The sequence below is a fragment of the Nocardioides lijunqiniae genome, assembly GCF_015024225.1.
GTDB lineage: Bacteria > Actinomycetota > Actinomycetes > Propionibacteriales > Nocardioidaceae > Nocardioides > Nocardioides lijunqiniae.
In genome coordinates, this window is the sequence record NZ_JACJGM010000007.1 from 1 (window position 1) to 54226 (window position 54226).

Sequence of the window (54226 nt, forward strand, 5' to 3'; positions counted from 1 at the left end):
GTCGCTGCCGCTCCTCGCTGCTCGCCCACCGGTGGGGTGGTTTCGAGGCTCGCTGCGCTCGCACCTCAACCACCGCGGGCAACACCTTCGTTGGTCGAGCAGCGAGCGCCAGCGAGCGCCCGTCGAGACCCCCGCACCCGAGCGCCTGCCTCGACTCACCGGGTCTCGACGGGCGTTCGTCGCTGACGCTCCTCACTGCTCGACCACCGGGAACGTGGTTTCGAGGCTCGCTGCGCTCGCGCCTCAACCACCGCGGGCGCCCCGAGGGAGCGGCGTGGCTAGAGGTAGAGGCCGGTGGACTCGTCGGCGAGGCGGTCGGCGGCGACGGCGTGGACGTCGCGCTCGCGCATGACGACGTAGACCTCGCCGTGGACCTCGACCTCGGCCTTGTCCTCGGGGTCGAAGAGGACGCGGTCGCCGGCCTCGACGGCGCGGGCCTGGGGGCCGACGGCGACGACCTGCGACCAGGCCAGGCGGCGTCCGCCCATCGCGGCGGTGGCGGGGATGACGATCCCGCCGGAGGAGCGGCGCTCGCCGGACTCCTGGTCGATCTCGCACAGGATGCGGTCGTGCAGCATCTTGATCGGGCGCTTCTCGGTCATGACGGGCTCTCCGGGTCGTTCAGCGTCAGCTGGCGACCTTGCGGATGACGACGAGCAGGGCGACGAAGCCCACGACGCCGCCGGCGACCTTGAGGATGTTGTCGGTGCGCGGCTGCCCCGTGATCGGGTCGACGAAGTGCGCCTTGAACGACGCGGCCTCGCGGCTCGCGATCGTCTTCGGGCTGGCGCGGTAGAGGAGCTGGTCGATCGTTCCCGCCAGCCGCTCACGGGTCGCTTCGATCTCGGCCTCGAGGTCAGACGGGTTGCTCATCCCGGAAGGCTATCAATGCTGCGCGGGTCGAAGCCGAACGGGAGCTCCAGGCGGTGCGCGCGCATCAGCTCCGCGTCCGTCAACACGTCGTACGTCGTGTCGTCGGCGACCACGTGGCCGTCGCTCAGGACGACCGCGCGGGGGCACAGCTCGAGGGCGTAGGGCAGGTCGTGGGTGACCATCAGGACGGTGACGTCCAACGATCGAAGGATGTCGGCGAGCTCGCGCCGCGACGCGGGGTCGAGGTTGGAGGACGGCTCGTCCAGCACGAGGATCTCGGGCTCCATGGCGAGGACGGTCGCCACCGCGACCCGGCGCCGCTGCCCGAAGGAGAGGTGGTGGGGAGGGCGGTCGGCGAAGTCGGCCATGCCCACCATCTCGAGCGCCGACATCACCCGCGCCTCGAGCGCCGCGCCCTTCAGACCCAGGTTGGCCGGGCCGAACGCCACGTCCTGGCGGACCGTGCCCATGAACAGCTGGTCGTCGGGGTCCTGGAAGACGATGCCCACGCGCCGCCGGATCTCCGCGACGTGGGCCTTCTCGACCGGCAGGCCGCTCACGTGCACCGAGCCCGCACCGGCGGTGAGGATGCCGTTGAGGTGGAGCACCAGGGTGGTCTTGCCGGCGCCGTTGGGGCCGAGCAGCGCCACCCGCTCCCCGCGGTGCACGTGCAGGTCGACGCCGAACAGCGCCTGGTGACCGTCGGGGTAGGCGTAGGCCAGACCACGGACGTCGAGCACCGGCGTGCTCACGGGAGCCGTCCGGTGTAGCCGCGCGACAGCATCGCGAGGTGCACGCGCTCGCCGCGCTCGTAGGACCGGATGAACAGGGCGCCGAGGGTGCGGGCGAGGGTCGGCCAGCTCCGTGGGGAGCGGGGGTTCATCCCTCGGGAGCGCATGGACACCATCATCCGCCCCAGGTCGGCCGTCACCACGTCGAGGTAGCGGATCATGAACCCCATGATCTGCACGACGAGGTCGGGCAGGTGCAGCCGTCGCAGCCCGACCAGGACGTCGGTGGGCTCCGTGGTGGCGGCCAGGGTCAGCGAGGCCATCACGCCGAGCGTCCCCTTGGCGAGCAGGCCCCACGCGGCGAGCAGGCCCGGCTCGGACACGGCGACGCCCAGCACCTCGGTGCGCGGACCCGTCGCGATGAAGGGCACCAGCAGGGCGAAGACGACGAACGGCACCTCGATGACCATCCGCCGCACGACGTAGAGGACCGGCACCCGCGAGAGCAGGACGACCGAGACCACGACGAGCAGGTAGCCGCCGAAGACGGGGTACCAGTCGCGCGGCGTCGCCACCACGGTGAGCATGAAGGCGACCAGCGCCAGGATCTTCAGGTGCGCCGGCGCGCGGTGGACCGCGCTGTGGCCGTGGAAGAACAGCCGGTGGCCGTGACCGGCGCCCACGTCAGTCCGTCGACTCTGAGGAGTCCGGGCTGCCGCGACGGCGTACGGCGTAGGCCAGCCCGCCCGCGAGGACGAGCACGAGCGCGACGCCCACGACCCCGGCGAGGCCACCGCTGAGGCGCTCGTCCTCGACGCCCGAGGTCTGGTAGTCGGCGAACGGGCTGTCGCCGGTCTTGGGCTCGTCGGCGGAGTCGAGGAAGCCGGTCTCCCCCGCGACGAACTCGAGCCCGTCGGGGTGCGAGCTGGCGTAGTAGCTGCCGACCCCCGCGATGAGCAGCGCGGCGAGCAGGCCGATGACGAAGAAGCGCCGGGACCTCATGTGGTGGCCGCCTTGCGGATCTCGAGCTCCCGCGTCTCGACCAGGTGCCGGGCGCCGTGGACGAGGTCGGGGCGCGCCGCGACGACGGAGGCGACGACCAGGCCGGTGACGACCGCCTCGCCGACCCCGATCACGGTGTGCCAGCCGAGCATGGCCGTGAGCACGGCGCCGGTGTCGACCGGCGCGGTGCCGCCGATGGCGAACAGCAGCGTGAAGACGGCCGCGGCGACCGGCACCGACACGAGTGCCCCGACCGCGGCGGCGGGCGCGACGGACGACGTACGGCGCGGCAGCACGGCGGCGACCAGGCGGAACACGGCGTAGCCGGCGAAGCAGCCGACCAGGCCCATCAGGGTGATGTTGGTGCCGAGCGCGGTCACGCCGCCGTCGGCCATGAACAGTGCCTGCACCAGGAGCACCACGCTGAGGCACAGCGCTCCGGTCCAGGGCCCCACGAGCACGGCCGCCAGCGCCCCGCCGAGCAGGTGGCCGCTGGTGCCGGCGCCGACCGGGAAGTTGATCATCTGGCCGGCGAAGATGAACGCCGCCACGAGGCCGGCCATGGGCGCGGTGCGGTCGTCGAGCTCGCCGCGCGCCTTGCGGAGCGCCACCGCCACCCCGCCCGCGGCCACGACGCCGGTCACGACCGACGTGGGCGCGTCGAGGAAGCCGTCGGGCACGTGCATGCGGGGTCTCCCGGGTCGCTAGGTTGGAGTACGACGCCCAGCCTACGTTCTTGCACATCCTTCGCAACAAGGAGTCCGTCGTGACCGAGACCGCCCGCCTCTCCCCCGGCGACGCCGCCCCCGACTTCACCCTCATCGACGACACCGGGAGCGAGGTCTCGCTCTCCGGCCTGCGCGGCCGCAAGGTGATCGTCTACTTCTACCCCGCCGCGATGACGCCGGGCTGCACCAAGCAGGCCTGCGACTTCACCGACTCCCTGGACTCGCTGCAGGCGGCCGGCTACGAGGTGCTGGGCATCTCGCCGGACAAGCCGGAGAAGCTCGCGAAGTTCCGCGAGAAGGACGGCCTCACCATCCCGCTGCTCTCGGACGCGGACAGGGCCGTGATGACCGCCTACGGCGCCTTCGGCGAGAAGAAGCTCTACGGCAAGGTCGTCCAGGGCGTCATCCGCTCCACCTTCGTCGTCGACGACGAGGGCGCGATCGAGAAGGCGCAGTACAACGTCAAGGCGACCGGCCACGTCGCCAAGCTGCGCCGCGATCTCGGGCTCGACTGACGCGCCTGCCGCGCTCTGGCCCCGCCTTCCTAGACTGAGCGCACCCGCCGGAGTGGTGGAATCGGCAGACACGCAGGTTTTAGGTACCTGTGCCTTCGGGCGTGGGGGTTCAAGTCCCCCCTCCGGCACGGGTGAAGCACCACGAGCGACCCCGCAGCACTGCGTACGACCGAACCCTCAGGAAGGTGCCCCATGGAGCTGCACGAGACCCTCCACGAGCTCGGCGTGGCCTCGGGGCGGGGCGTGTTCGACGACGCCGACCTCCTGCGCGCCGCGCTCGACGACTACCTCGACGAGGGCGCCGCCTCCACCGGCGACATCAACCTGCTGGTCGACGCCGTGCGGCTGGGCGCCCTGCGGATGATGCTCGCCACGATCGACAGCGGCGCCGAGCCCGCCCGCGCCGTCGAGGCGGCCGGCGAGATGCTCGCCCGCGACCGCGGCACCTCCGACGTCGCCGCGACCCGCTGGGCCTGCGCCGTGCTGGGCTTCGCCGTCGACCGGGTCGGCGCCGACGACGTGCGCCGCTTCGACCGCCACGCACCGCAGCAGGGACCCGCCAGCGGCCCGGCGCCCTCCAGCCAGCCGCCGGGCTACCCGGCTCCCGCGCCCGTGTGGTCCGGCCAGCCCCCCGCGACCTCGCCGGTGCAGCCGCCGCCGACCTCCCCGCCGTGGCAGCAGCCGCACGCCGCCGCGCCCGGCTACCCGGCGTCGTACCCCGCGGGCCCGCCGCCGAAGAAGAGCCGCACCGGTCTCCTGGTGGCCATCGGCGCCGTGGCGCTCGCGGTCGTCGGCGGTGTACTCACCGTCGTGCTGCTGACCTCGGGCGACGGCGACAAGAGCGACGAGACGGCCACCGACCCCACCAGCGAGGCCACGACGGAGCCCACCGACGAGCCGACGGACGAGCCGACGGACGAGCCCACCGACGAGCCGACCGAGGAGCCCACCGAGGTCCCGGCCGGTGCGGTCGAGGGCACGGGCTACTACTTCGCGCTGCCCGAGGGCTGGACCGACATCACCGACGAGGTGCTCAAGACGGAGGGCGCCGCCCAGACGGACCTGGCCGTGGCCTGGGGCAAGTCGTTCGACGGCGCGCGCGCCAACATGATCGTCGAGACGGCGTTCGCAGGCGGTGAGACCGACCCCGAGGTCCTGCGCTCGACGTGGCAGAACAACATGGCCGGCGCCACCGGCGCGACCCCCGAGGACAACGGCACCACCGTCATCGACGGCGAGGACGCGATCGGTGTGCGCATCGCGCGGGTCAACGAGAACGACGTCGCGATCGAGCAGTTCGGCTACCTCACCATCCACGACGGCGACCTCTACTCGATCATCCTGTCGACGCAGGCCGGCGACCAGAAGTCGCAGGACTTCTACGAGCAGATCCTGGCCGACTGGACCTGGGCGAGCTGAGGCTCAGGCCGGTCCGGCGGACCGGTCCTCCTCGCGCAGCCTCGGCGTCGTCGTGAGCTCGGGGTGGATGCCCGTCACGTCGGCGTAGAAGGCCCGGATCCGGTCCATGTCAGCGACCACGTCGCCGGTGAGGTCGAACGTCGGCCCCCAGCCCACGGTGCGGCTCGGGGCGTCCAGGAAGGCCAGGGTCACGGGGATGCCGGTCTGCCGCGAGATCCGGTAGAAGCCGGACTTCCAGTAGTCCGAGCGGCTGCGGGTGCCCTCCGCGGCGATGCCGAGCAGGAACGCCTCGTCGGTCTCCGCGTCGGCCAGCAGCGCCTTGATCGTCGCGCCCGGGTTGTCCCGGTCCAGCTCCACGGCGCCGGTGGCGCGCATGAAGACGCCGACGGGGCCCTTGAAGAACGACTGCTTGACCAGCAGCCGGATCTGCACGCTGTTGTCCCACGCGAGCAGCATCGTCAGGACCCAGTCCCAGTTGGAGGTGTGCGGTGCGCCGACGAGGATCCCCCGGCTCGGAAACTCCCCCACGGTCTTCCAGCGGGCCGCCCGGAGGGCCACGCGCGCGAAGGTCCTGCGGAGGAGAAAGCGTCTGCCCATCCGGCGAACCTATCGCTAGGTTCGGGTGTGACCGCCCTCACCATCCACTAGGGTCCGCGCATGGACTCCGCGCTGACCGAGATCGGCCTGCCGATCGCCCTCGCCATCATCATGTTCGGACTCGGCCTGGACCTCACCCTCGCCGACTTCCGCCGGGTCGGTCAGCAGCCCAAGGCCGTCGCCGTCGCCCTGGCCTGCCAGCTCCTCCTGCTGCCCGCCGTGTGCTTCGGGCTCGTCGTGCTCTTCGACCTGCCGCCGTTCCTCGGCATCGGCATGCTCCTGCTCGCCGCCTCCCCCGGCGGCACGACCGCCAACCTCTTCAGCCACCTCTTCCGCGGCGACGTCGCGCTCAACATCTCGCTCACGGCCATCAACTCGGTGGTCGCGATCGCGACGCTGCCGCTGATCACCAACCTCGCGATCGACTACTTCGACAAGAGCGAGTCGGTGTCGATGCCCCTCGACGAGGTCGTCAAGGTGTTCGTGCTGATCCTGGTGCCCACCGGGCTCGGGATGCTGGTGCGGGCCCGCAAGGCGTCGTTCGCCACCGCGATGGACAAGCCGGTCCGCGTCGCGTCGGCGATCATCCTCGGCGTCCTGGTGCTCGGCATCCTGCTCGGCGAGAAGGAGCGGGTCGGCGACTACCTCGCCGACGTCGGCCTGGTGGCCGCGCTGTTCTGCGGCATCAGCCTCGTCGTCGGGTACGTCGTGCCCCGCGCGCTCGGCGTCGTGGAGGGCCAGGCCATCGCGTCGTCGTTCGAGATCGGCGTCCACAACGGGACCCTCGCGATCTTCGTCGCCGAGAACATCCTGGAGGTCAACGAGATCGCGGTCCCGGCCGCCGTCTACTCGCTGCTGATGTTCTTCATGGCCGGCGCCTGGGGCGTCGTCATCAGCCGGCGCGTGGGTCAGCGCGCGCCGAGCAGCGTCGCCAGCTGAGGTGCGATCTCGCGCATCGCCCGGCCGCGGTGCGAGATCGCGTCCTTCTCGGCGCGGTCCAGCTCGGCGGTGGTGAGGCCGGGCCGGTCGTCGGCGACGAACAGCACGTCATAGCCGAAGCCGCCGTCGCCCCGCGTCTCCCGGATCACCCGGCCGTCCATGCGGCCCTCGACGACCAGCTCGCGCCCGTCGGGGTGGCAGAACGCGACGGCGCACGCGAAGTGTGCGCCGCGGCGCTCGTCGGGCACGTCGGCCAGCTGGGCGAGCAGCAGCGCGTTGTTGCGCGCGTCCTGCCCCTCCTTCGAGCCGAGCGCGGGGCCGGACCAGCGGGCCGACAGCACGCCCGGCATCCCGTTGAGCGCGTCGACGCACAGCCCGCTGTCGTCCGCGATCGAGGGCAGGCCCGTCACCGACGCCCCGGCGCGCGCCTTGAGCAGCGCGTTGCCGGTGAAGGTGGGCTCGTCCTCGACGGGCTCGTCGTAGGCCGGCACGTCGTCGAGCCCGACGACCTCGACCTCGCCGAGGTGCTGCTCGAGATGCTGGGCGAGGATGCGCTGCATCTCCTCGAGCTTCTTCGCGTTGCGCGAGGCGAGGAAGACGCGGGTCACGCAGGCGTCCCGGCGTCGAGGGCGAGGGCCTCGCGCTGCATGCGGGTCAGGTCGGCGCAGCCCTTCTCCGCCAGCCCCAGCAGCCCGTCGAGCTCGCTGCGGTCGAACGGCGCGCCCTCGGCGGTGCCCTGCACCTCCACGAACCTGCCGTCGCCGGTCATCACGACGTTCATGTCGGTCTCGGCGCGCACGTCCTCGACGTAGGGCAGGTCGAGGCGCGGGGCGCCGTCGATGATGCCGACGCTGATGGCCGCGACCGAGCCGGTGAGGGCCTGCTGAACGCCCAGGTGGGCGCAGGCGTCGACCAGGGCGATGTAGGCGCCGGTGATCGCGGCCGTGCGGGTGCCGCCGTCGGCCTGGAGCACGTCGCAGTCGAGCTGGATCGTGTTCTCCCCGAGCGCCTGGTAGTCGATGACGGCGCGCAGCGAGCGGCCGATCAGCCGGCTGATCTCGTGGGTGCGGCCGCCGATGCGGCCCTTGACCGACTCGCGGTCGGAGCGGGTGTTGGTCGCGGCGGGCAGCATGGCGTACTCGGCCGTGACCCAGCCCAGGCCCGAGCCCTTGCGCCACCGCGGCACCCCGCTGGAGGCCGACGCCGCGCACAGCACCTTGGTCTTGCCGAACTCGATCAGCACCGAGCCGGCCGCGTGGTCGAGCCAGTTGCGGGTGATCGTGACCGAGCGGAGCTCGTCGTCGGCGCGGCCGTCGACGCGGGGCGTGATGGGGAGGGACGTCATGCGCCCGACCCTAGTAGGGGCCGGGCGCACGACGGTGATCGGCTACTTCGGCTCGGAGGACAGCACCCGACGGGTGCCGATGACCAGCGGCGTGACGATCCAGATCAGCACCGTGACCAGGATCCGCAGGCCGTCCATCGTGGTCGCGTCGTCGTCGGGGTCGAGCAGCGGCGTCATGGCGTACTGCAGGTCGATCCACGGGATGATGTCCTGCGCCCAGTCGAAGATCGCGTAGAGCGTCGAGTAGACCAGCAGCGGCAGCATCAGGGCGACGACGTAGAACACCGCGATCGCGGCCGGGCTGCTGAGGAAGACCGTGCCGAAGGCGTAGGCCATCAGGAAGTAGAGCAGCTGCAGCAGGATGGTGAGCAGCAGCGTGTCCAGCTCGAGGTCCCAGACCACGTCCGTGCCGTCCATGGCGGCGGCCACCACGTTGCCGAGCGCGCCCAGGACCAGCGCCACGACGATCGTCGCCAGGGCGAGCAGCACCACGGAGGTGACCTTCGCCAGCAGCACGCGGACCCGGTTGGGCTCGAGGGAGAAGGTCACCAGGCCGGTGCGCTGACCCCACTCGCTGGTCACCGACAGGATCGGGAAGACCGGCAGCAGCAGCGACAGCGGGATCGTCAGGATCTGGGAGAACCCGTTGGCGCCGATCTCGATCGGGTCGTCGTTGAGGGCGACCACGAGCAGGACCAGCCCGACGGTGATCACCAGCAGGATCGCGGTGGCGATCATCAGCCAGAAGCCGCCGCGGGTGTCGAGCATCTTGCGCCACTCGACCCGCACGAGGCGGCTGAACGGCACGGGGGCGGTCTGCGAGATGTCCAGGGTCGGGACCGGCGCGGGGGCCGGCGAGGTGGTGCTCATGCGATGGCTCCTTGCTGGGTCGCGGCCGCGGGGTGGCCCTCGCGCTGCGTGTCGGACGTGAGCTCGAGGAAGAGGTCCTCCAGCCCGGCGGCGCCGGAGCGCAGGTCGGACAGGAGGACGCCCTGCTCGAGGGCGGTGCGGCTGACCTCGACCGGGTCCGTCCCGACGCGCAGGCCGTCGCCGGCCACCTCGACGGAGTACTGCTTGGCGGCCAGGGCCGCGGCGAGCTTCTCGTTGTCGAGCGACGTGACCAGGCTCGAGGCGGCCTGACCGTGGTCGAGCAGGGACTTCTTGTCGCCCTGCGCCACGATCTTGCCGCGACCGATGAGGATCATCTCGTCGGCGATCTGCTCGACCTCGTGCAGCAGGTGGCTGGAGAGCAGCACCGTGCCGCCGCGCTCGGCGTAGCCGCGCAGCAGGCCGCGCATCCAGCGGATGCCGGCGGGGTCCAGGCCGTTGGCCGGCTCGTCGAGGATCAGGACGGACGGGTCGCCGAGCAGCGCGTGGGCGATGCCGAGGCGCTGGCGCATGCCGAGGGAGTAGTTGCGCAACCGGCGACGGGACTCGGCCGCGCTGAGCGAGACGAGGTCGAGCATCTCGTCGACACGCGACGAGGGCAGGCCCATCGTGGTGGCGCCGAGCTGCAGGATCTCGCGGCCGGTGCGGCCGGCGTGCTGGGCGGAGGCGTCCAGCAGGACGCCGACGTGCAGGCCGGGGTTGGGGATGTCCTTGTACAGGTGGCCGCCGATGGTGACGCGGCCCTGGGTCTCGGGGGTGAGGCCGACCATCACCCGCATGGTGGTGGTCTTGCCCGCGCCGTTGGGCCCGAGGAAGCCGGTCACGCGGCCGGGCTGGGCGACGAAGCTGACGTCGTCGACGGCGGTGAACGCGCCGTACCTCTTGGTGAGTCCTTCAACTGAGATCATGGCTCCACCCTGCCGTACCCGAGGGCTCCACGGCATCGGCCACGCGGTGGTGACGCGATGACCAAAGTAGGGGGTACGTCGCGACCGCCGCCGCCTGCGGCGTCCACGCCGCTCCGCCTAGGCTGCGGAGGTGGACAGGCAGGTGGACAGGCCCGCGCCGGAGACCTACCAGCCTCCGGTGACCTGGTGGGGGCAGACCTGGCGACTCCTGCTGACGCTGTCGATCAGCTTCGTCATCTGGGTCTCCTACGCCGAGCTCATGGTCGAGCAGGCGCCGCTGCTCTTCTTCCTGGACATCGCGGCCGGCCTGGTCGCCTACGTCCTGATGTTCTTCCGACGGCGCTGGCCGCTGACGATGGCGCTGCTCACCAACGTCCTGGGTGCGGTGTCGGGCATCGCCCAGGGCCCGGCCACCCTCACGTCGGTCTCCCTCGCGACCCGACGCCGGCTCACGCACGTCGTGCTGGTCGGCGTCGTGGCGCTGGCGGCGTCGACGGTGTTCACCGAGACCGCCCCTGCCGCCGGCAGCGACCCGGCCTGGATCTCCTTCCTGGCGGGGCTCTTCGCGATCGCGGGCAGCATGGGATGGGGCATGTACATCGGCTCGCGGCGCGAGCTGCTGTGGACGCTGCGGCACCGCGCGGAGCGGGCCGAGGCCGAGCAGGAGCTGCGGGTGGCGCAGTCGCGCGGCACCGAGCGCGCCCGCATCGCGCGCGAGATGCACGACGTGCTGGCGCACCGGATCTCCCAGATCTCGATGCACGCCGGGGCGCTGAGCTTCCGCGAGGACCTCAGCGCCGACGAGATGCGCGACAGCGTCGCGGTGATCCGCGACAAGGCCCACGAGGCGCTGACCGACCTGCGCAGCGTGCTGGGCGTCCTGCGCGACGACGAGACCGGCCGGCCGATGAGCACGCCGCAGCCGACGTACGGCGACGTGCCGGTGCTCGTGGCCGAGTGCGTGGCCTCCGGCATGTACGTCACGCTCCACGACGACGTGCCGTGCGGCGAGCCGATGCCCGACGCGGTCGGCCGCACGCTCTACCGCATCGTCCAGGAGGCGCTGACCAACGCCCGCAAGCACGCTCCCGGCGCGCGGGTCACGGTGACGGTGTCGGGCGGCCCCGAGGACGGGATCGACGTGAGCGTGCGCAACCCGCTCGGCTTCGGCCCCACCGCCATGCCGGGGGCCGGCCTCGGCCTCGTCGGCCTGCGGGAGCGAGCGGTCCTGCGGGGCGGACGGCTCGAGCACCACACCGACCACGGCGTCTTCGAGCTGCGGGCCTGGATACCGTGGGCGTCGTGACCTCGTCCGTGCGCGTCCTCATCGTCGACGACGACCCGCTCGTGCGGTCCGCCCTGGGCCTGATGCTCGGAGGTCAGGCCGACGTGGAGGTCGTGGGCGAGGCCGCCGACGGGCGCGCGGGTGTCGCCCTGGCCCGCGACCTCGCGCCCGACGTGGTCCTGATGGACATCAGGATGCCGCGGCTCAACGGTCTCGACGCCACGCAGGTGCTGCGCGACGAGCCGCAGCCGCCGCGCGTGATCGTGCTGACCACCTTCGACGCCGACGAGCACGTGCTGGGCGCGCTGGCGGCGGGGGCCGACGGCTTCCTGCTCAAGGACACCCCGCCGGCGCAGATCCTCGACGCCATCCGCAAGGTGGCCTCCGGCGAGCCGATCCTGTCGCCCTCGGCCACCCGCACCCTCATCGACCGGGTCCGCACCGAGTCGGGCGACGGCCGCGCCGCGGAGGCCGAGCGACGGCTCGCCGTGCTCACCGACCGCGAGCGCGAGGTGGCCCTCGCCGTCGGTGGCGGGCTCAGCAACGCCGAGATCGCGGCGTCCCTGCACCTGTCGGTGCCGACCGTGAAGGCGCACGTGTCGCGGCTCTTCGAGAAGCTCGGCACCACCAACCGGGTGCAGATCGCGATCTGCGTCCACGAGGCCGGGGCGCTCGACGCGGAGTGAGCCTCAGAGCTCGTGGACGGCGCCCGGCTGCGCGAGCTCGACCGGACCGTCGTACGTCGCGCGGGCCTCGGCGAGCGCGACCTGCTTGTCGAACCACGGCGGGATGTGCGTGAGCACGAGCCGCTCGGCGCGAGAGCGGGTCGCGACCTCGCCGCAGTCGGTGCCGGTGAGGTGGAGGTTCGGCGGGTTGTCGTCGCCGGCCCGGAACGACGCCTCTGCCAGCAGCAGCTGAGCGTCGGCGGCGACCCGGTCGAGGCCCTCGCACGGGCCGGTGTCGCCGCTGTAGCCGAGGGTGCGCCCGCCGGCGGTGATCCGCAGGCCGAAGGCCGTGACCGGGTGGTCGACCGGCACCGCCGTCACCGCGAAGGGGCCGATCTCGAAGGTGTCCTCGCCGTAGGCCCGGAAGTCGAACTCCTCGCGCATGCCCGGGTCGAGGGGCAGGTCGTAGGCGCGCGCCATCCGGTCGGCGGTGTCGGGCGGTCCCCACACCGGGATCCGTGGCTGCGGGCCGGTCGGGTGGTACTTGCGCAGGACGTAGTAGCCGCACAGGTCGAGGCAGTGGTCGGCGTGCAGGTGGCTGAGCAGCACGGCGTCGATGCTGAGCGGGTCGACGTAGCGCTGGAGCTGGCCGAGGGCGCCGTTGCCGAGCTCGACCAGGACGCGCCAGGTGCGGTCCCCCACCTCGTGCTCGAGCAGGTAGCAGGACGCGGAGGAGTCGGGGCCGGGGTAGGAGCCGGAGCAGCCGACGACGGTGAGCCTCATGCGAGACCGCCGGCGAACTGGCTGGCCGCGACCATCTCGGGGCCCAGGAAGCGGCGCCCGATGGTCTCGAACTCGTCCGGGGAGCCGGTCGTCACGAACGAGTACGTCGCCTCGCCGGTCTCGCGCATCAGGCCGGTGCCGGTGAGCATCTTGTAGACGTCCTTGGCGCACTCCTCGGCGCTGCTCACGAGCGTGACGTCGTCGCCCATCACGTAGGAGATGACGCCCGTGAGCAGCGGGTAGTGCGTGCAGCCGAGGATCAGGGTGTCGACGCCGGCGGCCGAGAGCGGGTCGAGGTACTCGTGGGCCACGCCCAGCAGGTCGTCACCCGAGGTCACCCCGGCCTCGACGAAGTCGACGAAGCGAGGGCAGGCCCGCGTGGTGAGCTCGACCTGCGGCGCGGCGGCGAACGCGTCGTCGTAGGCCATGGACTCCGCGGTGGCGGCCGTGCAGATGACCCCGATCCGGCCGGTGCGGCTGGCCGCGACCGCGCGCCGCGTCGCGGGGTAGATCACCTCGACCACCGGGACGTCGTAGCGCTCGCGGGCGTCGCGGAGCATCGCGGCGCTGGCGGAGTTGCAGGCGATGACGAGCGCCTTGACGCCCTCGTCGACGAGGTGGTCCAGGCACTCCAGGGCGTACTCGCGGACCTCGCCGATGGGCTTGGGACCGTAGGGCTGGCGGGCGGTGTCGCCGACGTAGCGGATCGACTCGTGCGGCAGCTGGTCGATGACCGAGCGGGCGACCGTCAGGCCACCGAAGCCGGAGTCGAAGATGCCGATGGGCCGCTCGCGCGGGTCGACGTCGATGAGGGGCGGCACAACACCGAAGCGTAGGTGCTGGGACCGGTGGCCGCACGGCGTCGCGACGGACGTCACGTCGTCGCGCTGCGTAGTCTCGGACACATGACCGTCCGTTCGCGGGCCCTCGTGGCCCTCGCCGCGCTGGCCCTCCTGGCGCCGTCGTCCGCGACCGCCTCCCCCGACCGCAGCCCCGAGACGGCCTCGACGGGCGCGGGCAGCCCGAGGAGCGCCGCCGTCGCGCGCGACGACGCACCCCCGGTGCGGGTGCTGGCGGTCTCCGTCGACGCCCTCAACCCCACGGCGATGAGGCGGCTCGGGCGCGAGGCGGTGCCGCACCTGTGGCGCCTGGTCGACGAGGGAGCGGCGACGCTCAACGCGCGTGCGCAGTACGAGCTCACCCTGACGCTGCCAAACCACACGAGCATGGTGACCGGGCGCCGCGTCGCGAAGCGGGCCGGCGGCCACGGCGTCACGTGGAACACCGAGCGTCCGCGGTCGACCGTGCACCGGGCGGCCGGCGAGCGGGTGCGGTCGGTGTTCACCGAGGTCGCCGCGGCGGGCGGGTCGACCGCGCTGTTCTCGACGAAGGCCAAGTTCCGCACCTTCACCCGCTCGTGGCCGAGGGCCATCGACCGGACCGTCATCCGGGTCGGCGACGACGACGCGCTGGTGGGGGCCGCGCGCGCCGACCTGGTGACCCACGACCGGGCGCTGACCTTCGTGCACCTCGGCGTCGCCGACGCCGCCGGGCACGCGCACGGGTTCATGTCGCCGGACTACCTGCGCGCCGTCGAGCACGCAGACGACCTCGTCGGCACGCTGCTCACCGCGATCGACACCGAGCCGACGCTCGACGACGTGGTCGTGGTGCTCACCGCCGACCACGGCGGCGTCGGACGCGACCACGCCCAGGCCGACCAGCTCGGCGACTACCGGATCCCCTTCATGGTCTGGGGTCCCGGCGTCGAGCACGGCGACCTCTACGACATGAACCCCACCTACGTCGACCCCGGCCGCTCCCGCCCGCGCCCCGTCGGCCGCCAGCCGGTCCGCAACAGCGACCTCGCCAACCTGGTCACCACGCTCCTGGGCATGGGTGCCGTCCCCGGCAGCCAGTTCGACGTGCGGCAGCGGCTGCGGGTCACGGGCGGCGGGTGAGTTTCACCGGGTACCCGGTGAAACTCACGCTTCCGGTAGGAAGCTTCGTGCGGGAAGCGTGAGCTTCGTACGGGCGGTGTGGCTGGTGGGACGCACGAGCAACTGCGGCTAGCGCAGCTCCCCCGCCGTCGGCCAGGGGTTGAAGCGGCAGCCGGCGAGTCCCTTGGACTGCTGCATCATCACCGGGGCCAGGCGCCCCGGGCCGGGGCAGCCGGCGTGGCCCTTGCCGAGCCAGTGGCCGGTCTCGTGGTTGACGACCATGTGGCGGTAGCCGCGCAGCGCGCCGCCGGCGCGGTTCCAGCCGGGCGACGCGTGCTTCCAGCGGGTCTGGTTGATGACGACGAAGCGTCCCACGCGGCAGCTCCACTCGCTGCTGCAGATCGGCGAGAAGGACGGCACCCGCGACGCCTCGGAGAGCACCAGCGTGAACGACCCGCCGCGCGCGACCCGGACGAAGCGCACGCCCTTGGCGCGCCAGCCGCGCGGGTCGTCGTAGGTCTCCTGGGCCAGGCGGCGGAAGTCCTTGAGGCTCGTCGTGATCCGGCCGCGGGTCTCGACGTGGTAGGTCACCGTGCGCCGCACGCCGACGCGGTGCCCGACCGCGCCGGTGGCGCGCGAGACGGCCGTCGCCGGCTGGTAGCCGTGGGCCCGCACGGTCACCCGCACGCGCACGCGGCGCCCGACGTCCTGCGGCGCGAGGGTGTAGCGACGCTTCGTGGCGCCGCGGATCGGGCGCGCCCCGCGCAGCCACTGGTACGTCGCCCGGCGTGGCGTCACCGACCAGCGACCCGTCGTCGCGGCGACCGTGCGGCCGTAGCGCTGGGTGCCCGTGACGCCGGGCGGGCGGCGGTTGACCAGGAGCCCGCGCGCCACGCGGGCGGTCGGGGCGGACGTCGCGACGGCCGTGTGGCCGTCGGCATCGGTCGCGGTCGCGCGCACCACGAGCCGGGCGCCCAGGTCGGCGGGGACGAGCCGGTAGGCGGCCGTGGTGGCACCCGGGATCGGGCGGTCGCCGCGCAGCCAGCGGTACGTCACGCCGACCTCCGCCGGCACCCACGTCCCCGGTGTCGCGCGCAGCACGCCGCCGACGACGGCCTCCCCCGACACCGTCGGTGGGGCGGCGTTCACCACCGGGTCCGCCGCCTGCGCGGGGGACGGCGCGAGCAGCGCCAGGGTCGTCAGGAGCGAGAGCAGCGACGCACGGAGGAGCACGCGGCTCACGGTAGCCGGGTCAGGCCCAGAGCTGGCCCTCGAGGCGGTCCTCCGCCTCGCCGACGGTGCCCTCGTAGGCACCGGTCGAGAGGTACTTCCAGCCGCCGTCGCACACGACGAACGCGATGTCGGCGCTCTCGCCGGCCTTGACCGCCTTGGCGGCCTGGCCGAGCGCGGCATGCAGGATCGCGCCGGTCGAGACGCCGGCGAAGATGCCCTCGAGCTCGAGGAGCTCGCGCACCCGGCGTACGGCGTCGCGCGGGCCGACGGAGAAGCGCGAGTCGATCAGCGAGGCGTCGTACAGCTCGGGCACGAAGCCCTCGTCGAGGTTGCGCAGGCCGTAGACGAGCTCGCCGTAGCGCGGCTCGGCGGCGACGATGCGGACGTCGGGCTTGGCCCGGCGGAAGTAGCGGCTGACGCCCATGAGCGTGCCGGTGGTGCCCAGGCCGGCCACGAAGTGGGTGATGCTCGGCAGGTCGGCGAGGAGCTCGGGGCCGGTGCCCTCCTCGTGGGCGAGGGCGTTGGCGTCGTTGCCGTACTGGTAGAGCATCACCCAGTCGGGGTGCTCGGCGGCGACCTGCTTGGCGACGCGCACGGCCTCGTTGGAGCCGCCCGCGGCGGGCGAGGAGATGATCTCGGCGCCCCACATGCGCAGCAGCTGACGGCGCTCCTCGGAGGTGTTCTCCGGCATCACGCAGACGATCCGGTAGCCCTTGAGCTTGGCGGCCATCGCCAGCGAGATGCCGGTGTTGCCCGAGGTCGGCTCGAGGATCGTGCAGCCCGGACGCAGCAGGCCGCCCTTCTCCGCCTCCTCGATCATCTTCAGCGCGGGGCGGTCCTTGATCGAGCCGGTCGGGTTGCGGTCCTCGAGCTTGGCCCACAGGCGTACGTCGGGGCTCGGCGACAGCCGGGGCAGGCCGACCAGCGGCGTGTTGCCGACCGAGGCCAGCAGGTTGTCGTAGCGCATGAGTGTGGAAGCCCTCCGGGTGAGCCCGTCAGCGCAGGAAGCGCTCGGGGTCGAAGTCGTCGAGGTCGATGATGCGGACGCGCGGGAGCGGGACGTTGAACGCCTGCACGTCGTCCTCGAGGTCGTGGATCTCGATGTCGAGGTCGGTGTACTGGATGCTGACGTACTCGTGGAGGCCGACCACGCCGATACGGCGCTCGGTCCCCAGCAGCCGCTGCATGTGGGGCGCGAAGTCGGCGTCGTGGCTGACGAGCAGGACGTCGTCGTCGCGCCCGAGCAGCGCGTCGAGCGTGCGCTGGATGCCGACGTCGACGACCTTCTGGTCACTGCGCCCGGCCAGTGGGATGGGCCGGTAGGACATGGCCAGCAGCGCCTGGATGAAGCTGCCGGGCAGCTGGCCGTTGGTGGCGTTGAGGAAGAACAGCCCGACCACGGGCTGGCCCCACACGGACTCGGCGTACGCCGTGACCCGCTCCCAGCGGGGACGCTCCTCCGGCAGCGGGCGCCGTCCGAGGAGGGAGTTGCCGAGCGTGGCGTCGATGTTCTCGCCGTCGACGAGGACGAACGTGCGCCGGCCCGACACGTCGGTCAGCCGCCCGCGACAGCCGGGAGGACGACGACCTGGTCGCCGTCGGTGAGCTCGGCCTCGAGGCCGCCGATGAAGCGCACGTCCTCGTCGTTGATGTAGACGTTGACGAAGCGGCGTAGGTCGCCGTTGTCGATGAGGCGGTCCTTGATGCCGGGGTGGCTCGCCTCGAGGTCGTCGATCAGCGCGCTCAGGCTCGCACCGTCGCCCGACACGGCCTTCTCGCCGTCGGTGTAGGTGCGCAGGATGGTCGGGATCCGGACCTCGATGGCCATGGGGTGAACTCCTCGGTCGGTGCGGTGGTCGGTGCTGGTGACGCGGTCAGGTGGTGCCGAGCTCGGGGACGACGGCGACCTCTTCCTCGGTCACCTCGCCGTCGACGATCCTGTAGGACCTGAACTCCACAGGGCCGTCGTTATTCCCGTGCTCGCGCGTGCTGACCAGCACGTAGTGCGCGTTCGGCTCCTGCGCGAGCCCGATGTCGGTGCGGCTGGGGTAGGCCTCGGTGGCCGTGTGCGAGTGGTAGATCACCACCGGCTCCTCGTCGCGGTCGTCGAGATCGCGGTAGAGCCCGAGCAGGTCGGTGGAGTCGAACTCGTAGAACGTCGGGCTGCCGGCGGCGTTGACCATATCCACGTGACGCTCGGGACGGTCGCTGCCCTCGGGGCCGGCGACGATCCCGCAGGCCTCCACGGGGTGGTCGCGGCGGGCGTGCGCGACGATCGCGTCGTACGTCGCCTGGTCGATGGTCAGCACGCCTCCAGCGTAGGGGCTGGGGCATCGCGGCGACGCACGCGCCCGACCTCCGGACGGGTGGGCCGCCTAGCGCATCAGCGCGTCGACCAGGGTCTCCTGGAGGTAGCCCACCCACTCGTAGATGTCGTGGGCCTGCCGGCGCGGGTCCTCGTCGGGCAGGTCGTACCAGACCTGCTCGTCGCCCTCCTCGATCCCCAGCCGGCTGGCCAGGGCGAGGCGGACGTCGGTGAACGAGCGCAGCCAGGTCTCGGCCGTCGGCTCGTCGAGCTCGACGTCGATCATCAGCCCGTCCTCCGTGAGCTGCTCGGGCAGGCCGGCGTCCTCGAGGGTGTCGATGATCGAGCAGGCGGCCGCCGCCTTGCCGTCGCGCAGGGCGCCCTCGGTGAAGCGGCGGAACTCCGAGGCGGCCTCCTCGTCGGCGGGGTAGGCCGTGGGGAAGAGCCGCGCCAGGACCGGGTCCTCGGGCTCAGTGGTTGGCCCCGAGAAGTCCATCATCGCCTCGAACGGGTCCTGGTCCTCACGAGGCACGGCCGCCTCGTTGCGCAGCAGCTCGACGAGCTGCGAGGCCAGCGAGCGCAGGAGGTCGGCCTCGAAGCCGGTGAAGTTGGCGATGACCAGCCTGCTGCGCCGGTGTCGCGTGAACGCGCCCACCGCTACTCCGACTTCTGCAGCGTGGCCCACAGGCCGTACTCGTGCATGGCCTGGACGTCGCGCTCCATCTCCTCGCGGGTGCCCGTGCTGACGACCGAGCGGCCGTCCTCGTGGACCTCCATCATGAGCTTCTCTGCCTTCTTCTTGTCGTACCCGAAGTGCTTCTGGAACACGTAGGTGACGTAGGACATCAGGTTGACCGGGTCGTTCCAGACGATGGTCACCCACGGCGTGGCCAGGACCGTGACCTCGTCGGGGACGAGGTCCTTCTCGGTGTCTGGCTCGACCTCGACAGGACTGGGAGCGGACACGGATCCATGGTGGCACACTCCCCGCCATGACCCCGGACACGGACCTCCACGCGCGCCTCGACGACGGCGCGCTCTGGCTCACGCTCGACCGGCCCGAGGTCTTCAACGCGCTGAGCCCGGCGATGGCGGTGGACCTCGCCCGCCACCTTGAGGAGGCCGTCAGCCGCGAGGAGGTGCGGGTCGTGGTGCTCACCGGCACCGGACCGGCGTTCAGCACCGGCGCCGACATCTCCGGCGAGGACGCGCACGAGCAGTTCGACGTGCGGGCCATGGACGCCGCCAACCGGATCATCCGCGCGATCATCGGGCTCGACAAGCCGGTCGTGGCGGCCGTCAACGGGATCGCCGCCGGCGTGGGCTGCTCGGCCGCGCTGGCCGCCGACATCGTCGTCGCCGCGGAGTCCGCGAGCTTCCTGCTGGCCTTCGCGCGGATCGGCTTCATGCCCGACGGCGGCGCCTCGGCCACGGTGGCGGCGTCGATCGGCCGGGCCCGGGCCATGCGGATGGGCCTGCTCGCCGAGCCGATGTCGGCGCAGGAGGCCTACGACGCGGGGCTGGTCACCCACCTCGCCTCCGACGACGACTTCCCGGCGCTCGTGGAGAAGCTCGTACGCCGCCTGGTCGCCGGTCCGCCGCTGGCGTTCGCGGCCACCAAGCGGGCCATCAACGCCGCCACGCTCCCCCAGCTCGAGCCCGCGCTCGAGCGCGAGCGGACCGGCCAGAGCCTCCTCATGCGCACCGCCGACGTCGCCGAGGGGATGCGGGCGTTCGCGGAGCGCCGCCGGCCGGTCTTCCGCGGCGAGTGAGGTCCGCGGCGGCGTACTCGCTGTAACGCGGAGTAATCCGCTCTTCGGCCCCTCTGCAGGGGAGCCGAAGAGCCGCCAGAGGGGCACCAGCGCGGAGCCCTCAGGCGGCGCTGATGACGTACGGCGCCAGGTCGGCGATCGACGTGCCGTAGCGGGCGCGGGTGGCGTCGTACTCGCGGAGCACCCGGCGCTTCGTCGCCTCCCAGCGGTCGGGCTGGACGTCGGCCCAGGTGATCCGGGACATCCCGAGCTGGAAGCCGCAGATCCAGTCCTGGCGCCTCTTCTCGCGCCAGCGGACCAGCTCGGGGTCGACCGTGGCGACGCCGCCCAGCGTGGCCGGGCGGTACTTCAGCCTGCCGTCGAACTCCACGACGTGCCGCCCGACGCGTACGTCGCACCAGGCCACCCGGGACCCGTCGCGGAGCCCGAACTGCGGCTCCACCGGGCCGACCCCGAGCTCGAGGACGAGGAGGCGGGTGAGTGACTCCGCGACGTTGTCGGCGCGGTGGTCGGCGAGCCCGACGGCCTCGCGGGCGAGCGTGACGTAGGGCCAGCAGGTCATGGGCGCGACGGCCTCCCACAGGTCGGCGCGCGACACCCCGAGCCGCAGCGCCGAGTCGCACGCCGCCAGACCATGGCGCAGCCCGTGCTCGCGGGCGATGTCGACGGCGGTGCGCGCCCGGTCGAGGGTCCAGATGCCGTCGATCTCGACCAGCTCCTCGGGGCGGTGCGGGGCGCGGTGGTGCTTGACACCGTGCTTGGTCCGACTGCCGACCACGCCGAAGCGCGTGATGTGGACGAGCTCGGGCGCGGCCGCCAGGATCGGCAGCCCGTGGGCGAGCGCGGCGGAGTCGTGGCTCATGACGTGCGGGACGAGCATGTTGCGGCTGGCGGCGCGCGCCCGCAGCAGCGGCCTGCCGACGTGGACGTCGAGCGACTCCCAGAGGACCGCGGTCGGCGGGGCCAGGGCGCTTGTCACGCTCAGTTATCCGCTCTGGCGCCCCCCTGCAGAGGTGCACCAGCGCGGATAACTCCGCGTTACAGCGGCAGGGACCCGCCACCCCCCAACGAACGCTTGACAGTCGACGTCCCCGTCGGACAGACTCCCCAACGACCATTGGGAGGTTCCATGTCCGACGAGGACGACGTCAAGGCGCTGCGATCGACGGCGCACCCGCTCCGGCTGCGGATCCTGTCGCTGCTGACCGCCTCCGAGCTCAGTGCGGCGGAGGTGGCGCGCGAGCTCGGGGTCACGCACGCCAACGCGTCCTACCACCTGCGGGTGCTGCTGGACGCCGGCGAGGTCGTGGTCGCGGGCGAGGAGCGGATCCGCGGCGGGGTCGCGAAGCGCTACCGGCACCCGTGGCGCCACGAGGACCACGACTACCGGCGCCGCGGGGTCGACATCCGCACGATGGCGCACGAGATGGTGCGCCGCATGGCGCTGCGCGAGACGACCGGAAGCGCCAACTTCACCGACGCCGAGCTGTGGGTCGAGCCCGAGGTGTGGGAGCGCGCCGTCCGGCTCCTGGTCGAGGCCTCCGAGCTGGTGCACGCCGAGGCCCGCCCCTCGCGCACCGAGGGCACCCGCCCGATCAGCCTGACCGTCGCGGCGTTCGGGATGACGTCGTGAGCCGCCCGTCCGCCCTCGCTCCGCTGCGCGAGCAGAACTTCCGCTGGTACTTCCTCGCCCGCATGGTCAACATGGCCGGCAGCACGATGGCCAGCGTCGCCCTGGCGTTCGCGGTGCTCGAGGTCAGCGACTCCCCCAGCGCCCTCGGCACCGTGCTGGCCGCGATGAGCATCCCGATGGTCGTCTTCCTGCTCGTCGGCGGCGTCGTCGCCGACCGGTTCGGGCGCACCCTGGTGATCCAGACCGCCAACGTCGTCTCCGGCCTGTGCCAGCTGTCGATCGCCGCGCTGGTGCTCGGCGGGCACGCGCAGGTCTGGCAGCTGGTGTGCCTGGCCGCCGTCATCGGGACGTCGTCGGCCATGAGCTTCCCCGCGCTCGCCAGCGTGCTGCCGCAGCTGGTGCCGCGCGAGCAGCTGCAGCAGGCCAACGTGCTGATCTCGATGATGCGAGGCACGCTGACGGTGATCGGCCCCTCGCTCGCCGGCATCCTGGTCGTCACGGCCGGACCGGGCTGGGCGCTCGCCGTCGACGGCACGACGTACCTCGTCTCGGCGGCGCTCCTGCTGCGGGTGAGGATCCCCGCTCCCGTACGCCGCCAGGACAAGCCCACGATGCTCGTCGAGCTGCGCGAGGGCTGGACGGTCTTCCGCAGCACGACGTGGCTCTGGGTCGTCGTGCTGGCGTTCATGGCGCTCAACGCCATCCACTCCGGCGCGATCTCCACGCTCGGGCCGGTGCTGGCCAAGACCAGCGACCTCGGCGAGCGCGGCTGGGGGCTGGTGCTGTCGGCGGAGGCGGTCGGCCTCCTGCTGATGACGGTGGTCATGACGCGCGTGCGCCTGGAGCGCCCGCTGCTCTTCGGCATGCTGGGCATCGGCGCGCTGGCGCTGCCGATGATCATGCTCGGGTTGAACCCGCAGGTGGTGCCGGTCATGGCGGTGATGGTCCTGGCCGGCGCGGGCACGGAGGTGTTCAACCTCGGCTGGAACCTCGCGATGCAGGAGAACATCCCCGACGAGATGCTCTCGCGCGCCTACTCCTACGACGCCCTGGGGTCGTTCGTCGCGATCCCGGTCGGGCAGCTGCTGTTCGGACCGCTCGGCATGCACTTCGGCGTGCAGCAGGTGATCCTCGCCGGCGGCATCGCCTACGCGGCGATCGCGGGGATCACGCTGCTGTCGCGGTCGGTGCGCGACCTGCCGCGGGTCAGCACCACTTCCGACGCACCGCGTTGATGACCGTCAGGTTGCGGTTGGTCGCCACGCCGAGCGCCTTCTCCACCGTCGCGTTGGTGGTCATGGAGTCCAGGTAGGTCTCGCCCACCAGCAGGTGCACCGCGCGGCCGCGGACGACGACCCGGTCGTCCGCGGTCGATCGGGCCTCCAGCAGCCGCGTGGTCTCGGGCGCCGGCTTCTCCTTGAGCAGCGACACGTAGTGGCGCCCCTCGTGCCCCTCGCCCAGCTCCGCGGCGTCGTCGGCCACCCGGCACAGCTCGGCCTGCGAGAACACGATCGTCGGCACCGCGAAGCCCTGCGACTCCAGGTAGGCCCGCTCGAGGGCCGCCTCGATCCGGGCCCGCGACCTCATCGACGTGACGAGCCGGACGTTGCCGGTGTTGATGTGGGTCTCGACGTCGCGGAAGCCGGCCGCCTCGGTCGCCGCGACGATCGCCGCCTTGGGGAACTTCCGGGTCGCGCCGAGGTTGATCGCCCGCAGGAACGCCACGTACGTCGCCATGGGCCCATCATGCCGCGGCGACGGCCGCGGCGCTCAGAGGTTGCCGCGGGCGTCCTGCTCGCGCTCGATGGCCTCGAAGAGGGCCTTGAAGTTGCCCTTGCCGAAGCCGAGGGAGCCGTGGCGCTCGATCAGCTCGAAGAAGACGGTGGGCCGGTCGCCGAGGGGCTTGGTGAAGATCTGCAGGAGGTAGCCGTCCTCGTCGCGGTCGACGAGGATGCCGCGCTTCTGCAGCTCCTCGATCGGCACCCGCACGTTGCCGATGCGAGCGCGCAGCTCGGGGTCCTCGTAGTAGGAGTCGGGGGTCACCAGGAACTCCACGCCGTTGGCGCGCAGGGCGTCGACGGAGGCCACGATGTCGTTGGTCGCGACGGCGAGGTGCTGGGCGCCGGCGCCGCGGTAGAACTCGAGGTACTCGTCGATCTGCGACCTCTTCTTCGCGATCGCGGGCTCGTTGAGCGGGAACTTCACCCGGTGGTTGCCGTTGGCGACGACCTTGCTCATCAGGGCGGAGTAGTCGGTGGCGATGTCGTCGCCGATGAACTCCGCCATGTTCACGAAGCCCATGACGCGGTTGTAGAAGCCGACCCACTCGTCCATGTGGCCGAGCTCGACGTTGCCGACGATGTGGTCGAGGGCTTGGAAGAGCCGCTTGGGCTGGCCCTCCGGCTTCACCCACGTGCTCTGCCGGGCGACGTAGCCGGGGAGGTACGGGCCGTCGTAGCGGCTGCGGTCGACGAGGGTGTGGATCGTCTCGCCGTACGTCGCGATGGCCGCGATCCGCACGGTGCCGTGCTCGTCGGTGACGTCCTCGGGCTCGCGCACGACGGTGGCGCCGGCCTTGCGGGCCTGGGCGATGCAGCGGTCGACGTCGGGCACCTCGAGGGCGATGTCGACGACGCCGTCGCCGTGGCGGCGGTGGTGGTCGGCCAGCGCGCTGTCGGGGTCGACGGCACCGTTGACGACGAACTTGATCGAGCCGGAGCGGAGCACGAACGACTTGTGGTCGCGCTGGCCGTTCTCCGGGCCGGAGTAGGCGACCAGCTCCATGCCCCAGGCGGACTGGTAGTAGTGCGCGGCCTGCGTCGCGTTGCCGACGACGAACACGATCGCGTCCCAGCCGGTGACCGGGAAGACGTCGCCGTCCTCGTCGTACTCGACGAGACCCACGAGCTGCCGCAGCTGCTCGAGGGTGAGGTCGGCCTTGAGCTCGTCGGCGGTCAGCGCGCCGCCGGTGGATGCCGTAGTCGTCATGGCCTCAGGGTGCCCAGTGGCGACATTCTGTGCAACAGTTGCCCGCAGCACTGGACAGAGTGTCCAGCATCGGAGGCCGCCGTGGACGATCTCGACCGCAACCTGATCGAGCTGTTCGCCGCCGAGCCGCGCGTGGGCGTGCTCGAGGCGTCGCGGCGGCTGGGCGTGGCCCGGGGCACGGTGCAGGCGCGGCTCGACAAGCTCGAGTCCTCCGGCGTCGTCACCGGCTGGGGGCCCGACCTCGCCCCGGAGGCGCTGGGCTACCCCGTGACGGCGTTCCTGACCCTCGAGATCAGCCAGTCCTCGGGGCACGAGGCCGTGGCCGAGCACCTCGCAGGAGTGCCCGAGGTGCTGGAGGCCTACACGATCACCGGTGCCGGCGACCTGTGGTGCCGCGTGGTCGCCCGCACCAACGCCGACCTGCAGCGCGTCATCGACCGGGTCGTCGCGGTGGCCGGCGTGCAGCGGGCCTCGACCGTGATGGCGCTGGCGACCCAGGTGCCCTACCGCGTGCTGCCGCTGGTCACCTCGACTAGCTGAAGATCATGCAGCTGCTGGTCGCGTGCGCCACCAGCCTGCCGCGGGCGTCGACGACCTGCGCCTCGGCGAGCGCCGTGCGCCGGCCGCGGTGGACGACCCGTCCGACCGCGCGCAGCAGGCCGGAGTCCACCGTCGCCGGGCGCAGGAACTTCACGGTCAGGTCGAGCGAGGTGTAGCCCTCCCCCGCCGCGAGCGTCGAGTGGACCGAGCAGCCGGCCGCGGTGTCGAGCATGGTGGACAGCACCCCGCCGTGCACGGTGCCGAGCGGGTTGTAGTGGCGCAGCTCGGGCACCAGCTCGACCGAGATCTCGCCCCGCTCGCCGCCGAAGTTGACCAGCCCGATGGTCTCCGAGATCGGCGGCGGCGGCAGCCGGCCGTCGATCATGGCCTGGAGCTGCTCGTAGCCGTCCATCGCGCTCGGGTCCACCTGGGTCTGGGTCATGGACCCAGCCTGGCGGTCCTTGCTGGGTCTGTCAACAAGACCTAGGGTGGCGCCATGACCAGCGACTCGGCCGACGCTCCCCCGGCCCTGGCGTTCGCCACCGACAACTGCACCGTGGGCCGCACCATGGAGATCCTCGGCGAGCACGGGACGATCGTGGTGCTGCGCGAGGTCTTCAACGGCGTACGGCGGTTCGACGACATGCGCCGCCACGCCGGCATGCCGCGCCAGGTCCTGACCAACCGGCTGGCCCTCCTCGTCGACCACGGCATCCTGCGCAAGCAGCCCTACCAGGTGCCGGGCGAGCGCGCGCGCCACGAGTACCGCCTCACCCCCAAGGGCCTCGACCTCTACCCCGTGATGGTGGCGCTCGCCGCCTGGGGCGACCGCTACCTCGCCGACCCGGAGGGCCCGCCGGTCGAGTTCGCCCACCGCGACTGCGGGGCCCGGATGACGCCGGTGCTGGAGTGCGACGCCGGCCACCGGGTCGAGGACGTGCGCGAGGTGGCGCCCCGGCCGGGTCCCGGGGTGCGCCCCCTGGCCCAGTCGATCGTTCAGCCGCGCGAGCGGTAGAGCAGGTAGACGAAGTACGGCGCGCCGATCGCGGCGACCACCAGCCCCGCCGGCACCTGCGCCGGCGCGATCGCCGTACGGCCGATGGTGTCGGCCAGGCTCAGCAGCACCGCCCCCAGGAGCACCGCGACGGGCACCACCCGCAGGTGGCGGCCGGAGACCAGCGCGCGGGCGGCGTGCGGCGCGACCAGCCCGATGAAGGCGACCACGCCGACGGCGGAGACGGCCGTCGAGGTCAGGACGGCCGCGCCGAGGAGCGCCACGACCCGCACGCGCTCGAGCCGGATGCCGACCAGGCGCGGGGTGTCGTCGTCCAGCGAGAGGAGGTCGAGCTCGCGGTGGGCGAGCCACACGAGCGGCAGCGCGACCAGCAGCGCGACGAGCACCGGGACGACCTGCGGCCACTGCCGGTCGTAGGTCGAGCCGGACATCCAGGTGAAGAACTTCGGGGTGTCCCACGGGTTGGCCCGCACCAGCAGCAGCGCGGTCACCGCCGCCGTGAGCGAGGCGACGCCGACGCCGACGAGCACGAGGCGGTCGGAGTCCAGGCCCCGGCGCCAGCTCAGGCCGTAGACGACCGCGAAGGCGAGCAGTGCGCCGCCACCGGCCGCGAGCGAGATCGTGGAGGTGGAGGCGAGGCCGGCGGTCGCCGTGACCACGATGACGCCGCCGAGGCCGGCACCGCCGGTGATGCCGAGGATGCCGGGCTCCGCCAGCGGGTTGCGGCAGACCGCCTGGATGACCGTGCCCGACAGCGCGAGCGCCGCTCCGCCGAGCAGCGCGGCAGCGACGCGCGGCGCGCGCTCGTCCATCGCGAACTCCACGACCGGCACGGCGTTGCCGCTCGCCCAATTGACGAGGTCGCCCACCAGCAGCCAGGTGTAGCCGGCCATCAGCCCCAGCAGCAGCGCACCGAGGGTGAGGGCCGCCAGCAGCACGATCACCAGGACCGCGCGCAGTCGCCCGTGGCGTCGACCGGCGCGGGCGGTGGCAGGACGGCGGGTCGGCCCGGCGTCGCGCGCCTGGCGGGCCAGGACGACCAGCACCACCGCGCCGAGGATCGTGGTGGTGACCCCCGTCGGCACGCGCAGGGCCTCCTCGGGCGTCAGCGCGGCGCGCATCAAGGCGTCCGCGAGCAGGACGATCAGCGCACCGGTCAGCCCCGACAGCGGGACCAGGACGGCGTGGCGCTGCACGGACGGCACGACCCGGGCCGTGAGCCGGACGGCCGCCGGGGCGCAGAGGCCGACGAAGCCGATGGGCCCGGCCAGCGACACCGCGCACGCGCAGAGCACGACCGCGACGACGGTGCCCAGCACCCGCGTACGGCGCACGCGCACGCCGAGCACGCTGGCGGTGTCGTCGCCCAGCGCCAGGAGGTCGAGCCGGCGCGACAGCAGCAGGGCGGCGCCCAGCGACACGGCGACCAGGGGCCACATCTGCTGCACGCCCTGCATCCCGAGCTGGGTCAGGGTGCCGTTGCCCCAGGCGTAGAGGCCGGTCGTCTCCTGGTCGAAGAGCAGCAGCATCGCCCCGGCCGCCGCCTGGAGGCCCATGGCCAGGGCGGAGCCGGCGAGGATCAGGCGGGTCGTCGACGCCGCCCCGCCCCCGGCCAGCAGCAGGACCAGCGCGGCCGCGGCCAGCCCGCCCACGAAGACCACGAGGCTGTCGCCGAGGAACGGCAGCGTCAGACCGAGGGCGGCGGCCAGCGTCGCGGCGAAGTAGGCGCCGGCGTTGACCGCCAGCGTGTCCGGCGAGGCCAGGGCGTTGCGCGCCAGCGACTGGAAGAGCGCGCCCGCCGCGCCGAGGGCGACCCCGACCAGCAGCCCGGCGAGCATCCGCGGCAGCCGCGAGGAGACCAGGACGTCCCAGGTGGCGTCGTCGCCCCGGCCCACGGCCAGGCGGGCCAGGTCGCCGGCGCCGATGCCGGAGGTGCCCTGCGTGACGTGCCACCCGGCCACCACGACCAGCGCCGTGGTGACCAGCGCGAGCACGCCGGCCGCCCCGAGCGCGCCACGAGCCCCGACGGTCTCCAGCGGAGAGTCGTCGGGGTCCGTGACGGTGGCGGTGCGGTCGAGCAGCGTCACGTCAGGCGATGCCCTCGACGAACGCGTCGATGATCTGCTCGCCCGAGCGGGGACCGCCGAAGGTCCAGATGCCCTCGGGGAACGCCGCGAGGCGGTCCTGCTTGACGAACTCCGCCGACTCCCAGGCGGCGTTGTCCTTGAGCTTGGGCAGCCAGGTGTCCGACTCCAGCGCGGTGTAGAAGAGGTTGACGTCGCCGGCCTGGGCGATGCCCTCGACGTCGGTGGAGCCCAGACCGTAGGCCGGGTCGACCTCGCCGTCCCAGGCGTTGGTCAGGCCGATGGCCTCGCCGAGCTCACCGACGTAGGAGCCCTGCCCGAACGGGCGGATCGAGATGGTCGAGCCCTGCACGTAGGCGTCGGCGTAGACGAACTCGGTGCTCTCGGGGGCGGCGTCGGCGACGGCCTTCTTGGCCTCCTCGACGCTCTGGTCGAACTCCTCGAGCACGTCGGCGGCCTCGTCGTCCTTGCCCACGGCCTGGCCGATCAGCGTGAAGGTGTCCTTCATCTGCTTGATCGGGTCCTTGGCGTCGGCGCCGAGGAGGGCCAGCACCGGGACGTCGTACTCCTCGAGCTTCTTCACGACCTCGTCGTCGGGGCCGTAGACCTCGAGGACGACCAGGTCGGGGTCGGTCTGGTAGATCGCGTCGTAGTTGGGCTCACCGCGCAGGCCGACGTCGGTGACGGAGTCGCCGAGGTCCTCGGCCGTGTCCCACTGGGAGAAGCCCTTCGGGTCGGCGACGCCGACCGGCTCCACGCCGAGGGTCAGCAGGTCCTCGGTCATCTGCCACTCCAGCGAGACGACCTTGGTCGCCGGACCGGGCAGCTCGACGGTGCGGCCCGCGCCGTCGGTGAGGGTGATCGGACCCGCGTCGGCGCTGGCGGCCGCGTCCTGGTCCTGCTCGTCGGCCTCGTCGGCCGACGGCTGCGAGCTCCCGCAGGCGGCGAGCACGAGCAGCGAGGCCGCGGCCAGGGCGGTGGTGAAGGTCCTTCTCATGAAGCGGTCCTGTCGTCGGTGAGAGCGGGCGCCGCAGGGGTGCGACGCCGGTGGTGGCGCCCGCGCGGCTGGGTGCGCACGAGCCCGGTGGTGGGGTCGAGGGACGTCTCGATGGGCAGTCCGTAGACCTCCGAGAGGAGGTCGCCGGACAGGACGTCGGCAGGGTCGCCGGAGGCGCGCACGCGCCCCCGGTGGAGGAGCACGACCGCGTCGGCGACGGCCGCGGCCTGGTCGAGGTCGTGCAGGACCAGCCCGAGCGCGACACCGTGGTCGTCGGCCAGGTCGCGCACCAGGTCGAGGATCTCGACCTGGTAGCGCAGGTCCAGGTGGTTGGTGGGCTCGTCGAGGAGCAGCACCCCGGTCTCCTGGGCCAGGCAGGTGGCCAGCCACACGCGCTGGATCTCGCCGCCGGACAGCTCGTCGACGGCGCGGTCGGCCATCGACGTGATGCCGGTGACCCCGGTGGCCCAGTCGATCGCCGTGCGGTCGGCGGCGGACAGGGCTCCGAAGCGCTTGCGGTGGGGGTGGCGTCCGAACGCGACGACGTCGCGCACGGTCATCCCCGACGGGTGCGGACGCGACTGCGAGAGCATCGTGACCCGCCGCGCGAAGTCCTTGGCGCTCAGCGCGTGCGCCGAGGCGCCGTCGTCGAGGGTGACGTGGCCGTCCTCCACGCGGTGCAGGCGCGCCATCGCCCGCAGCAGCGTCGACTTGCCGCTGCCGTTGGGCCCGACGAGCGCCGTGACCCGGCCCGGCTCCAGCGCCAGGGAGGCCGCGTGCACGACGGCGACGTCGCGGTAGCCGAGGGTCAGCGCCTCGCCGCTCAGCGCCGGACGGGGGTCGGTGGTCACCGGGTGAGGTTAGCCTTACCTAGCCGTCCTCGACCAGTCGGCCGGATCCGATGAGACGCAGGCCACTCGCCTTGGCCAGTCAGCTCGGACATTCACCCCAGGTGCTGGGCCACGCGGGTGGCCGCCTCGACGACCTGCGGCCCGACCACCGCCTCGTCGAGCTCGCCGAGCGTGACGATGCCGATGCTGGCCTCGAGCCCGGCGACGCCCAGCACGGGAGCGGCGAGACCGCGGGCGCCCGCCTGCAGCTCCCCCGCCGTCACGACGTACGGCGTGCCGTCGCCCGCGCGCCCCGCCAGCAGCGCCCGGCCCGCGGCCCCCTGCTCCAGCGGGTGCCGCGAGCCGACCCGGTAGCTCACGTGGAAGTCGGTCCACGACGGCTCGACGACCGCCAGGGCCAGCGCCTCGTCGCCCTCGGCGACGGTCAGGTGGGCCGTCGAGCCCACCGACTCGGCGAGCTCGCGCAGCACGGGGACGGCGACGTCGCGCACGAGCGGGTGCACCGCGGCCGCGAGGTGCAGCATGCCGAGCCCGACGTGCAGGCGACCTCGCGAGCTGCGGCGCACGAGCGCGTGCTGCTCGAGCGTGCTCACCAAGCGGTAGACGACGGTCCGGTTGACGTCGAGACGCGCCGCCAGCTCGGTGACGGTCAAACCGTCCGGCGCCGACGCCAGCACCGACAGGACGCGCAGGCCCCGGTCCAGGGTCTGGGACGTCTCGACGGGCATGGCGCCCAGCCTAGGGTCGCGCCCTAAGAGGACTTGCGCGACGCCCACTCGCGCAGGCGGTCGATCCGCAGGTGCAGCTGCTCGGCGTTGGCGACGGCGGCCGCCGGGCCGCCGCACTCCTTACGCAGCGCGGCGTGGGTGATCCCGTGGGCCTGACCGGTGCGGTGGAACCACGCGGCGACCAGACCGTTGAGCTCGCGGCGCAGCACGGCCAGCTGCTCGTGGGTCGAGACCTCCGCGACCGTGTCGGGGTCGACCGCCACCCGCTTCTGCTGCCGCGCGCGGTCGCTCTGGCGCTGCTGCAGCAGCTCGCGCATCTGGCCGGGCTCGAGCAGCCCGGGGATGCCGAGGAAGTCCATCTCCTCCTCGGACCCGACGTGCACCTCGCCCTCGTGGCCGAACTCGCCGCCGTCGTAGAGCACCCGGTCGAAGCGCGCCTCGGAGCCGAGCGCCTCGAACGGCAGCCCCTCGTCGTCGCCCTCCGTCTGGGTCGCCTCGGCCTGCGCCATCAGCTCCTTCTCGGCCGCGAAGATGTCGCCCTCGTCGTTGATCTTGCGCCCCAGCACGTGGTCGCGCTCGACCTCCATCTCCGAGGCGAACCCCAGCAGCGCCGGCACCGACGGCACGAAGATCGACGCGCTCTCCGCGCGGTTGCGGGCGCGCACGAAGCGACCGACGGCCTGGGCGAAGAACAGCGGGGTCGAGGTCGTGGTGGCGTAGACGCCGACCGCGAGGCGCGGGACGTCGACACCCTCGGACACCATCCGCACGGCGACCATCCAGCGGGCCTCGCTCGTCGCGAACGTCGAGATCTTCTTCGACGCGGCCTTCTCGTCGGAGAGGACGACGACCGGCGACTCGCCGGTGATGCGCTTGAGCAGCTTGGCGTAGGCGCGCGCCGACTCCTGGTCGGTGGCGATGACCAGCCCGCCGGCGTCCGGCACGTGGCGGCGTACCTCGGAGAGCCGGCGGTCAGCCGCCTCCAGCACCGACGGCACCCACGAGCCCGACGGGTCGAGCGCCGTGCGCAGCGCCTGCGAGGTGAGGTCCTTGGTGAGCGGCTCCCCCAGCCGGGCGGCGATCTCGTCGCCGGCGCGGGTGCGCCAGGTCATCTCGCCGGAGTAGGCGAGGAACAGCACCGGCCGCACCACGTGGTCGGCGAGCGCCTGGGAGTAGCCGTAGGTGAAGTCCGCGACCGAGCGCGGCACCCCGTCCGGCCCCGGCGCGTAGGTGACGAAGGGGATCGGGTTGATGTCGGAGCGGAACGGCGTGCCGGTCAGCGCCAGGCGGCGGGCCGCGGGCTGGAAGGCCTCGCGGACACCCTCGCCCCACGACAGCGCGTCACCCGCGTGGTGCACCTCGTCGAGGATCACCAGCGTCTTGAAGCGCTCGGTGCGGATGCGCATCGCGAGCGGGTTGACCGCCACGCCGGCGTACGTCACCGCGACGCCGAGGAAGTCGCTGGAGATCTTGCCCGAGCCCGCGGAGTACGTCGGGTCGATCGGGATGCCGGCGCGCGCGGCGGCCTCGGCCCACTGGAGCTTGAGGTGCTCGGTGGGCGCGACGACGATGATCCGGTCGACGATGCGGCGCCCGATCAGCTCGGAGGCGACCGACAGCGCGAAGGTCGTCTTGCCGGCGCCGGGCGTCGCGACCGCGAGGAAGTCCTGCGGCGCGCGCTGGAGGTAGTCGGCCATGGCCGCGGTCTGCCAGGCACGCAGCGAGGGCGCGGTGCCCCAGGCCGCACGGTCCGGCCACGCCGGGGTGAGTGCGGGGGTGAGGTGGACGGCGGCTTCGGAGTCGCCGCCCGTCACTCGTCGTCGCCCTTGAAGCTCTCCCAGGCGTCCTTGCACTCGGGGCAGACCGGGAACTTCTCCGGCGCCCGGCTCGGCACCCACACCTTGCCGCACAGCGCGACGACGGGCGTGCCCATCACCATCGCCTCGGTGAGCTTGTCCTTGTCGACGTAGTGCGAGAAGCGCTCGTGGTCACCCTCGTCGGTCGGGACGGTGCGGCGGTCCTGCTCGACGTCGGTGTCCGTCTTGGTCGAGAAGCCGATGGAGGTCACGGCTCCAACTCTAAGCCCTCTCCAGTGGCCCCGATCAATCCGTCGAGCTACCGGTGGAGAGTCAGTTGAGCTCGGGGTCCGAGGGGCGCGTGGAGTGCCACGCCAGGTCCCCCGGCTGGCGCCGCAGCACGTCGCGCCACAGGTCCGAGGGGTCCTCGCGGAACACGTCGTCGGCGGTCGCCGGCACGACGTACCAGCTGCCGGTCTCGATCTCGCCGTCCAGCTGGCCGGCGCCCCACCCGGCGTACCCGGCGAAGATCCGCAGCGAGTCGAGGCTGTCGCCGAGCAGCTCCACGGGGGTCTCGAGGTCGATCAGCCCGAGCTGGCCGGTCACCTCGCGGAAGCCGACGGGACTGTCGGCCGCGGAGGTCAGCAGCGCGACGGCGAGCGCGCCCTCGGTCATCACCGGGCCGCCCTGGAAGAGCACCTCCGGACCGGTCACCACGTCCTGCCAGGCGTCGAGGACGTCGGCGACGGCCAGCCCCGAGGGGCGGTTGAGCACCACGCCCAACGTGCCGCTGTCGTCGGCGTCGAGCACCAGGATCACGGTGTCGGTGAAGTTCGGGTCGTTCAGCGCAGGCGTGGCGACCAGGAGCACTCCTGCCTCCACCGCGGTCACGTCGCCATCATGCAGCACGCCCCGTCCCGGGCGCTGCACCCCGCGGGGTGGCCCTCAGGCGGCGACGACGGACTTGAGGCGCTCGAGCAGGCCGGGACGCTCCTCCGCCACGTGTGCCGGTGCGGCGGCGGGCCGTCCCCGGTGCCGCAGGCGGGCCGCCTCCTCGATCCGGGCGCCGACCGAGGCGGCGGCCGGGTCGTCGACGCTCGAGCGTCCGGCCATGACGGCGAGCATCATGTGCTCCTTCGCCGTGGCCTTGACCATCGCGCGCCCCATCTCCTCGTCGAGCGGCGCGGAGCGGTAGCCGTCGAGGATCATCCGGACGCCGGGAAGCGCGTCCGCCGCGTCCGCCCAGGCGTCCTCGACGGCGGCGGACAGGTCCAGCGGCTCGTCGGCCAGGACCCGGTCGATGCGGCCGGCGAGGTGGGTGTGCCAGCGCAGCTGGAGCGCGGCGAGCAGCGACAGCGCGTCGCCGAAGGTCTCGGTCACACCGTCGAGGTCCAGGGGCAAGGTGGCGTCCCGGCGCTCGTCGGCGGTGCGGATCACGGAGCGAAGGATCTCGCCCCGGCGGTGGAAGGTCGTCCAGGTCATGGTGGTTCCCCCTACTCGGTGGCACTCACATACCGTGAGTACGTACCGAGAGTATGCAACCGACCGCGAGTCTGCCAACCGCTCACCGAGGTGATCCCGGACACGAGAGACGGGCGCCACACGTAAGGTTCGGGGGTGAGCAAGTCCTCGGTGTCCAAGCTGGTGCCCAAGGTGCCCTCCGTGGGTGGCAGCCGGCGGGCGGCGTACTCCGCCTCCACCAAGCGCGCGCTCATCGACGTCGCCCAGACCCTCTTCACCGACCAGGGCTACGCCGCGACCTCGCTCGACCAGATCGTCGCCGGCGCCCGGGTCACCAAGGGTGCGCTCTACCACCACTTCAGCGGCAAGCAAGCGCTCTTCGAGGCCGTCTTCGAGCGGGTCGAGAGCGACTCCGCCCAGTCGGTCAAGAAGGCGCTGCGCGGCCACCGCGACCCCTGGGACAAGGCCCGCGCCGGCCTGCGCGCCCACCTCGAGGTCGTCCAGGAGGCGCGCTACCGCCGGATCGTGATCCAGGAGGGCCCGGCAGTCCTGGGCTACGAGCGCTACCGCGAGCAGGAGGAGCGCTCCACCTTCGCCAACGTCCTCGACATCGTCCAGTCGGTCCTCGCCGCCGGCAAGTGGGAGCTCGACGAGGACATGCAGCAGACCTTCGCGCGGATCTTCTTCGGCGCCATGTCCTCGGCCGGCGAGGCCGTCTCCGGCTCCGAGGACCCCATCGCCGCCGCCGTCCGCGTCGAGACCGCCATCGGCTTCATCCTCGCCGGCTTCCAGATCCTCGTCGAGAACGACGTCCAGCTCCCCAACGCCCTCGCCGACTGACGCGCCGCCTCCGGCGGTCGAGCAGCGACGGCGCCGGTCCCGGTGGTCGAGCAGCGAGGAGCGTCAGCGACGAGCGCCCGTCGAGACCCCGTGAGCCGGACCGCGGACCGACCCCACGGTGGTTGAGGTGCGAGCGCCAGCGAGCCTAGAAACCACACCTCCGGTGGTCGAGCAGCGAGGAGCGTCAGCGACGAGCGCCCGTCGAGACCCCGTGAGCCGAACGCCGACCCAACCTACGGTGGTTGAGGTGCGAGCGCAGCGAGCCTCGAAACCACACCTCCGGTGGTCGAGCAGCGAGGAGCGTCAGCGACGAGCGCCCGTCGAGACCCCGTGAGCCGACCGCGGACCGACCCCACGGTGGTTGAGGTGCGAGCGCAGCGAGCCTCGAAACCACACCGCCGATGCGTGGCTGGAGTGGGCCCGCGCGCTAGCAGCCCGGGTCTCGGCGTCAAGGAGCTTCGCCCGCTTCGCGGCGGCTTCGCCGTCCTTGACTCCGAGCCTCTCCCGGGCTGCTTTGGCGGCGCACGGGCGGCGACGGCTTCGCCGCGCCGCCCGCAAACAGCGCGGGCCCCGCCTATCGGTCACCTATGTCGGCAGTTCGCGCCCCGAGCGGAGGTGTCCACGCTTGGCCCAGCCAGCGCGGTGACCAACTGCCGACGCTGAGTGTCGGTAGACGCACCACCAGTCACACCAGCCCCACCAGAGGGGTGCCGCGCATTGCGCGGGCGGCGCGGGCGAAGCCCGTGTCGCCCCGTGCGCCGTCAAGCCGGTCGAGAGAGGCTCCGGGTCAAGGACGCCCGCAGGGCGCCGCGAAGCGGGCGAAGCTCCTTGAGGCGGAGACGCGACCGGCTAAGCGCGCGGCACCCCAGTCCTGCCCCGAGGAGACAGCCACAGGTGCAGGGGTCTCGACGGGCGCTCGTCGCTGGCGCTCCTCGCTGCTCGACCACCGGTTGGGTGGTTTCGAGGCTCGCTGCGCTCGCACCTCAACCACCGTGGTGGCGGCGACGTGGTTTCGAGGCTCGCTGGCGCTCGCACCTCAACCACCGAACGTGGCGGCTACTGGAAGGTGACGTTGCCGCCGTTGCCCTCGGGGACGAGCTCGATCCAGGTCTTGCCGGCGGGGACGGTGAGCTTGCCGGCCTTGGTGGTGAGCTGGAGGGGGGCCTTGAGGTTCTTCTTGGCCCAGGTGCCGCGGACGAGGCGGCCGTCGTGGAAGAGCAGGGCCGCGCCCTTGCCCTCGAACTTGGTCTCCGGGACCGGGTTGCCGGCGGGGTCGGTGTAGCCGGCGTCGCCGACCTTGACTCGGAGCACCAGCACCGAGTCGGCCGGGAACTCGTCGCCGTCGGCGGCGAAGGTGTTCTCGTTGACGTAGCCCTTGCCGCGGTAGACCCAGTTGGTGGTGTGGCCGCCGGAGAAGCTGGCCGCGATGCTCGTGGCTTTCTGGCCCTTCGGCAGGTCGGCCGCGGTGCCCCACGGCAGGTAGTCGTCGGGTCGCGTGGGCTTGGTCTTGGCCAGGGTGGCGGTCTTGCCCATGTCGGTGAAGAGGTTGTACGGCGCGCTGCGGCCGGAGTCGCGGTAGAAGCCCTTCGCACCCTCCTGGAAGAAGTCGATGCCGGCCCCCTTGATGCGGTCGATCGTCACGCCGGCGGCGCCGCTGGTGACCATGGCGCCGTCGACGGGGGCGACGATGCCGATGTCGCTCGCGCGCATCGAGCGGACGGGACCCGCCTCACCCGGGATCTTGGAGTAGTAGAACGCCGCCAGGCGGGTGACCCCGCCCTCGACGAGCTCCTCGACGACCAGGTCCGCCTTGCCCAGGCCGACCTGCGGCGCGCTGGAGGCGGTGTTGTCCATCTTGAGCACCATCACCGGGTGCTGCTTCTCGACCTTGGTGCCGTCGGGCGCCTGCAGCCCGGTGAGCGGCCAGGTGGCCGGGACCTCGGGGGCGGACGAGGGCGCCGCCTCCGGCTCCTCCGACTTCTTGCCGCCCTCGTCGTCGCCTCCGCAGCCGGCGAGCAGCAGGGACCCGGTCAGGACGATGCCGGCGAGCATGCGGACAGAGCGCATGGCAGAACTCCAAACGTGTAGTGATCGACTCGACTTCAGTGTCGCGTGCGGGCCGCCCCACCTCGGGAGGCGCGCCCGGAGGGCTAGCCGAGCTTGGCGCCGCCGTCGACGTAGAGGGTCTGGCCGGTGATGTAGGACGCCTCGTCGCTGCAGAGGAACGCCGCCGCGGCGGCGATGTCCTCGGGGAAGCCCACGCGACGCACGGGGTTGGCCTCGGCGTTGAGCGCCCGGAACTCGTCGACGTCCATCTTCAGCCGGGCGGCCGTGGCGTCGGTCATCTCGGTGGCGATGAAGCCGGGGGCGATGGCGTTGGCGTTGATGCCGAAGGGGCCGAGCTCGATGCCGAGCGTGCGGGTGAAGCCCTGGACGCCCATCTTGGCGGCGGAGTAGTTGGCCTGGCCGCGGTTGCCCAGCGCGGAGACGCTGGAGAGGTTGAGGATCTTCCCGTACTTCTGCTCGACGAAGTGCTTCTGGGCGGCCTTGGTCATCAGGAAGGCGCCCTTGAGGTGGACGCCCATGACCAGGTCCCAGTCGTCCTCGGTCATCTTGAAGAGCAGGTTGTCGCGGGTGATGCCGGCGTTGTTGACCAGGATGTGGATCCCGCCCAGCTCCTCCACCACGCGCGCGACCGCGGCGTCCACCGACCCGCCGTCGCTGACGTCGGCGCCGATGCCGACGGCCTTTGCGCCCTCGGTCAGCGGCAGCCTCGCCGCGGCGTCGGCGGCGGCGGCCTCGTCGAGGTCGATGATCGCGACCGACGCGCCCTCCTCGGCGAACCGCGTGGCGGTCCCGAAGCCGATGCCGCGTGCGGCCCCGGTGATCACGGCGATGCGTCCGTCGAACCGACCCATGGTGAGCTCTCCTCGTGTGGCGACAGGGCCGTGCGGCCCGGAACGCCCGACACTCTAGAAGGCCTCGGCCTCGCGGCCGTGACGAGGGGCGCCGGACCTGGCGGGCCGTCGTCCCTAGCCGAGCGCGGCGCGCAGGCGCGCGGCGTAGTCGGCGGACTCGGCGTCGGCGTACTTCGTGCGCGGCCAGAAGAACCCTCGCAGCCCGTCGCCCTTGGTGCGCGGCACGACGTGCAGGTGGAGGTGGGGCACGGACTGGCTGACGATGTTGTTCATCGCCACGAAGCTGCCCTGGGCGCCGAGCCCGTCCACGACGGCGGTGGCGATGCGCTGGGCGGCCTCCAGGAAGCCGTCGCGCAGCTCCGCCGGGAGGTCGGGCAGCGTCACGACGTGACGGCGCGGGACCAGCAGGACGTGGCCCTTGAACACCGGGCGGCGGTCGAGGAAGGCCAGGAAGTCGTCGTTGTCGAGGACGACGTCGGCGTCCGCCTCACCGGCGACGATCGCGCAGAAGACACAGTCGGGCATGTCCGCGAGTATCCTTCGCGTGCACAGGGTTTCGCGCGTCTTGGAGGTGGGTTCGACGCGCTGTCGACTCCTACCCTGAGGACCACCGTGTCGCCGCTCGCCTCCTACCGCCGCCTGCTCCACCTGGCCGGCCCCTTCTACGTCCTGGTCGCCTTCCTCGGCCGGCTGCCGCTGAGCATGAGCCAGATCGGCACCCTGCTGCTCGTGTCGAGCGCCACCGACAGCTACGGCGCCGGTGGGCTCGCGGCCGGCGCCCTCGCGGTGGCCAACGCCGTCGGGTCCCCGCTGGCCGGCGAGCTCGCCGACCGCGTGGGCCAGCGCCCCGTCGTGCTGGTGCAGTCGCTGACCGGGTCCGCGGGCCTGGTGCTGCTGGTGGTCCTGACCCGCGCCGACGCGTCGTCCACCGTGCTGACCGCGACCGCCGCGGCGGCCGGGCTCCTGCTCCCCCAGGTGGGCCCGCTCGCGCGCGTCCGGTGGCGACCGATCACCAGCCCCGACCGCGGCCAGGAGCGGCTGATGGACGCGGCCTTCTCCTACGAGGGCGCGGCCGACGAGGCGTCGTTCGTGCTCGGTCCCGCGCTCGTCGGGCTGCTGGTCGCGGCGGTCTCACCGGCGGCCGCGGTGCTGGTGGCAGCCGGACTCCTGGTCGTCTTCGGCTGCGCGTTCGCCGTGCACCCGACCGCGCGCCTGACCGGCCGCGCCGCCGGCCCGCTCGGGGGCCAGGGCCCGCTGCTGAGCGTCGTGTTCGTCGGCCTGCTGCTCGCGCAGCTGTGCATCGGCATGCTCTTCGGCTCGATCCAGACCGGCACCACCGCCCTGACCACCGACGCCGGCGAGCCCGGCCTCGCCGGGATCGTGCACGCCTGCCTGGGCGTGGGCAGCGTGCTGGCGGGGCTGGCCACGGTGGCGCTGCCGCCGTCGTTCGGCCAGGAGCGCCGGGTGCTGCTCTCCGCCGCGCTGCTGGTGGTGCTCGGCGCCCCGCTCCTGCTGGTCGACTCGGTCGGCGCGCTGGTGGCCGCGGTCCTGCTGCTGGGCTTCGGCGTGGCGCCCTACATGATCGGCGTCTTCAGCATCGGCGAGCGCGCGGTGCCCTCGGCCCGGGTCGGCCTGGCGATGACGCTGCTGGCCGGCGCCACCGGCATCGGGTACGCCGTCGGGTCGGCCGTGGCCGGACGGCTGGCCGACGCCGACGGGCACACCGCGGCGTTCGGGGTCACGGTGACGGCCACGGCGCTGGCGCTGGTGCTCGCCGTCGCGGGCCAGCGTCCGAGCCGCCGGATGCTGGCCGCGCGGGCTCAGACGACCGAGGCCGCGTCGCCGGTCTGAACCGCCCACAGGGCGGCGTAGGCACCGCCCTGGGCGACCAGCTCGTCGTGCGTGCCGCTCTCGGTGATCCGTCCGGCGTCCATGACCCAGATCCGGTCGGCGTGCCGCACGGTCGAGAGCCGGTGCGCGACCACGAGCGCGGTGCGGCGGGCGCCGACCTCGGCGAGCGAGCGCTGGATGGCCGCCTCGGTCTCGTTGTCGACGGCGCTGGTGGCCTCGTCCAGGACCAGCACGGCGGGGTCGCGCAGCAGTGCCCGCGCCAGGGCGAGCCGCTGCCGCTGACCGCCCGAGAGCGTCACCCCCCGCTCGCCCACGGGCGTGTCCAGCCCCTCGGGCAGGGCGTCGACCACGTCGAGGGCGGCCGCCTGTGCGGCGGCGGTGCGGATCTCCTCGCGCGAGGCGTGCGGGGCGCCGTAGGCGACGTTGTCGGCGATGGTCCCGGCGAAGAGGAAGACGTCCTGGGCGACGTAGCCCATCGAGCCGCGCAGCGAGTCCCAGTCGAGGTCGCGCATGTCCTGCCCGTCGAGCAGGACGGTCCCGGCGCGGGGGTCGTCGAAGCGCAGCACCAGGCGCAGCAGCGTCGACTTGCCCGAGCCCGTGGGCCCGACCACGGCGTGGGTCTCCCCCGCCGGCACGACCAGGTCGATGCCGTGCAGCACATCGGGTCCGTCGGCGTAGCCCGCCCGGACCCCGCGCAGCTCGAGCCGGCCGCCCACCGGGCGGGACAGCACGGTGCTCCCGGCGGGCACCGTGACCGGCACGGCGAGCAGGGCGAGGATCCGGCCGGCCGAGGCGCGCCCCCGCTGGTAGAGGTCGAGCACGGTGGCGACCTCGGTGAGCGGCCAGAGCAGGCGCTGGGTCATGAAGACCAGCACCGAGTAGAGGCCGACCGCCAGGTCGCCGCGCAGGGTGGCCCAGCCGCCGAGCAGGAGCGTGCAGGTGAAGCCCGCCAGGATCGCCATCCGCACCAGCGGCACGAACGCCGCCGACGACCGGATCGCGCGCGCGTTGGCGTCGCGGTAGGCGCCGGAGACGGCGGTGATGCGGTCGCGCTCGCGGTCCTCGGCGGTGAACGCCTTGATCGTGGCGATGCCGCCCAGGTTGGCCGACAGGGCGCTGGAGAGGTCGGAGACCGCGTCGCGCACCCGGGCGTAGAGGGGCTCCAGGCGGCGCTGGAAGACCAGCGACCCGACGACGATCAGCGGGATCGGCAGGAACGCCAGCACGAGCAGCGTCCACGACGACGCCGCGAACACCGCGCCGACCAGGAGCACGTTGAGCACCGTCTGCAGGATGGCCGGGGCACCGACGTCCAGGAAGCGCTCGAGCTGGTTGACGTCGTCGTTGAGGGTGGCCAGCGTCGAGCCCGCCGGACGGGCCTCGTGCCAGCCGAGGTCGAGGTGCTGGACGTGGTCGTAGGCCTCCACCCTCAGGTCGTGCTCGACGCCCTGCGCGAGCCCGCGCCAGAGCACGTCGGCGACGTACTCCGAGGCCGACTCGACGAGCCAGATGACCGCGTTGATGCCGGCCAGCCAGGCGAGCTGCGCGTAGCGCGACTCGACGCCGAGCACCTCACCGGCCAGCGAGTCGGAGCCCCGGACGACGACGTCGACCGCGGCGCCGATGAGCAGCTCCGGCACGACGTCGGCGACCTTGTTGAGCACCGACATCGACACCGCCCACACGAAGCGGGAGCGGTAGCGGTGGTAGCGGCGCCACAGCTCGCGCAGCGGGGCTTCGGGCAGGGCGGTCGACACCGGGTAAGGCTAGCCTTACCCTTCGCCCCTCTCGTCAGTGGCAGACCTCGGTGACGCAGGCACGCGGGAGGACGACCCGTCCGTGCCGCGCCGCGTCGAAGTGCTGGGTGTCGCCGTTGCCGTAGGTCCAGCGCAGCCCGTGGGCGCGCATGAGGCGCACCACGGGGTGGTTGCCGGAGCGCCACGCGACGAGCGGGTGCGAGCGCGACTGCCACCACGTGTTGGGGACCAGCCCGGTCGCGGAGCGGTAGGGGTTCTCCCACGTGTTGACGTCCAGGGAGCGGCCGTAGGAGTGCGGGGAGCGCACCCCGGGCCGGTTGACCACCTGGCGGCAGTTGAACGCCGAGGTGTTGCCGGCAGCCATCGACTGGTAGTCGTTGCCCCCCTGGAGCCGACCGGACCAGCCGAAGCGGTCGATGCGGTACATCGACCGGATCGGGAAGCCGCGACGGTACATCTCGGCGAGCGCTCCCCCGATCTGCCCGCTCGCGCCGGTGGCCGTGACGACCTCGCCGCGGTGGCGGTAACCGTCGTAGCCCCAGTAGTTGACCCGGACCAGGCGCAGACCGCCGCGGCCGACGGGACAGCCGGGGTGCCAGCTCACGCCGGTCATCTGGTCCCAGATGCCGTCGGGGATGGCGGTCACCCGCAGGTTGGCGCCAGAGCCGACCGCGCGGGCCTGCACCGGGAGCTTCACCCTCGGTGAGGGCGCCCCCTTCGGCAGCCGCACCGGACGACGCGGCGGGACGTTGTCGACCCGCTGCACGCCGCTGACGTCGCCGGACACCCAGTCCAGGGAGGGGACACGCACGCGGTAGCGGGTGTCGACGCGGGGGCGCAGCCGGATGGCCACCCGGCCGTCGGCGCGCGTGGTGAACGACCCCGCGGCTCGCCAGCCACGACCGGGCGTGCGCCGCTGCAGCCGGACGGTGCCGACCACGGGCACCCCGGTGGTGGTCTGCCAGCGCACCCGAGCCGTGACGGCACGCTCGTCGACGACCCGGCGCGGCACGCGGAGCGTCGCGAGGCCGCGGCGGCGGGTCAGCGGCGCCACCACCTCCGGCGAGACTGCCGGCGCGTACGTCGCGTCGCCGGCGTACGTCGCCCGCCAGACGTTGTCGCCGGCCACCCGCCGCAGCACCTGGCCGAGCGGCGCGGCGCCGGCCGCGTCCGTCGCGACCGTGCCGGCCGGCTGCCAGACGCCGGCCACCCGGCGCTCGACGACCACCTGGGCGCCGGCCAGCGGCGAGCCGCCGCTGTGGGCGAGGACCACGGTGAGGGAGGTCGACGCGTCGGCGTACCCGCCCGGCGCGGTGAGGGTCAGCGCCGTGGGCGCGGGCGCCGCGGCGCTCGCCGGCACCGCCGTCACCGCGAGCAGGACCGACACGACTGCGACCACCCAGCGCCCGAACGACATGGGAGGAGTGTCCCCGACGCCGGGGGGCGGCTCGGCCCTCCCCCGGCGTGTCGGTCGCGGCGCACCCCGCATGATGGGCTCATGAGGGTGCTGCTCACGGGCTCGGCCGGCTTCATCGGGAGCGCGATCGCGACCGCGCTCGCCTCGAGCGAGCACGAGGTCGTTCCCGTCGACCTGATGCTGCCCGAGGCGCACGGTCGGTCGGAGGTCCCGGAGGGCACCCATCAACTCGACGTCCGCGACGCGCTCGAGTGGGTCGACCTCCTGCGCGGCGTCGACGCCGTCTGCCACCAGGCCGCCCTGGTCGGCGCCGGGGTCCGGGTGGGCGACCTGCCGTCGTACGCCTCGCACAACGACCTGGGCACGGCCGCGCTGCTGGCCGCCATGCACGAGGCCGGCGTCGGCTCCCTCGTCCTCGCCTCCTCGATGGTCGTCTACGGCGAGGGCCGCTACGAGTGCCCCGACCACGGTCACCAGCAGCCGCCACCGCGCGCCATCGCCGCGCTGGACGCCGGTGACTTCGAGAACCACTGCCCCCGCTGCAACCGCGCCCTGACCTGGGCGCTGGTCGAGGAGAGCGCGCGGCTCGACCCACGCAGCACCTACGCCGCCAGCAAGCTCGCGCAGGAGCACTACGCCGCCACCTGGGCGCGCCAGGCCGACTCCTCGGTCGTCTCGCTGCGCTACCACAACGTCTACGGGCCCGGGATGCCCCGGGACACGCCGTACTCGGGGGTGGCCGCGATGTTCCGCTCCTCGATCGAGCGCGGCCGGGCGCCGCAGGTCTACGAGGACGGCGGCCAGACGCGCGACTTCGTGCACGTCGCCGACGTGGCGGCGGCCAACGTCGCGGCCCTCGAGGCCGTCGTCGGCCAGCGCGCCGGCGAGGCCACGGCCTACAACGTGTGCTCCGGCGAGCCGGTGACGATCGGGCGGGTCGCCGAGCTGGTCGTCGGCGGCACCGGCAGCGACCTCGCCCCCGAGGTCACCGGCCAGTACCGCCCCGGCGACGTGCGCCACGTCGTCGCCTCGCCGGCGCTGGCGCGCGAGGAGCTGGGCTTTCGCGCCGCCGTGTCCCCCACCGAGGGGCTGCCGGCGTTCGCGACCGCGCCGCTGCGTGACTGAGGGCGACTGAGGGCGCCGCTACCAGCTGGTGTGCACCAGGTGCTGGAGCACGAGGGCGGCCACCAGCTGCAGGCCGAGAGCGGACCGGCGCCACCGCTGCGGCAGCGCGCTCGTCGCCACGAGCAGCCACGGGACGAACGGCAGCCAGATCCGCTCCACCTCCGCCTTGCTCATCAGCGACAGGTCGGCGAGCGCGATGGAGGCCACCGCGGCCCCGACGAGCAGCAGGACCGGACGGCCCAGCTCGCCGCGCCGGGCCCAGGTCTGGCCGAGACCGGCGCCGAGCACCGGTCCCGCGCTGAGCACCAGCACGGCGAGGTTGGCCCAGATCCAGTACGCCGTCGGACGGTCGGACGCGACGCCGTCCCAGTAGCGCTCCCGCAGCACCGGGTAGGCCTCCCATAGGGCGTAGCCCTCGACCGCGAACGCCAGCACCACCACGGACGCAGCGGCGGCCGCGACCGGCAGCGGCCGCCAGGAGCGCGCGGCGGCCAGCACCGCCAGGGCGAGCACGCCCAGCAGCGGCAGGCCGTAGGACATCATCACGCAGCTGCCGAGCAGCACCCCGGCGAGCACGGCCCACGGAGCGCTCCCCCGCCACGTCGTGCGGGTGGCGGCGGCCGCCAGCGCCGCGAGGCCCCAGGCGGCCACGGCGGTGAACACGGCGTCGCCCGAGACGCACATCCACAGGGCTGCCGGTCCCAGCACCAGGAACGGCGCCGCCCGACGGGCGGCGGCCTCCTCGCGCAGCGTCCTCAGCGTGGTGAGGACGGCAGCCGGCACGGAGGCGGCGACCAGCGTCACGACCAGGCCCGCGACGCCGGCGCCGCCCAGGCCCAGGCGGTCCAGGACGACGAAGAACAGCAGCGCGCCGGGCGGGTGGCCGGCGACGTGCACGGGCCAGTTGTCCTCGGAGTCGAGCGGGATCCGGCCGATCCACTCCCGCAGCGCTGCGGGGAAGTCACTCGTGGCCCGCGCCGTCTCCAGGTACTCGTAGGAGTGCGCCAGGATCGAGGACACCCCGTCGATCCCGTCGACCAGGGCCAGGCTCAGCAGCCACGCCAGGCCGGCGGCGTACGACACGACGAGCAGGTGGCGCCAGCGCAGCCGCTCCGCCGCCCGGACGGCGTAGCGCCAGCCGAGCAGGGCGAGCAGCACGGCCGGCACGGTGCCCGGGCCGACGCGGGGCTCCCACCGCGCGTGCAGCGGAGCGGCGTCGTCGGGGCCGGGGTGGGCGTAGGCGTAGACCTCCCAGCCGAACACGGGCCTCGCGACGACCGCCGCCACGACCAGCCCGACCGCCACCGCCAGGCCCACCCACATCGCCCGCAGCCGCGTCGGCGCACCCGGGGTGCCCGGCTCGGCGACGTCGGTCTGCATGCCCTCACCGTAGGGGCGGCGTGGGCGGCGCCCCTACGGTGAGGACATGCCTTCCGTGTGCGACCTCGTCCTGCCGTGCCGCGACGAGGCCCTCGCCCTCCCCGGGCTGCTGGCGCTGGTGCCGCCGGAGTTCGCCGTCGTCGTCGTCGACAACGGCTCGCGTGACGACACCGCCGCCGTGGCCGCGAGCCTGGGCGCGACCGTCGTGCACGAGTCCGTGCCCGGCTACGGCGCCGCGGTGCACGCCGGACTGCTGGCCGCCACCCACGAGTACGTCGCGTTCATGGACGGCGACGGCTCCTTCGACCCCGCCGAGCTGCTCCCGATGCTCGAGGACGTGCGCTCCGGGGCCGCCGACCTCGCCGTCGGGCGCCGGCGACCCGTCAACCACCGGGTGTGGCCGTGGCACGCACGGCTCGGCAACCGGCTGATCGTCGCGTGGCTGCGACGCCGCATCGGGATGGACGCGCACGACATCGCCCCGATGCGGCTCAGCCGGCGCCAGGCGCTGCTGGACCTGGGCGTGCAGGACCGCCGGTTCGGCTACCCGGTCGAGCTGCTGCAGCGCGCGACGGACGCGGGCTGGCGCCTGGTCGAGCGGGACGTGACCTACCTGCCGCGCGCGGAGGGCACCCGCTCCAAGGTGTCCGGATCGGTGACCGGCACGCTGCGCACCGCGCGGGACTTCTGGAAGGTGCTGTCGTGAGCCGCGTGCTGGTGGTCGCGAAGGCGCCGGTGGCCGGTCGGGTGAAGACCCGCCTGGGCGCCGACATCGGCCTGGACGCCGCCGCCGAGGTGGCCGCGGCCGCGCTGCTCGACACCCTGCACGCGTGCGCCGAGGCGTTCCCGGAGGGCCGGCGCCACCTGGCGCTCGCGGGCGACCTGGCTCCGGCCGTGCGCAGTGCCGAGCTCCGGGAGGCGCTCGCCGGCTGGGACGTGTTCGCGCAGGAGGGCGACGGCTTCGCCGAGCGCCTGGTCCACGCCCACACCGTCGTGGCCGGACGTGGCGACGGCGCCGTCGTCCAGATCGGCATGGACACGCCCCAGGTGACGCCGACCCTGCTCCTTGACGCGGTCGAGGCGCTGGGTGAGCCCAGCGCCCCGGACGCCCACGACGGCGTGCTCGGCCCGGCGGACGACGGCGGCTGGTGGGTGCTGTGCCTGCGCGACGGCCGGGCCGCGGCGCCGCTGGCGACGGTCCCGATGTCGACGCCGACGACGTACGACGACACCTGGCGCGCCCTGGAGGCTGCCGGCCTGCGGCTGACGACGACCGCCGTCCTGACCGACGTCGACACCGTCACCGAGGCGGAGGACGTGGCCGCGCTCGCCCCGCACGGCCGCTTCGCCGAGGCGTGGGGCCGGCTGAGAGCGACCTAAGAGTTCGGTGTGCGTCGTCACATCGGCAATCCGTTGGGCACCTGGGGACGAATCCCTCCGCGACAGGCACGAACAAGCCACTCGTTAGGACATCCCCAATGCGTACCACCCACAAGCGCTTCATCGGCGGCCTCGCGGCCACGGCCCTGCTCGCCCTCCCCCTGACCGCCTGCGGCAGCGAGGACGAGACCGACGCGCCCGTCAACGGTGGGTCCTCCGCGGCCGCCGAGGCCCCCGAGCCCGTCGCCTCGATCGACGCCCTCACCGGCGAGTCCACCGCCATCGCCCTGGACAAGGGCTTCACCGACGCCCTCACCACGCTGAAGCTGACGCCCGGCGTCACCGGCGACGCCAAGCTCGAGGCCGGCTCCCTGATCTTCCCGATCACCGGCGGCAACGTCTCGGTCTTCGAGCCGGGCTCGGTCCCCAACTACGTCGTCGGCCAGATCCAGCACGAGAACTCCGGCCTCTCCCTCACCGCCGGTGACACCAAGGTCGAGCTGACCAACTTCAACGTCGACCCGGGCGTCTCCCGCGTCTACGGCGACGTCACCGTCAACGGCAAGACCGCCGTCACCAACGCGTTCCTCTTCAACCTCAACGGCAGCACGCTGGAGCCGCTGAAGACCGAGGGCAGCAACGCGATCCTGACCGGCACCCAGGTCGAGATCTCCGACGTGGCCGCCCCGCTGCTCAACGACACCTTCAAGACCGACGCGGTCAAGCCCGGCCTCCTGGTCGGGATCGCCACGATCACGGTCGCCACTTCGTGACCCCCGGTCCCCACGCTCGTGGGGACGCCGTCGAGCGGGCGGCGTCAGGGGGCCCGGCGCTGCAGTGCGCCGAGGCCTTCGACGCCGCCTTCTCCGGGCGGGACTGCGAGGTGCTGCGCGACGACGGCACGTCGCGTCCCCTGGCCACCGGTTCGTGGTTGGGCGAGGCCTCGGACACCGACGTCGCCCTCTTCGTCGAGCCGTGCCACGGCCCGACCCTGGACGTCGGGTGCGGTCCGGGGCGACTCACGGGCGCCCTGGCCTCCCGAGGGGTCGAGGTGCTCGGCATCGACAGCTCCGCCGAGGCCGTCAGCCTCACCCTGGCGCGTGGCGCCATGGCGCTGCACCTGGACGTGTTCTCGCAGCTGTCGATCGGCACCGCCTGGAGCCACGTGCTCCTGGCCGACGGCAACGTCGGCCTGGGCGGCGACCCGGTACTCCTGCTGCGGCGGGTGCGCGCGCTGCTGGACGAGAACGGCACGGTGCTGGTCGAGCTCGCCGCCACCGGCGTACGGTCAGGGCCCGAGCAGCTGCGCCTCAAGGTCGGAGACACCATCAGCACCCCGTTCCCGTGGTCCGTCCTCGGCGTCGACGACGTCGAGCAGGTCGCCGCTGAGGCCGGACTCCTCGTGATGGGGGTTCGCGCCCTCGACGGCCGGGTCGTCGCCACCCTCCGTCCGCTCGGCGCCTGAGCACCCCGTGGCATCGCCGATCCGCTGGCGCAGCCCGCTGCGGGGACCGTGGCTGACCTCGGTCCTCGGCTCGGTGCTGCTGGTGTCGATGCCGATCGTGATCGTCACCGGCCTGCTCTCCTACGTCGCGTACGGCGAGCAGGCCCGGCCCGCCGACGTCGGCTGGCTGCACCTGCCGACGTTCGACTGGCCCACCGACCCCTCGTGGCTGTTCCGGCTCACGCAGGGGCTCCACGTCGGGCTGGGGCTGGTCCTCATGCCGGTCGTGCTGGCCAAGCTCTGGTCGGTGATCCCTCGTCTCTTCGTGTTCCCGCCGGCGCGCTCCGTCGCCCAGGCGCTCGAGAGGCTCACGCTGCTGATGCTCGTGGGCGGGCTGCTCTTCGAGATCGTCACCGGCGTCCTCAACATCCAGTACGACTACGTCTTCGGGTTCAGCTTCTACACCGCCCACTACTACGGCGCCTGGGTGTTCGTCGTCGGCTTCGTCTCCCACGTCGCCCTCAAGCTGCCGACGATGGTGCGCTCGCTGCGCTCCGGCTCGCTGCGCGAGGAGCTGCGCACCCGACGTGCGGACACGACGCCCGAGCCGATCGACCCGGAGGATCCCGACAGCCTCGTGCCCACCGACCCCGACGCCCCCACCATGAGCCGGCGTGGCCTTTTCGCGCTCGTCGGCGGCGGCTCGCTGCTGACCTTCGCCCTCACCGCCGGGCAGACCATCGGCGGGCCCACGCGTCAGCTGGCGCTGCTCCTCCCCCGTGGCCTCGACAGCGGCGACGGGCCGAACGACTTCCCGGTCAACAAGACCGCCGACGCCGCGGCGGTCGACGCCGCCTCGACGGGGTCGTCCTGGCGGCTGTCGCTCGAGGCGGGCGACACGACGGTGACCCTGGACCGCGAGCAGCTCCTGGACCTGGCGCAGCACACCGCCGTGCTCCCGATCGCGTGCGTCGAGGGCTGGTCCACGACGCAGACCTGGACCGGCGTGCGCCTGCGCGACCTGGCCGCCCAGGTCGGGCTCGCAGAGCCCACGGGGGCCTACGTGGAGTCGCTGCAGGAGAAGGGCGCCTTCAAGGCGGCCGACCTCAACGCCGGTCAGGTGACCCACGACGACGCGCTGCTGGCCCTTCAGGTGAACGGCGTCGACCTCTCGCTCGACCACGGCTTCCCGGCCCGGATCATCGTCCCGGCCATGCCCGGGGTCCTCAACACCAAGTGGGTCGCCTCGATCCGCTTCGAGGGGGCGTGATGGCGTCCACTACGGGCACCCGCTGGTCGCGGGCCTACGGCGCCTCCGGGTGGCACCTCGTGCTCATGCTCGCCAGCCTCGCGCTCGTCGGCTACGTCGTCGCGACCGTCGGCCTCGACGCCCTGTGGGACCCCGACGTGTGGTGGCAGTCGATGGCGGTCTGGTTCGTCGGCGCGGTCGTGCTGCACGACCTCGTGCTGTTCCCCGTCTACGCGCTGGCCGACCGGCTGCTCGCGCGCCGACGGGCGGGGAGCACGGCGCGCGTGCCGCTGGTCAACCACGTCCGGGTGCCGACGCTGGCGGCCGCCCTCACGTTCCTGCTGTTCTTCCCCGGCATCCTCCGGCGCGGTGGCGACACCTATGCCAACGCCACCGGCCTCGACCAGGACCAGGACCCGTTCCTCGTCCGCTGGCTGCTGCTCGTGCTGGCCGCCTACCTCCTCAGCGCGACCCTCTACGCCGTCCGGTCCGTCCGCGCTCGTCGCCGACCTCGAGCAGCCACGGACCTGCCGGGGTCGCCGTGACCGTTCTCGGGTACCGGCAGGACGACAGCCGTACCCACGAGGAGTGCCACACGTGATCGACTCTCTGCGCCAGGTCCAGGTCGTCGGCGCTCTGGCCCGACTGGCCGGCAACGGCGGATGGGCCGAGATCCTCGCCGGCGAGCGGCTCCGCACCACCCTGGACGTGGCCGACGCCCGACTCCTGGTCGCGGCCGACGTCCTCCACGAGCACGCCGACGGCCGGCTGGAGCCCGTGGAGCTGCATCCCTGGTACGACGACCCGTCGGTGCTCGCCAGCGGGCTGACCGCCGAGCTGCGGCGGGCGCTGCGTCACGGGACCGGGGACGACCGGCCGAGCGGCGACGACCCGGACGAGATCGTCGCCATGGGCGCGGCCAGCCAGTCCGCAGCCGCGATCCTCGCCGACGCCGTGCTGCCGATGCTCACCCAGACCCGGGAGCGCTTCGACGACGGCACGGCGTGCTTCCTGGACGTGGGCGTCGGCACCGGCGCGATCTCCGAGGCCCTGTGCCGGCGGTTCCCCGGCACGCGCGCCGTCGGCCTCGACGTCTCGCCGGAGGCGCTGACGATGGCCAGGGACCGCGTGGCAGCCGCCGGCCTCGCCGACCGGGTCGACCTGCGCCGGGTCTCGGTCGTGGACCTCGACGACGTGGACCGCTACGACCTCGCGTGGATGCCGCAGGTCTTCCTCGCGCCTGACGACCTGGAGCGCGGCCTCGACCGGGTGCTCGCGTCGCTGCGGCCCGGAGGCTGGCTCGTCATGCCGGTGGCCGCCCCCGACCCCGGCTGCACCCCGCTCGAGGCGGCCGCCGTGGAGCACGACGCGGCGCTGAGAGGCGGCGGGGCGATGTCCGTGGAGTCCGCCCTGAGCCTGCTGACCGATGCCGGGTACGCCGACGCCTGGGACATGCGCGGCGTCTCCCAGTCGCTCACGTTCGCCCGCAAGCCCTGACCTCTTCTGCAGTGGTCGAGCAGCCACCACGGTGGTTGAGGTGCGAGCGCAGCGAGCCTCGAAACCACTCCGCCACGCACGGTGGTTGAGGTGCGAGCGCAGCGAGCCTCGAAACCACGTCGCCGCAACGCACCGGTGGTCGAGCAGCGAGGAGCGCCAGCGACGAGCGTCCGTCGAGACCCCCGCACCTCTGGCTGCCTCCTCAGGGCCGAGCTGGGTGAGGCTGGTGTGACTGGTGGTGCGACTTCCTGCACTCAGCGTCGGCAGTTGGTCGCCGTCCCGGGCCGGCCGAGCGTGGAGACCGCCGCCCCTGGCGCGAACTGCCGACACCAGTGACGTTCGGGCGGAGGGTGAGGCGCTCGACGACGCCTCACAGCTCCTTGCGGAGGTGGACGTCCGCCGCGCCCGGCGTCGGCAGGTCCTCCCAGCGGAAGAGCTCTCGGTAGCCGTGGCGCTCGTAGAAGCCGGGCGCCTGGAAGGTGAACGAGGTGACGAAGACGTGCGTGCAGCCGCGGGCGCGCGCCTCGGCCTCGAACTCCTCCAGCAGCCAGGTGCCGAGGCCGTCGCGGCGGCTCTCCTCGCGCACCCACGTGAGACCGATGCCCGCGGCGACGCCCCAGGTCCAGCCGCTCACCCCGGCCGCGAGCTCGCCCTGGGCGTCGAGGACCTGCACGGTCAGCTCGCGCTGAGGTGGTACGCCGACCGTCGCCTCGGCGTTGACGCGGTCGAGCTCGGCGGAGAGGCGCTCGTCGAGCGCCTCGTCCGCCTCGCCCAGGATCGTGCGGTAGCCGGAGGCTCGGTCGTCGGTCACAGCACCAGATGGTGCCAGGTGCGGGTCAGGCGTCGATGACGATCGGGATGACCAGCGGGCTGCGGCGGAACGTCTTGTGCGCCCACCGGCCGATGTCGCGCGCCAGCATCTGCTCGAGCTGACGGGCGTCGCCGATGCCCTCGCGGGCGGCGTGCGCGAGCGTCTTCTCGATGACCTGGATCGCGGGGTCGAAGGCCTTCGGCTCGTGCACGAAGCCGCGCACCAGGAAGTCCGGCGGGTCCGCCAGCTGACCGGAGTCGGCGTCGACGATCGCGAGGACCGTCACCACGCCCTCCTCGGCCAGGGTGCGGCGGTCCTTGAGGGTCGCCTCGGTGACGCCGCCGACGGTCTGGGCGTCGACGTAGATGTTGCCGGCCTGCACCTTGCCCGTGATCGTGGCCTTGCCCTGCTGCAGGTCGACGACGACGCCGTCCTCGGCGAGCACGACGTTCTTGGGGTCCATGCCGGTGCTGATGGCGAGGTCGGCGTTGGCCCGCAGGTGGCGGTACTCGCCGTGGACCGGCATCACGTTCTTCGGCTTGACGATGTTGTAGCAGTAGACGAGCTCGCCGGCGCTCGCGTGACCGGAGACGTGCACCTTGGCGTTGCCCTTGTGGACGACGTTGGCGCCCCAGCGGGTCAGGCCGTTGATGACGTTGGAGATCGCGTTCTCGTTGCCCGGGATGACCGAGCTCGCCATCAGGATGGTGTCGCCCTCGCCGACGCGGATCTTGTGGTCGCGGTTGGCCATGCGCGACAGCGCGGCCAGCGGCTCGCCCTGCGAGCCGGTGCAGATCAGCGTGACCTTGTTGGGGGCCATCTTCTCCAGCTGCGCGAGCGGGACGATGAGGTTCTGCGGCACCTTGAGGTAGCCGAGGTCCTGGGCCACGCCCATGTTGCGCACCATGGAGCGACCGACGAACGAGACCTTGCGGCCGTGCTCGTGGGCGGTGTCGAGGACCTGCTGGATGCGGTGCACGTGGCTGGCGAAGCTCGACACGATGACGCGGCGCGGGGCCGTGCGGAAGACCTTCTCGATCGCCGGCGCCAGCTCGCGCTCGGAGGTCGTGAAGCCCGGCACCTCGGCGTTGGTGGAGTCGGTGAGGAACAGGTCGACGCCCTCCTCGCCCAGGCGGGCGAAGCCGCGCAGGTCGGTGATGCGCTTGTCCAGCGGGAACTGGTCCATCTTGAAGTCGCCGGTGTGCAGGACCGTGCCGCCCGGGGTGCGGATCGCCACCGCGAGCCCGTCGGGGATCGAGTGGTTGACGGCGAGGAACTCCAGGTCGAACGGGCCGAACGACTTGCGGTCGCCCTCGGCGACCTCGTCGCGCACCGGGCGGATCTGGTGCTCCTTGAGCTTCTCGGTGATCAGGGCCAGCGTCAGGCGCGAGGCGATGACCGGGATGTCGCGACGCTCGCGCAGGAGGTACGGCACGCCGCCGATGTGGTCCTCGTGGCCGTGGGTCAGGACGATGCCGACGATGGACTCGAGGCGGTCCCGGATCCAGCTGAAGTCGGGCAGGATCACGTCGACGCCGGGCTGGTGCTCCTCGGGGAAGAGCACGCCGCAGTCGACGATGAGCAGCTTGCCGTCGAACTCGAAGACGGTCATGTTGCGGCCGATCTCGCCGAGGCCACCGAGCGCGACGACGCGCAGGGCGCCCTTCGCGAGCTTCGGGGGCTTCTGGAGCTCGGGGTGGGGGTGGCTCACGTGTGGGTCCGTTCTGCAGGGGCGGAGCTGGGCTCCATGGTCAGCCACCACTCGCGGGCAGCTGTTCTAGCAAGATGTCCGGGTGGTCGCGCTTCGCGGTGTGCGCGCGCCACTTGTCCGGGAAGAGAGCGAGGTAGGCACCGTCGGAGCGGCGCATCACCTCGACGCCACGCACCGTGCCGAGGGCCTCGATCCCGTCGGCGTCGGTGAGCATGGCGAGCTGGTAGTCGAGCCGCTCGAGCCGGATCGCGGCGCCGTACTCGGACTCCATCCGCGCGCTGACGACCTCGAACTGCATCGGGCCGACGGCTGCCAGCACCGGGGCCTGGTCGCCGCGGAGGTCGGAGCGCAGCACCTGCACCACGCCCTCCTGGTCCATCTGCTCGATGCCGCGGCGGAACTGCTTGTAGCGGCCGGTGTCGGCCGCCCGCGCCGACATGAAGTGCTCCGGCGCGAAGCTGGCGATCGGCGGGTAGCGCACCGGTCGGCCCTCGTAGATCGTGTCGCCCACCCGTAGCGCGGAGGCGTTGACGAGGCCGACGATGTCACCGGGCAGGGCGGTCTCGACGACCGAGCGCTCCCGGCCGAAGACGGCCTGGGCGTACTTGGTCGCGAACGGCTTGCCGGTCTCGCCGTGGTTGACCACCATGCCGCGGTGGAAGACGCCGGAGCAGACCCGGGCGTAGGCGAGGCGGTCGCGGTGGTTGGTGTCCATGCCGGACTGGACCTTGAACACGAAGGCGCTGAAGTCCTCGTCGACGTCGCGGCGGGTGCCGTCGACGGCCTCGGTCGCCGACGGCGGCGGGGCCAGCTCGAGCAGGACCT

62 protein-coding genes and 1 tRNA gene (1 of these 63 cut by a window edge) are annotated in these 54226 nt (G+C 72.8%); 22 read left to right on the forward strand and 41 right to left on the reverse strand.

All coding sequences use genetic code 11. The annotated features are described in order from the left end of the window. Positions 1 to 278: 278 nt before the first annotated feature. Genes IRQ30_RS05720 through IRQ30_RS05745 form a run of 6 tightly spaced genes read right to left on the reverse strand, consistent with a single transcriptional unit; the run spans position 279 to position 3292 of the window. Entirely contained in the window at positions 279 to 602 is a 324-nt protein-coding gene (locus IRQ30_RS05720) for a GroES family chaperonin (protein WP_193608326.1), read from the reverse strand. Between the two features lie 25 nt (positions 603 to 627). After that, positions 628 to 873: a DUF3618 domain-containing protein gene (locus tag IRQ30_RS05725; RefSeq protein ID WP_193612035.1), complete on the reverse strand. Its 246-nt coding sequence runs from the start codon at positions 871 to 873 to the stop codon at positions 628 to 630. Further along, the gene (locus IRQ30_RS05730; RefSeq protein ID WP_193612036.1) at positions 870 to 1625 is read right to left on the reverse strand and encodes an ATP-binding cassette domain-containing protein; all 756 of its coding nucleotides are present in this window, start codon (positions 1623 to 1625) and stop codon (positions 870 to 872) included. Before IRQ30_RS05730 ends, IRQ30_RS05725 begins: the two co-directional genes overlap by 4 nt. Beyond that, positions 1622 to 2287: a cobalt ECF transporter T component CbiQ gene (gene cbiQ / locus IRQ30_RS05735; RefSeq protein ID WP_193612037.1), complete on the reverse strand. Its 666-nt coding sequence runs from the start codon at positions 2285 to 2287 to the stop codon at positions 1622 to 1624. Before cbiQ ends, IRQ30_RS05730 begins: the two co-directional genes overlap by 4 nt. Position 2288: 1 nt before the next feature. After that, complete coding sequence (locus IRQ30_RS05740; protein WP_193608330.1) at positions 2289 to 2606, reverse strand: PDGLE domain-containing protein; 318 nt, start codon at positions 2604 to 2606, stop codon at positions 2289 to 2291. Continuing rightward, positions 2603 to 3292, reverse strand: a complete 690-nt coding sequence (locus IRQ30_RS05745) for an energy-coupling factor ABC transporter permease (RefSeq protein ID WP_193612038.1) — start codon at positions 3290 to 3292, stop codon at positions 2603 to 2605. The genes IRQ30_RS05740 and IRQ30_RS05745 overlap by 4 nt, the downstream gene beginning before the upstream one ends. Positions 3293 to 3372: 80 nt before the next feature. Here IRQ30_RS05745 and bcp point away from each other — a divergent pair, with 80 nt between their 5' ends. The 3 genes from bcp to IRQ30_RS05760 all read left to right on the forward strand — a co-directional run bounded on the left by bcp (position 3373) and on the right by IRQ30_RS05760 (position 5268). Beyond that, on the forward strand, positions 3373 to 3849 hold the full coding sequence (bcp, locus tag IRQ30_RS05750; protein WP_193612039.1) for a thioredoxin-dependent thiol peroxidase: 477 nt from the start codon (positions 3373 to 3375) through the stop codon (positions 3847 to 3849). A 46-nt stretch (positions 3850 to 3895) separates the two neighbouring features. Next, positions 3896 to 3977, forward strand: a tRNA-Leu gene (locus tag IRQ30_RS05755). A gap of 64 nt (positions 3978 to 4041) precedes the next feature. After that, the gene (locus IRQ30_RS05760; protein WP_193612040.1) at positions 4042 to 5268 is read left to right on the forward strand and encodes a PT domain-containing protein; all 1227 of its coding nucleotides are present in this window, start codon (positions 4042 to 4044) and stop codon (positions 5266 to 5268) included. A gap of 3 nt (positions 5269 to 5271) precedes the next feature. Here the strand turns inward: IRQ30_RS05760 and IRQ30_RS05765 are convergent, their stop codons facing one another. Next, positions 5272 to 5865: a 1-acyl-sn-glycerol-3-phosphate acyltransferase gene (locus IRQ30_RS05765; protein ID WP_193612041.1), complete on the reverse strand. Its 594-nt coding sequence runs from the start codon at positions 5863 to 5865 to the stop codon at positions 5272 to 5274. 60 nt (positions 5866 to 5925) lie between these two features. Between IRQ30_RS05765 and IRQ30_RS05770 the strand changes: the two genes are divergently transcribed. Further along, positions 5926 to 6804: a bile acid:sodium symporter family protein gene (locus tag IRQ30_RS05770; RefSeq protein WP_193608335.1), complete on the forward strand. Its 879-nt coding sequence runs from the start codon at positions 5926 to 5928 to the stop codon at positions 6802 to 6804. Here the strand turns inward: IRQ30_RS05770 and rdgB are convergent. From rdgB to IRQ30_RS05790, 4 genes are read right to left on the reverse strand one after another with little or no spacing between them, the layout of a single operon-like run. Continuing rightward, positions 6774 to 7412, reverse strand: coding sequence for an RdgB/HAM1 family non-canonical purine NTP pyrophosphatase (rdgB, locus tag IRQ30_RS05775; protein ID WP_193612042.1), 639 nt, complete (start codon positions 7410 to 7412; stop codon positions 6774 to 6776). The two genes, IRQ30_RS05770 and rdgB, sit on opposite strands and share 31 nt — an antisense overlap. Beyond that, positions 7409 to 8149: a ribonuclease PH gene (rph, locus tag IRQ30_RS05780; protein WP_193612043.1), complete on the reverse strand. Its 741-nt coding sequence runs from the start codon at positions 8147 to 8149 to the stop codon at positions 7409 to 7411. The genes rdgB and rph overlap by 4 nt, the downstream gene beginning before the upstream one ends. A 42-nt stretch (positions 8150 to 8191) precedes the next feature. Continuing rightward, positions 8192 to 9019, reverse strand: a complete 828-nt coding sequence (locus IRQ30_RS05785) for an ABC transporter permease (protein WP_193612044.1) — start codon at positions 9017 to 9019, stop codon at positions 8192 to 8194. After that, complete coding sequence (locus IRQ30_RS05790) at positions 9016 to 9945, reverse strand: ABC transporter ATP-binding protein (protein WP_193612045.1); 930 nt, start codon at positions 9943 to 9945, stop codon at positions 9016 to 9018. Before IRQ30_RS05790 ends, IRQ30_RS05785 begins: the two co-directional genes overlap by 4 nt. A gap of 130 nt (positions 9946 to 10075) precedes the next feature. Here IRQ30_RS05790 and IRQ30_RS24115 point away from each other — a divergent pair, with 130 nt between their 5' ends. Continuing rightward, entirely contained in the window at positions 10076 to 11251 is a 1176-nt protein-coding gene (locus IRQ30_RS24115; protein ID WP_338089585.1) for a sensor histidine kinase, read from the forward strand. Next, the gene (locus IRQ30_RS23225) at positions 11248 to 11916 is read left to right on the forward strand and encodes a response regulator (RefSeq protein ID WP_338087833.1); all 669 of its coding nucleotides are present in this window, start codon (positions 11248 to 11250) and stop codon (positions 11914 to 11916) included. Before IRQ30_RS24115 ends, IRQ30_RS23225 begins: the two co-directional genes overlap by 4 nt. Positions 11917 to 11919: 3 nt before the next feature. Here IRQ30_RS23225 and IRQ30_RS05800 read toward each other — a convergent pair whose 3' ends face one another. Both IRQ30_RS05800 and murI read right to left on the reverse strand, forming a co-directional pair. Beyond that, on the reverse strand, positions 11920 to 12678 hold the full coding sequence (locus IRQ30_RS05800; RefSeq protein WP_193612046.1) for an MBL fold metallo-hydrolase: 759 nt from the start codon (positions 12676 to 12678) through the stop codon (positions 11920 to 11922). Next, a complete protein-coding gene (gene murI / locus IRQ30_RS05805) occupies positions 12675 to 13499 on the reverse strand; it encodes a glutamate racemase (RefSeq protein ID WP_193608341.1) in 825 nt (274 codons plus the stop codon). Before murI ends, IRQ30_RS05800 begins: the two co-directional genes overlap by 4 nt. 84 nt (positions 13500 to 13583) lie before the next feature. On the opposite strand from murI, the gene IRQ30_RS05810 reads away from it, so the two are divergent. Beyond that, positions 13584 to 14639, forward strand: coding sequence for an alkaline phosphatase family protein (locus IRQ30_RS05810; RefSeq protein WP_193612047.1), 1056 nt, complete (start codon positions 13584 to 13586; stop codon positions 14637 to 14639). Positions 14640 to 14747: 108 nt separating this feature from the next. On the opposite strand, the gene IRQ30_RS05815 is transcribed toward IRQ30_RS05810, so the two are convergent. From IRQ30_RS05815 to clpS, 7 genes are all read right to left on the reverse strand, one after another. Next, complete coding sequence (locus tag IRQ30_RS05815; protein WP_193612048.1) at positions 14748 to 15851, reverse strand: DUF3152 domain-containing protein; 1104 nt, start codon at positions 15849 to 15851, stop codon at positions 14748 to 14750. A 19-nt stretch (positions 15852 to 15870) separates the two neighbouring features. Then, a complete protein-coding gene (locus IRQ30_RS05820; RefSeq protein ID WP_193612049.1) occupies positions 15871 to 16818 on the reverse strand; it encodes a PLP-dependent cysteine synthase family protein in 948 nt (315 codons plus the stop codon). A gap of 28 nt (positions 16819 to 16846) precedes the next feature. Further along, a complete protein-coding gene (locus IRQ30_RS05825) occupies positions 16847 to 17401 on the reverse strand; it encodes an NYN domain-containing protein (RefSeq protein ID WP_193608345.1) in 555 nt (184 codons plus the stop codon). 5 nt (positions 17402 to 17406) lie between these two features. Beyond that, positions 17407 to 17679 carry a MoaD/ThiS family protein gene (locus IRQ30_RS05830; RefSeq protein ID WP_193608346.1) on the reverse strand — a complete coding sequence of 91 codons (273 nt, stop codon included), beginning with the start codon at positions 17677 to 17679 and terminating at the stop codon, positions 17407 to 17409. Positions 17680 to 17725: 46 nt separating this feature from the next. Further along, positions 17726 to 18160 (reverse strand): Mov34/MPN/PAD-1 family protein, encoded by a 435-nt coding sequence (locus tag IRQ30_RS05835; protein ID WP_193612050.1) that lies wholly within the window; start codon positions 18158 to 18160, stop codon positions 17726 to 17728. A 66-nt stretch (positions 18161 to 18226) separates the two neighbouring features. After that, a complete protein-coding gene (locus tag IRQ30_RS05840) occupies positions 18227 to 18811 on the reverse strand; it encodes a DUF2017 family protein (protein WP_193608348.1) in 585 nt (194 codons plus the stop codon). A 2-nt stretch (positions 18812 to 18813) separates the two neighbouring features. Next, positions 18814 to 19122 carry an ATP-dependent Clp protease adapter ClpS gene (gene clpS, locus IRQ30_RS05845; protein WP_193608349.1) on the reverse strand — a complete coding sequence of 103 codons (309 nt, stop codon included), beginning with the start codon at positions 19120 to 19122 and terminating at the stop codon, positions 18814 to 18816. A gap of 26 nt (positions 19123 to 19148) precedes the next feature. Here clpS and IRQ30_RS05850 point away from each other — a divergent pair, with 26 nt between their 5' ends. Beyond that, entirely contained in the window at positions 19149 to 19928 is a 780-nt protein-coding gene (locus IRQ30_RS05850) for an enoyl-CoA hydratase (protein WP_193612051.1), read from the forward strand. Between the two features lie 100 nt (positions 19929 to 20028). Here the strand turns inward: IRQ30_RS05850 and IRQ30_RS05855 are convergent, their stop codons facing one another. Then, a complete protein-coding gene (locus IRQ30_RS05855; protein WP_193612052.1) occupies positions 20029 to 20907 on the reverse strand; it encodes a hypothetical protein in 879 nt (292 codons plus the stop codon). A 150-nt stretch (positions 20908 to 21057) separates the two neighbouring features. Here IRQ30_RS05855 and IRQ30_RS05860 point away from each other — a divergent pair, with 150 nt between their 5' ends. Both IRQ30_RS05860 and IRQ30_RS05865 read left to right on the forward strand, forming a co-directional pair. Next, a complete protein-coding gene (locus tag IRQ30_RS05860; RefSeq protein ID WP_193612053.1) occupies positions 21058 to 21561 on the forward strand; it encodes an ArsR/SmtB family transcription factor in 504 nt (167 codons plus the stop codon). Next, positions 21558 to 22796, forward strand: coding sequence for an MFS transporter (locus IRQ30_RS05865; protein ID WP_193612054.1), 1239 nt, complete (start codon positions 21558 to 21560; stop codon positions 22794 to 22796). The genes IRQ30_RS05860 and IRQ30_RS05865 overlap by 4 nt, the downstream gene beginning before the upstream one ends. Here the strand turns inward: IRQ30_RS05865 and IRQ30_RS05870 are convergent. Beyond that, complete coding sequence (locus tag IRQ30_RS05870; protein WP_193612055.1) at positions 22768 to 23298, reverse strand: DUF1697 domain-containing protein; 531 nt, start codon at positions 23296 to 23298, stop codon at positions 22768 to 22770. The genes IRQ30_RS05865 and IRQ30_RS05870 overlap by 29 nt on opposite strands. Before the next feature lie 33 nt (positions 23299 to 23331). Beyond that, a complete protein-coding gene (gene hppD, locus IRQ30_RS05875) occupies positions 23332 to 24549 on the reverse strand; it encodes a 4-hydroxyphenylpyruvate dioxygenase (RefSeq protein ID WP_193608355.1) in 1218 nt (405 codons plus the stop codon). A gap of 81 nt (positions 24550 to 24630) precedes the next feature. Here hppD and IRQ30_RS05880 point away from each other — a divergent pair, with 81 nt between their 5' ends. Further along, entirely contained in the window at positions 24631 to 25089 is a 459-nt protein-coding gene (locus tag IRQ30_RS05880; RefSeq protein WP_193612056.1) for an Lrp/AsnC ligand binding domain-containing protein, read from the forward strand. Here IRQ30_RS05880 and IRQ30_RS05885 read toward each other — a convergent pair. Continuing rightward, complete coding sequence (locus tag IRQ30_RS05885; RefSeq protein ID WP_193612057.1) at positions 25082 to 25531, reverse strand: PaaI family thioesterase; 450 nt, start codon at positions 25529 to 25531, stop codon at positions 25082 to 25084. The two genes, IRQ30_RS05880 and IRQ30_RS05885, sit on opposite strands and share 8 nt — an antisense overlap. Positions 25532 to 25585: 54 nt before the next feature. Here IRQ30_RS05885 and IRQ30_RS05890 point away from each other — a divergent pair, with 54 nt between their 5' ends. Further along, positions 25586 to 26104 (forward strand): winged helix-turn-helix transcriptional regulator, encoded by a 519-nt coding sequence (locus IRQ30_RS05890; RefSeq protein ID WP_193612058.1) that lies wholly within the window; start codon positions 25586 to 25588, stop codon positions 26102 to 26104. Here IRQ30_RS05890 and IRQ30_RS05895 read toward each other — a convergent pair. From IRQ30_RS05895 to IRQ30_RS05930, 8 genes are all read right to left on the reverse strand, one after another. Then, positions 26086 to 28191: an iron ABC transporter permease gene (locus IRQ30_RS05895; protein ID WP_338089586.1), complete on the reverse strand. Its 2106-nt coding sequence runs from the start codon at positions 28189 to 28191 to the stop codon at positions 26086 to 26088. The two genes, IRQ30_RS05890 and IRQ30_RS05895, sit on opposite strands and share 19 nt — an antisense overlap. A gap of 1 nt (position 28192) precedes the next feature. Then, positions 28193 to 29185 carry an iron-siderophore ABC transporter substrate-binding protein gene (locus IRQ30_RS05900; RefSeq protein WP_193612059.1) on the reverse strand — a complete coding sequence of 331 codons (993 nt, stop codon included), beginning with the start codon at positions 29183 to 29185 and terminating at the stop codon, positions 28193 to 28195. Next, positions 29182 to 30036, reverse strand: coding sequence for an ATP-binding cassette domain-containing protein (locus tag IRQ30_RS05905; protein WP_193612060.1), 855 nt, complete (start codon positions 30034 to 30036; stop codon positions 29182 to 29184). The genes IRQ30_RS05900 and IRQ30_RS05905 overlap by 4 nt, the downstream gene beginning before the upstream one ends. Positions 30037 to 30128: 92 nt before the next feature. Then, complete coding sequence (locus tag IRQ30_RS05910) at positions 30129 to 30764, reverse strand: IclR family transcriptional regulator (RefSeq protein ID WP_193612061.1); 636 nt, start codon at positions 30762 to 30764, stop codon at positions 30129 to 30131. A 23-nt stretch (positions 30765 to 30787) separates the two neighbouring features. After that, on the reverse strand, positions 30788 to 32578 hold the full coding sequence (locus IRQ30_RS05915) for a DEAD/DEAH box helicase family protein (RefSeq protein WP_193612062.1): 1791 nt from the start codon (positions 32576 to 32578) through the stop codon (positions 30788 to 30790). Beyond that, positions 32575 to 32823 carry a DUF3039 domain-containing protein gene (locus tag IRQ30_RS05920; protein WP_134740716.1) on the reverse strand — a complete coding sequence of 83 codons (249 nt, stop codon included), beginning with the start codon at positions 32821 to 32823 and terminating at the stop codon, positions 32575 to 32577. The genes IRQ30_RS05915 and IRQ30_RS05920 overlap by 4 nt, the downstream gene beginning before the upstream one ends. Positions 32824 to 32893: 70 nt before the next feature. After that, the gene (locus IRQ30_RS05925) at positions 32894 to 33451 is read right to left on the reverse strand and encodes a YqgE/AlgH family protein (protein WP_193612063.1); all 558 of its coding nucleotides are present in this window, start codon (positions 33449 to 33451) and stop codon (positions 32894 to 32896) included. 54 nt (positions 33452 to 33505) lie between these two features. Beyond that, positions 33506 to 34042 (reverse strand): hypothetical protein, encoded by a 537-nt coding sequence (locus tag IRQ30_RS05930; RefSeq protein WP_193612064.1) that lies wholly within the window; start codon positions 34040 to 34042, stop codon positions 33506 to 33508. A gap of 135 nt (positions 34043 to 34177) precedes the next feature. On the opposite strand from IRQ30_RS05930, the gene IRQ30_RS05935 reads away from it, so the two are divergent. After that, a complete protein-coding gene (locus IRQ30_RS05935) occupies positions 34178 to 34861 on the forward strand; it encodes a TetR family transcriptional regulator (RefSeq protein WP_193612065.1) in 684 nt (227 codons plus the stop codon). Positions 34862 to 35917: 1056 nt separating this feature from the next. Here the strand turns inward: IRQ30_RS05935 and IRQ30_RS05940 are convergent. The 3 genes from IRQ30_RS05940 to IRQ30_RS05950 form a co-directional block, all read right to left on the reverse strand. After that, on the reverse strand, positions 35918 to 36928 hold the full coding sequence (locus tag IRQ30_RS05940) for a DUF3048 domain-containing protein (RefSeq protein ID WP_193612066.1): 1011 nt from the start codon (positions 36926 to 36928) through the stop codon (positions 35918 to 35920). Between the two features lie 83 nt (positions 36929 to 37011). After that, positions 37012 to 37779, reverse strand: a complete 768-nt coding sequence (locus IRQ30_RS05945; RefSeq protein WP_193612067.1) for an SDR family NAD(P)-dependent oxidoreductase — start codon at positions 37777 to 37779, stop codon at positions 37012 to 37014. A gap of 114 nt (positions 37780 to 37893) precedes the next feature. Then, entirely contained in the window at positions 37894 to 38316 is a 423-nt protein-coding gene (locus IRQ30_RS05950; RefSeq protein ID WP_338089595.1) for an HIT family protein, read from the reverse strand. A gap of 75 nt (positions 38317 to 38391) precedes the next feature. On the opposite strand from IRQ30_RS05950, the gene IRQ30_RS05955 reads away from it, so the two are divergent. Further along, positions 38392 to 39630 (forward strand): MFS transporter, encoded by a 1239-nt coding sequence (locus IRQ30_RS05955; protein WP_193612069.1) that lies wholly within the window; start codon positions 38392 to 38394, stop codon positions 39628 to 39630. Here the strand turns inward: IRQ30_RS05955 and IRQ30_RS05960 are convergent. Beyond that, positions 39600 to 41387, reverse strand: a complete 1788-nt coding sequence (locus IRQ30_RS05960; protein WP_338089587.1) for an ABC transporter ATP-binding protein — start codon at positions 41385 to 41387, stop codon at positions 39600 to 39602. The genes IRQ30_RS05955 and IRQ30_RS05960 overlap by 31 nt on opposite strands. 34 nt (positions 41388 to 41421) lie before the next feature. After that, positions 41422 to 42804: a M15 family metallopeptidase gene (locus IRQ30_RS05965; protein ID WP_193612070.1), complete on the reverse strand. Its 1383-nt coding sequence runs from the start codon at positions 42802 to 42804 to the stop codon at positions 41422 to 41424. Between the two features lie 81 nt (positions 42805 to 42885). On the opposite strand from IRQ30_RS05965, the gene IRQ30_RS05970 reads away from it, so the two are divergent. Further along, positions 42886 to 43929: an NAD-dependent epimerase/dehydratase family protein gene (locus tag IRQ30_RS05970; protein ID WP_193612071.1), complete on the forward strand. Its 1044-nt coding sequence runs from the start codon at positions 42886 to 42888 to the stop codon at positions 43927 to 43929. An 18-nt stretch (positions 43930 to 43947) separates the two neighbouring features. Here the strand turns inward: IRQ30_RS05970 and IRQ30_RS05975 are convergent, their stop codons facing one another. Beyond that, the gene (locus IRQ30_RS05975) at positions 43948 to 45309 is read right to left on the reverse strand and encodes a hypothetical protein (protein WP_227467049.1); all 1362 of its coding nucleotides are present in this window, start codon (positions 45307 to 45309) and stop codon (positions 43948 to 43950) included. A 46-nt stretch (positions 45310 to 45355) separates the two neighbouring features. Between IRQ30_RS05975 and IRQ30_RS05980 the strand changes: the two genes are divergently transcribed. From IRQ30_RS05980 to IRQ30_RS24125, 7 genes are all read left to right on the forward strand, one after another. Next, the gene (locus tag IRQ30_RS05980; protein WP_193610281.1) at positions 45356 to 46015 is read left to right on the forward strand and encodes a glycosyltransferase family 2 protein; all 660 of its coding nucleotides are present in this window, start codon (positions 45356 to 45358) and stop codon (positions 46013 to 46015) included. Further along, positions 46012 to 46689, forward strand: a complete 678-nt coding sequence (locus IRQ30_RS05985; protein WP_193612072.1) for a DUF2064 domain-containing protein — start codon at positions 46012 to 46014, stop codon at positions 46687 to 46689. The genes IRQ30_RS05980 and IRQ30_RS05985 overlap by 4 nt, the downstream gene beginning before the upstream one ends. Positions 46690 to 46787: 98 nt before the next feature. Then, positions 46788 to 47462, forward strand: a complete 675-nt coding sequence (locus tag IRQ30_RS05990; protein WP_193612073.1) for a hypothetical protein — start codon at positions 46788 to 46790, stop codon at positions 47460 to 47462. Continuing rightward, positions 47459 to 48154, forward strand: a complete 696-nt coding sequence (locus IRQ30_RS05995) for a methyltransferase domain-containing protein (RefSeq protein WP_193612074.1) — start codon at positions 47459 to 47461, stop codon at positions 48152 to 48154. The genes IRQ30_RS05990 and IRQ30_RS05995 overlap by 4 nt, the downstream gene beginning before the upstream one ends. A 7-nt stretch (positions 48155 to 48161) precedes the next feature. Beyond that, positions 48162 to 49403: a molybdopterin-dependent oxidoreductase gene (locus tag IRQ30_RS24120; protein ID WP_338089588.1), complete on the forward strand. Its 1242-nt coding sequence runs from the start codon at positions 48162 to 48164 to the stop codon at positions 49401 to 49403. Then, the gene (locus IRQ30_RS06005) at positions 49403 to 49927 is read left to right on the forward strand and encodes a hypothetical protein (protein ID WP_193612075.1); all 525 of its coding nucleotides are present in this window, start codon (positions 49403 to 49405) and stop codon (positions 49925 to 49927) included. The genes IRQ30_RS24120 and IRQ30_RS06005 overlap by 1 nt, the downstream gene beginning before the upstream one ends. Positions 49928 to 49979: 52 nt before the next feature. Further along, a complete protein-coding gene (locus tag IRQ30_RS24125; protein WP_193612076.1) occupies positions 49980 to 50879 on the forward strand; it encodes a methyltransferase in 900 nt (299 codons plus the stop codon). Positions 50880 to 51249: 370 nt separating this feature from the next. Here IRQ30_RS24125 and IRQ30_RS06015 read toward each other — a convergent pair whose 3' ends face one another. The 3 genes in view from IRQ30_RS06015 to IRQ30_RS06025 are tightly spaced (at most 40 nt apart) and all read right to left on the reverse strand, a layout consistent with a single transcriptional unit that may run on beyond the window. Further along, on the reverse strand, positions 51250 to 51690 hold the full coding sequence (locus IRQ30_RS06015) for a GNAT family N-acetyltransferase (protein ID WP_193612077.1): 441 nt from the start codon (positions 51688 to 51690) through the stop codon (positions 51250 to 51252). A gap of 25 nt (positions 51691 to 51715) precedes the next feature. Further along, on the reverse strand, positions 51716 to 53401 hold the full coding sequence (locus IRQ30_RS06020) for an RNase J family beta-CASP ribonuclease (RefSeq protein ID WP_193612078.1): 1686 nt from the start codon (positions 53399 to 53401) through the stop codon (positions 51716 to 51718). A 40-nt stretch (positions 53402 to 53441) separates the two neighbouring features. Then, a protein-coding gene (locus tag IRQ30_RS06025) for a peptide chain release factor 3 (RefSeq protein ID WP_193610273.1) crosses the window boundary here: on the reverse strand, positions 53442 to 54226 show its end. 790 nt of this gene lie beyond the right edge of the window; 785 of the gene's 1575 nt are visible here — the last part of the coding sequence; the start codon falls outside the window, past its right edge; it ends in the stop codon at positions 53442 to 53444.

Coding starts and splice junctions, on each gene's coding strand:
- hppD (WP_193608355.1), bottom strand. CDS start 24,549: ATGACGACTACGGCATCCACCGGCGGCGCGCTGACCGCCGACGAGCTC.
- IRQ30_RS05975 (WP_227467049.1), bottom strand. CDS start 45,309: ATGCAGACCGACGTCGCCGAGCCGGGCACCCCGGGTGCGCCGACGCGG.
- IRQ30_RS05965 (WP_193612070.1), bottom strand. CDS start 42,804: ATGTCGTTCGGGCGCTGGGTGGTCGCAGTCGTGTCGGTCCTGCTCGCG.
- IRQ30_RS05980 (WP_193610281.1), top strand. CDS start 45,356: ATGCCTTCCGTGTGCGACCTCGTCCTGCCGTGCCGCGACGAGGCCCTC.
- IRQ30_RS06005 (WP_193612075.1), top strand. CDS start 49,403: ATGGCGTCCACTACGGGCACCCGCTGGTCGCGGGCCTACGGCGCCTCC.
- IRQ30_RS05720 (WP_193608326.1), bottom strand. CDS start 602: ATGACCGAGAAGCGCCCGATCAAGATGCTGCACGACCGCATCCTGTGC.
- IRQ30_RS05740 (WP_193608330.1), bottom strand. CDS start 2,606: ATGAGGTCCCGGCGCTTCTTCGTCATCGGCCTGCTCGCCGCGCTGCTC.
- IRQ30_RS05760 (WP_193612040.1), top strand. CDS start 4,042: ATGGAGCTGCACGAGACCCTCCACGAGCTCGGCGTGGCCTCGGGGCGG.
- IRQ30_RS05900 (WP_193612059.1), bottom strand. CDS start 29,185: ATGAGAAGGACCTTCACCACCGCCCTGGCCGCGGCCTCGCTGCTCGTG.
- IRQ30_RS05870 (WP_193612055.1), bottom strand. CDS start 23,298: ATGGCGACGTACGTGGCGTTCCTGCGGGCGATCAACCTCGGCGCGACC.
- IRQ30_RS05910 (WP_193612061.1), bottom strand. CDS start 30,764: ATGCCCGTCGAGACGTCCCAGACCCTGGACCGGGGCCTGCGCGTCCTG.
- IRQ30_RS05800 (WP_193612046.1), bottom strand. CDS start 12,678: ATGAGGCTCACCGTCGTCGGCTGCTCCGGCTCCTACCCCGGCCCCGAC.
- IRQ30_RS05890 (WP_193612058.1), top strand. CDS start 25,586: ATGACCAGCGACTCGGCCGACGCTCCCCCGGCCCTGGCGTTCGCCACC.
- IRQ30_RS05930 (WP_193612064.1), bottom strand. CDS start 34,042: ATGACCTGGACGACCTTCCACCGCCGGGGCGAGATCCTTCGCTCCGTG.
- rph (WP_193612043.1), bottom strand. CDS start 8,149: ATGACGTCCCTCCCCATCACGCCCCGCGTCGACGGCCGCGCCGACGAC.
- IRQ30_RS05990 (WP_193612073.1), top strand. CDS start 46,788: ATGCGTACCACCCACAAGCGCTTCATCGGCGGCCTCGCGGCCACGGCC.
- IRQ30_RS05830 (WP_193608346.1), bottom strand. CDS start 17,679: ATGGCCATCGAGGTCCGGATCCCGACCATCCTGCGCACCTACACCGAC.
- IRQ30_RS05770 (WP_193608335.1), top strand. CDS start 5,926: ATGGACTCCGCGCTGACCGAGATCGGCCTGCCGATCGCCCTCGCCATC.
- IRQ30_RS05940 (WP_193612066.1), bottom strand. CDS start 36,928: ATGCGCTCTGTCCGCATGCTCGCCGGCATCGTCCTGACCGGGTCCCTG.
- IRQ30_RS05885 (WP_193612057.1), bottom strand. CDS start 25,531: ATGACCCAGACCCAGGTGGACCCGAGCGCGATGGACGGCTACGAGCAG.
- IRQ30_RS05945 (WP_193612067.1), bottom strand. CDS start 37,779: ATGGGTCGGTTCGACGGACGCATCGCCGTGATCACCGGGGCCGCACGC.
- IRQ30_RS05860 (WP_193612053.1), top strand. CDS start 21,058: ATGTCCGACGAGGACGACGTCAAGGCGCTGCGATCGACGGCGCACCCG.
- IRQ30_RS05785 (WP_193612044.1), bottom strand. CDS start 9,019: ATGAGCACCACCTCGCCGGCCCCCGCGCCGGTCCCGACCCTGGACATC.
- IRQ30_RS05850 (WP_193612051.1), top strand. CDS start 19,149: ATGACCCCGGACACGGACCTCCACGCGCGCCTCGACGACGGCGCGCTC.
- IRQ30_RS05810 (WP_193612047.1), top strand. CDS start 13,584: ATGACCGTCCGTTCGCGGGCCCTCGTGGCCCTCGCCGCGCTGGCCCTC.
- IRQ30_RS05745 (WP_193612038.1), bottom strand. CDS start 3,292: ATGCACGTGCCCGACGGCTTCCTCGACGCGCCCACGTCGGTCGTGACC.
- IRQ30_RS05820 (WP_193612049.1), bottom strand. CDS start 16,818: ATGCGCTACGACAACCTGCTGGCCTCGGTCGGCAACACGCCGCTGGTC.
- IRQ30_RS05970 (WP_193612071.1), top strand. CDS start 42,886: ATGAGGGTGCTGCTCACGGGCTCGGCCGGCTTCATCGGGAGCGCGATC.
- IRQ30_RS05725 (WP_193612035.1), bottom strand. CDS start 873: ATGAGCAACCCGTCTGACCTCGAGGCCGAGATCGAAGCGACCCGTGAG.
- IRQ30_RS05765 (WP_193612041.1), bottom strand. CDS start 5,865: ATGGGCAGACGCTTTCTCCTCCGCAGGACCTTCGCGCGCGTGGCCCTC.
- IRQ30_RS05790 (WP_193612045.1), bottom strand. CDS start 9,945: ATGATCTCAGTTGAAGGACTCACCAAGAGGTACGGCGCGTTCACCGCC.